Origin of the sequence: Streptomyces acidicola (assembly GCF_009377235.1) — a bacterium.
In the GTDB taxonomy this organism is placed as follows: Bacteria; Actinomycetota; Actinomycetes; order Streptomycetales; family Streptomycetaceae; genus Streptomyces; species Streptomyces acidicola.
This window is the reverse complement of the sequence record NZ_VMNX01000039.1, coordinates 1-51541: the sequence shown is the minus strand read 5'-3', so window position 1 is coordinate 51541 and position 51541 is coordinate 1. Positions and strand designations below refer to the sequence as shown.

Sequence of the window (51541 nt, the reverse complement as noted above, 5' to 3'; positions counted from 1 at the left end):
GGGTGCTGGGTGCTGGGTGCTGGGTGCTGGGTGCTGGGTGCTGGTGGGCGGGGGCGTGCCGGGGCGGTGCCGGTGAGTCAGGGATGCGTCGGGCGGGCCGGCTGGCGTGCCCACCCCGGTGGTGCAGCCAGCTCGGACTCCAGCTTCTCCAAGCGCACCCGCACCGCTGCCGTCGGCCGGACGGCCGCCAGAGCGCGCCATACGTCGAGGTCGTCCTCGCCCCAGGGTGCGTGCGCCCAGTCCGCCAGCAGGTCGGGGTCACGGCGGGCGATGAGCGCCGCACGCAGCCCGTCGGCGAGCCGCTGCCGCAGCCGCACCACCGCAGGGGCCTGCGAACCTGGTAGGAGTGGACCGCCGTACGCCGCCGCGGCCGCCGTGACCGTGCCCGTCTCCAACCTCCTCTCCACGACGGCGACATCGGACTCGACCGGAACCATGAGCCGGTACGGCCGGGAGCCCAGAAGCGCAGGACCGAGCAGCCTGCGCAGCCGGGCCAGTTCGGCGCGCAGGGTCACCGGTGTCACCGACTCGTCCTCGTACAGTGCGCACAGCAGCTCGTCGCCGGTCAGCCCCTCCGGGTGCCGGGCGAGCAGCACCACGATCTCGCTGTGCCGACGGCTGAGCCTGATCTTCCGGCCGTCCACGACCAAGTGGGCCTCGTCCCGTCCGAGCGCGGTCAGGGCGAGCGCGTCGGCGGCCGCCGTCTCGGGCGGGGTGAGCAGCGAGAGCTGGGACTCTGCGGCGCGCGCCACCGCCTGCACGAAACCCAGGCTGTGCGGATGCGCGAGCCCGTCCCCACCGGTGATGTCCACCGCGCCGAGCACCCGGCCGGTGCGCGGGTCGTGCACCGGCGCTGCCGCGCATGTCCAGGGCTGGACCCGCCGACTGAAGTGCTCCGCCGCGAACACCTGCACCGGCCGGTCCACGGCGACCGCCGTCCCCGGCGCGTTCGTGCCGACCGCGCTCTCCGCCCAGCGCGCGCCCGGAACGAAGTTCATCCGGTCCGCCCGCCGCAGGGTCGCCGGATGCCCCTCGACCCACAGCATCCTGCCCTGCGCGTCGCACACCGCCAGCAGATGCTTGCCGTCCGCCGCGAAGGTGCCCATGAGTTCCCGGACCAACGGCATCACCCGCGCCAGCGGATGCTCCGCCCGGTAGGAACCGAGGTCCCCGTCCGTGAGCTCCACGCTCGCGGTGCCGTCCGGGCCGACCCCCGCCTTCGCCGAACGCCGCCACGAGTCTGCCACCACGGAACGCACCAGTCGCCCCACCGTGCCCGCCTCGGTGAACGTCTCATGCGCGCGACGCAGTGCCCGTACCCGCTCGACGGGGTCGGCGCCCGGTTCCAGGGCCACCCATGGATCGGTCAACTCGGCCTCCCCGGAAAGCGATGCGGCTCCCACCAATCGTCGCCCTCACCGCGAGCCCGGACAAGCTCCTCGACTGTCACCTCCGGGTCCCGTCTGGACGAGCTGCCGGCCCCGATACGGCGTCACAAGGAATTGACCAGTTCTATGTACCGTGCCCAGTCCCAGTTCGGCCCGGGATCGGTGTGGTCGGTGCCCGGTACCTGGTGGTGGCCGATGATGTGGGCCCGGTCCTTCGGGATGCCGTACTTGGTACAGATGGCAGCGGCGAGTTTGGCCGACTGGCGGTACATCGCGTTGGTGAAGTACGAGGGCTGGTCCACCCAGCCCTCGTGCTCGATGCCGATGCTCCGCGTGTTGTGGTCCCAGTTGCCGGCGTGCCAGGCGATGTCGCGTTCCTGCACACATTGCGCGACGGACCCGTCGGCTGACCGCACAAGGTAGTGGGCGGACACCTTCTTCCGCGGGTCCTGGAAGATGGACAGCGCCTTCCTGTATGTCGTCTGCGTCACGTGGATGATCACGTAGTCGAGGGAGTGGCTCGTTGGGCGCTCCGCCTCCGTGTAGTTGGACGCACTCGCCGGCCGCCATATGGCGTGCGGGTAGTCGAGTGCCTGCGGTTGCGCGCCGGCCTGGGGATCCGGCAGTAGCGCGTAGGGGATCGCAGCGAGGGCTGCGCCTTTCAGCAGCCGTCGCCTGCTGGGGAACGATCTGGCTCGCTCCATGGTGATGGCCTTTCGGGAGTGGGGGTGAGGTAGGAGGAGGGGCGCGGCAGTGCGCGAGGTGGTGGCTATGGCGTCGTGAGTAACGGGAGCCGCCGCGTGCCGTGGGCCTCGCGCAGCAGCTCTGGAACCGTCTCCATGACCATGTGACCCCCCGATGTGTGAAGCCCGATGCGAGCGAACACGCAGTCGCCGCCAGGGCGGTTGCGCCTCACGTGGATCACGGTACGGCGCTCGGCGATCAGTCAGGAAGAACGTGCTGATTCCGGTGGACAGCATCGGAAATGTGGATAACTTCGTCACTCACACGGGGCAAGCCGTACTCACACGGGGGAAGCCGCCCTGAGTACCTGTGCGTTACGGCCGCCCAGCCACCGCGGCAGGATCGTCCAGCACACCCCGCACCACCGAATGCGCCGCTCCGAGCAGGGGGCCTTCGGGACCCAGGCGCGACACGGTCACGGCACACGCGGGGCCTGCCGTGCGGCGGGCCAGCTCCCGTTCCAGCGACGGCAGCAGCCACGGCGCGAGTCCCGCCAGCGCCCCGCCCAGCACCACGGTCTGCGGGTCAAGCAGGTTGACCGCACCGGTCAGCGCGATACCGAGCGCGGTTCCGGCACCGCGCAGGGCACGCCGCACCTCTTTGTCGCCCTCGGCGGCACGTTCCGCCAGCAACTCGACGTGATCCTCGCCCGGTGTCAGACCGGCCGCCCGCAGGACGGCCTCCTCACCGGCGTACTGCTCCAGGCATCCACGCCCGCCGCACGCGCACTCAGGCCCTTCCGGACGGACGGGCACGTGTCCCAACTCGCCCGCGAAACCGCGGGTTCCTCGCAGCAGTCGGCCATCCACGACCACCGCGCCACCGATGCCGATCTCGGCGGAGACGTGCAGGAAGTCGCGCGGCGTCCCCTCGCCGAGCCACAGTTCTGCGAGGCCCCCGAAGTTGGCCTCGTTGTCCACTGTCAGCGGCAGGTCGCCGGACAACAGCGCGCCGAGGTCCGTGTCATGCCAGTCGAGGTTGGGGGCGCGGACCACCGTACGGGCGTCCCGTGCCACCAGGCCCGGTACGGCGACCGCCAGGCCTGCGGGCCATAGTCCTTCCTGTGCCGCAGCGGCGACGACCTGCTCCACCAGCGTCGTCAGTTCGCCGATCACGGGCTCGGGTGAGCGGCCGCGGTTCACGCCGTGCCGCACGGCCCGTGCCCGTACCTCGCCCCGCAGATCGACCGCGCACACCGCGAGATGGTCGATGCCGACCTCCGCGCCGATTCCGGCCGGTCCGCGCCCGCTGAGGGCGAGCGCGGAACCCGGCCGGCCGACCCTGCCGGGCCGCTCGGGCCCCAGCTCCTCCAGCAGACCCGAACGAATGAGCTCGTCGACCAGCGTCGACACGGCCGCCCTCGTCAGGCCGATGTGCGAGGCGACGGCGGCACGGGACAGCGGCCCCTCGGCGTTGACGGTGTGCATCACCCGGGAGAGGTTGCGACGGCGCATGCCCTGTTGGGTGTCGGGCAGCCGACGCCCGGGACTCGTGGGGTGGGCCTCGTGCAGTGGTGCGGTCATTCCTCCGTCAGTCCTCGTCCGGACGTCTCTTGCGAGAGGCGCCGAGCCCGATGAATGTGCGCAGCCCCTTGGGCTGTTCTGCTCGGGGCCTCACCATCGTGGAGGTGGCCCCGTCAGCGCTGGTCGGGCTCCCGCTCCAGCAGTGGCGCCGCGTCGGAGAGTACCCCGGTGATCCTGGCCAGCGTCGCCTCGTCCCGTTCCACCGGGTCCAGAAGGGGTCCGCGGGCGGTGTCCCAGCGACGTGCGACCGCCGCCGGATCCTCGCCGGTCAGCAGCCCGGCGGCCTGGGCGGCGGCGCCGAGCGCGACCAGTTCCTTGGCCTCGGGTACCTGCACAGGACGCCCCGACAGTCGCCGTACCGTCTGCTGCCAGGCCGTTCCCCGCGCACCCCCGCCGATGAGCAGCAGCGGTGCGGAGCGGTCCGCGTCCGCGTCGAGTACCAGGTCCAGGGCGCCCAGCAGCGAGTGCACCGCGCCGTCGTACGCCGCCTGGAGGAGTTGTCCGGCCGTCGTGTCGTGCCGCAGACCGTGCAGCAGACCAGAAGCGTGCGGCAGGTCCGGGGTGCGCTCGCCGTCCAGATAGGGGAGCAGGGTCACGCTCGTGCCGGGCTCGACCGCCTCGCGGTCCAGGCCCAGCAGCGTCGCCACGCGGTCGACGGCGAGCGTGCAGTTCAGGGTGCAGGCGAGCGGCAGCCAGTCGCCGCGCGCGTCGGCGAAGCCCGCCACGGTGCCGGTGGGATCGGCGGGGCGCCGTGTCGAGACGGCGTACACCGTGCCGGAGGTGCCGAGGCTCAGCACCGGTGTGCCGGGACGCAGCCCGAGCCCCAGCGCGGCCGCCGCGTTGTCGCCGGTGCCCGGGGCGACCAGCGTGCCCTTGGAGAACGGCAGATCATGCGTGTCCCGCACCGTGCCGGCCACCTCACCAGGGCGGACCACATGCGGCAGCAGCGCCGGGTCGAGCCCCACGTGGGCGAGGATCTCCTCGTCGTACGCCTCCGTCCCGGACGCCCACCACCCTGTACCGGACACGTCACCGCGGTCGGTCGTGCCCTGTCCGGTCAGGCGCTCCGTGAGGTAGTCGTGCGGCAGACGTACGGCGGCCGCCGCGCGGACCGCCTCCGGCTCGTTCTCGGCGAGCCAGGCCCACTTCGTGACCGTGAAGGAGGCACCAGGCACGCTTCCGGTGCGTTCGGCCCAGATCTTCGAGCCGCCCAGTTCCTCCACCAGACGGCGGGCCTGCGGAGCCGACCGCACGTCGTTCCACAGGAGCGCCGGACGAACGGGGTCGCCCTGGGCGTCGAGTGTGACGAGCCCGTGCTGCTGTCCGCCGATCGACACCGCTGCGGCCTCGTGCGCTGCTTCCCCGCACTGGTGCAGCGCCGCACACAGCGCGTCCCACCACTGCCGCGGATCACTCTCCCGGCCCGCCCCGGAAGACACGGTGTGCGGTGCCTGACCGCTCGCCACCACCCGCCCGGTCGACACGTCGACGACCAGGGCTTTGGTGGACTGGGTGGATGTGTCCACCCCGACGACGAGCGGACCCTCGGCTGCTGACATCGGGCTCTCCCTCTTCCGCGGCTCGCGGGATCTGTCCTGCTACCTGGAGTCTCCCGGACCGCACGGCCCGGATGCCACACACAGTCTCCTGACGGAGACACGGAGACACGTCGTCTCTTCGCAGAGATGCCTCTCTTCCCAGAGATGCCTCTCTTCCCAGAGATGCCTCCGCATACTAATTTGTTAAGCGCCATGACGAAATAGTCGGAGCGAGCAAGGAGCCGCGGCATGAACTACCAGCCCACCCCCGAAGACAGGTTCACCTTCGGCCTGTGGACCGTCGGCTGGCAGGGGAGGGACCCGTTCGGCGACGCCACCCGGCGCGCCCTCGACCCGGTCGAGACAGTGCGGCGTCTGGCGGAGCTCGGTGCCCACGGAGTGACCTTCCACGACGACGACCTGATCCCCTTCGGGTCCTCGCACAGCGAGCGCGAGGCGCACATCAAGCGCTTCCGTGAGGCTCTCGACGCGACCGGCATGACCGTGCCGATGGCCACCACCAACCTGTTCACGCACCCCGTCTTCAAGGACGGCGCGTTCACCGCCAACGATCGCGACGTACGCCGCTACGCGCTGCGCAAGACGATCCGCAACATCGACCTGGCGGTCGAACTGGGCGCCAGTGTCTACGTCGCCTGGGGCGGCCGGGAGGGCGCCGAGTCCGGCGCCGCCAAGGACGTCCGCCTCGCGCTGGACCGCATGAAGGAGGCCTTCGACCTCCTCGGCGAGTACGTGACCTCCCAGGGCTACGACCTCCGCTTCGCGATCGAGCCCAAGCCGAACGAGCCCCGCGGCGACATCCTGCTCCCCACGGTCGGTCACGCCCTGTCCTTCATCGAGCGCCTGGAGCGCCCGGAGCTCTACGGCGTCAACCCCGAGGTGGGCCACGAGCAGATGGCCGGCCTCAACTTCCCGCACGGCATCGCCCAGGCCCTGTGGGCGGGCAAGCTTTTCCACATCGACCTCAACGGCCAGTCCGGCATCAAGTACGACCAGGACCTGCGCTTCGGAGCCGGCGATCTGCGCGCCGCCTTCTGGCTGGTCGACCTCCTGGAGACCGCCGGTTACGCGGGCCCGCGCCACTTCGACTTCAAGCCGCCGCGGACCGAGGACCTCGATGGCGTGTGGGCGTCGGCCGCGGGCTGCATGCGCAACTACCTCATCCTCAAGGAGCGGGCGGCTGCCTTCCGCGCCGACCCCGAGGTCCAGGAGGCCCTGCGTGCCTCCCGACTGGACGAGCTGGCCCAGCCGACGGCGGCCGACGGCCTGAAGGCGCTTCTGGCGGACCGTACGGCCTTCGAGGATTTCGAGGCGGAGGCCGTCGCCGCGCGCGGAATGGCGTTCGAGCGGCTTGACCAGCTGGCGATGGATCACCTGCTGGGTGCCCGGGGTTGATCACGCGCGCGGGTCTCGGGCCCGTAGTGCACTCGGGCCCGTAGTGCCTCTGGTGCGCCCTTCCGAAGGCATGCCTTCGGAAGGGCGCCGGAATCCTCTGTTCATCGGTGACGGATGGTGCAACGAGAAGGCGCCCGCCGAGAGCGACGGGTCCCGCGCGCCATGGTGGGCCTCGGAATCATGCCTCGCCGTCGACCGACGCCAACGCCGTGGCCGGATCATGGGCCGCCGGTCCGGCGGGCACCCAGCGGCCGTGCTCCCTGCGGTACGGCCACCAGCGGCCGTCCCGGCTGAGGCGCAGCTGGGTCGAGGCGCCGATCACTGTCCAACGGTTGTGGGCGGTGCGCAGCCGCGGCCGATCGCCGTCGTCCCAGGCCGATTCCAGGGCGGCACGCGCGCGTGCGAGCGATTCCGCCTCCGGGACCCACTCGTCCTCCAGCACCGACAACGCGGCCGTACCCCCGTACCGCCAGGCACGGACGGCGATCTCCAGTTCCTCCCGCCCGCGCCCCGTCCCCTCGGCCAGGCGTGCGGCAATCGCCGCTTCGGAAGCGTCGGCCGCGAGTCGGACGGCATCCTGGAAGAGCGTCAACTCCTCGTCGACCGCGTCCTGTTCGTGCTCCGGAAGGAGAGCCGCGGAGAGCAGCCGGTGGGCCTCCGCCGCGGCCCGCGACGCAAGAAACGTCAGAGCGGCCGGGTCGACACCGGGTGCGGGCGGGGTCTCGGTGTCCAGCGAGGGTGGGGAGCCGGGCTGTGCGGGCAGCTCCGGGGCAGAGGGGAGCGGCGGCAGGATGCTCCCGGTCGCGTACGCCTCGGCGGCGTCCACGCCCTCCTGAGAGGCTTCCTGGGAGTTCGTGGGCTCCTCGCTCGGGGTGACGCTGCGTACCTGGAGATCGTCGAGGACCTCGCGCTCACTGCGTCCACGCATCAGCAGCAGTACGAACGGATCCTGGTCCAGCAGCCGCGCCATCTGGTAGCAGAGCGCCGCGGTGTGACCGCAGTGGTCCCAGGCGCCGCACTCGCACTCCGGCTCCAGGTCGCCGAGCCCCGGCAGGAGTTCTGCCCCGGCGTCGGCGGCATCCTCGACGAGATGCGGTGGCATCTCACGGTCGAGCAGGGCCGCGATGTGCCCGGCCCGTTCGACAGCCATGTCCAGGAAGCGGTCCCACTGTTCCGCGGACAGTTCCTGCAGCAGGACGTCGGCACGGTGCGCGGTGCGATCGCGGTCCTGGACGACGGCGGTGATGCGCCCCGGGCGCACCGACACGGAGCCCACGGCTCCCGCGCGCGCGAGCCTGCGGCCGGTCTTGACCTGTTCGGAGTCCAGGGCCGCGTCCTCCAGCGCCTTCAGCCACGCCTGGCCCCACCAGGTTCGGGCGAAGCCCCGCCCGCGCTCGGGCGGCAGCGCCGCGAACGTGCGCTCGGTGTCGTGTTCCCTCATCGTGCGCCCCCTCGCAGCTCCACCAGATCGGCCAGTTCGGCATCGGACAGTTCGGTGAGCGCCGCATCACCGGAACCGAGCACCGCGTCGGCCAACTCCCGCTTGCGCAGCAGCATGTCCGCGATACGGTCCTCGATCGTCCCCTCCGCGATCAAGCGGTGCACCTGGACCGGCCGGGTCTGACCGATGCGGTACGCGCGGTCGGTGGCCTGTGCCTCCACGGCCGGGTTCCACCAGCGGTCGTAGTGCACGACGTGCTCGGCCCGGGTCAGGTTCAACCCGGTGCCCGCGGCTTTCAACGACAGCAGGAAGACGGGGACCGCACCGTCCTGGAACCGCCCGACCATCGCCTCGCGCTCCTGGACCGGCGTGCCGCCGTGCAGGAACTGCGATGACACGCCGCGCGCGGACAGATGCTGCTCGATGATCCTCGCCATCTGCACGTACTGGGTGAAGACGAGAACGCTCGCCCCCTCGGAGAGGATCGTGTCGAGCAGTTCGTCCAGCAGTTCCAGCTTCCCCGACCTGCCTGTGATCCTCGGTCGTTCCTCCTTGAGGAACTGCGCAGGGTGGTTGCAGATCTGCTTCAGTCCGGTCAGCAGTTTCACGATCAGCCCGCGCCGCGCCATGTGGTCGGCACCGGAGATCTCGGCAAGGCTCTCGCGCACCATGGCCTCGTACAGCCCCGCCTGTTCCTTCGTGAGCGACACGGCACGGTCGGTCTCGGTCTTCGGCGGCAGCTCGGGCGCGATCCCCGGGTCCGACTTTCGTCGGCGTAGCAGGAACGGCCGCACAAGCCGGGCGAGCCGCGCCGCCGCGGCGGGATCCTGGCCCCCTTCGACTGCCTGCGCGTACCGGGTGCGGAAGGTGCCGAGCCTGCCGAGCAGGCCCGGTGTCGTCCAGTCGAGGATCGCCCACAGCTCGGAGAGGTTGTTCTCCACGGGAGTGCCGGTGAGCGCCACGCGTGCGCGTGCACCGATGCTGCGCAGCTCCTTCGCCGTGGCCGAGTACGGGTTCTTCACGTGCTGTGCCTCGTCCGCGACGACCATGCCCCAGGCGACCTCGGCCAGCTGGGGCGCGTCGAGGCGCATCGTGCCGTACGTGGTGAGCACGAACTCGCCGTCGTCCAGCCCTTCCAGGGAGCGCCTGGAGCCGTGGAAGCGCCGCACGGGGACGCCGGGCGCGAACTTCTCGATCTCGCGCTGCCAGTTGCCCATCAGCGAGGTCGGGCAGACCACGAGCGTGGGGCCCGCGGCCGACGGGTCGGTCTGCCGGTGCAGATGCAGGGCGATGAGCGTGATGGTCTTGCCCAGACCCATGTCGTCGGCCAGGCAGCCGCCGAGCCCCAGCGAGGTCATCCGGGCCAGCCAGTTGAGCCCTCGCAGCTGGTAGTCGCGCAGCGTCGCGGCGAGCGCGGCGGGCTGCCCGACCGGCTCCTGCCCCTCCGGGTCCGCCAGCCGCTCCCGCAGCGTCGCCAGCCATCCCGTGGGCCGCACATCGACCCGGACGCCGTCGATCTCCGTGGAGCCCGTCAGGGCGGCGCTGAGGGCGTCGACGGGCGTGACCTTGCGGTCCTGCTGCGCGCGGGCGCGGCGCACCTCCTCGGGGTCCACGAGGACCCACTGGTCACGCAACCGCACCATGGGACGGTTCGCCTCGGCGAGACGGTCCAGTTCCTGCCGGGTGAGCTGCTGGTCGCCCAGCGCGAAGGACCAGTTGAAGGCGAGCAGCGCGTCGGCTGAGAGGAACGACGGCGTGTCCGACTCGGGGCCGTCCGGGTCCTGGCCGTCGTCCGGCGGCCCGATGACCGCGCGGGCGGTCAGCCTGTGCGCCAGTTGCCTGGGCCAGTGCACGTCGACTCCAGCGACGGCCAGGAGCCGGGTGCCCTCGCCGAGGAGGTCGGTGACTTCGTCGTCGGCGAGTTCCCATGAGTCCGGCACGGCGGCCGACAGCAACGGTGCCAGAGGTGCCCAGGCGCGGGCCGCGCGCCGCAGCGCGAGCAGAGCGTCCATGCGCGCGCGGGGGCCGAAGGCATCGGTCCCGGCCCACACCGCTGCGGCATCCGCGACGAGCCCAGGATCGCTGACGCTGTGGACCTGCGGAACGACACGGAACGGCAGCCGTGTCTCGTCCGGCGGGTCGGACGCGAGACCGGGCACCTCGACACGCAACGAGAGGCGGACCCCGGCGTCATGCCCGGCGGCGACATCGGACGCCCAGGCACGCTGCTCGGGCAGGTACTGCGGCTCCGGAGCGGCGAACGCCGGCCCGCCTGCCGCGAGGCCCGCGGCGGGGGAGCGGGGCAGCGAATCGGCAACCGCGTCGAGGAAGCCGCGTACCAGTCGTTCCGGGTCCGGCAGGCGCAGCGGCTCGACGTCGTCCAGGGGCGCGGCGTGGGCCTCGGGCGGCATCGCGGCGGCCAGCTCACGCAGTCGCTCCAGGTCATCAGCCCGCAGCGGGCCCGTGCGCCACGCGTCGTGGTCGGCCGCGGACAGGCCGGGCAGTAGGAGCCCCCGCGCGGCGAGCTGGAGCGCGAACACGGCGGCCGCACCCCAGAACGCGGTTGCCCGGTGTGCCCCGGCGGCCTCACGCGCGCGCGTGAGGACCGGCAACGCGGCCCGCACCGGCAGCAGGACAGCGGGTACGGTCACCGTCTCGACGTCCTGGTCGCCGGGCACGACGACGGTCACCGTGTCGGTGGAGCCGGCAGTCGGCGCCGGGGGCGCAGCACCGTCGGGCCGCCAGAAGGCGACATGGCCGGTACGGGCCGGGTCTGCGGGCACGAACACGGCACAGCAGCAGGCCAGTCCGGCGATCTCGGTCGGCGTGGTTGCGGGAGTCCTCTGCACAGTGATGGCGTTGTTCCTCAAATTTGACTACTGGAGTCGAGCCGCCGAGGATACAGCACTCCGGTGCTTCCGGGAGACGGCGGGACGGCTAGAAGGTGCGAGGCCTCGCGGGGCGCTTCTGCGGACCTAGGGGGTGCATCAGGGTTCCATCAGGGGCACATCAGGGTCGGGACCTGGAACTGCCCGAAGCGCGGACCCGTTGTCAGGACAGAGAGCGGCAGTGGCCGCGAAGGAGGCGACGGAGATGTCGAAGAACGCGAAGATCGCCGCAGGGGGTGTGGCCATCGGGATCATCCTGTTGATCCTGCTGCCCTTCCCCTTCTGGGCCAACCTCCTGATAGTGCTGGGGATCCCGGCAGCCGCGTACCTCACGCTGGACCCCTCGCAGCGGCGCAGGCTTCGCCGCGTCTCGCGCAAGGAGCTCGGCCGCTGAGCGGTCACCGGCCCGCAGCGCGGGCCGGTGCTCGATGAGGGCTCAGTTGGGGCGTACGGCGATCTTGTCGAGGGATTCCAGAAGCCCGGGCAGCTCCGGCCCCCGCCCTACCGGCAGTACCTCACCGGGCTCCTCGTCGAGGAGGAGGAAGGCGATGTCGTCGGTCCTGGCCACCATGGACCAGCCAGGGCCGTCGGCACGGAGGGTCCGGGCCTCGCCCGGCGCGAAGGACGAGCGCACGCGCCCCAGCGGTGGCGGCGTGTCCACGTACGCGCGCACCTCGGCGAGGACACGGCGGATGCTGCTGCGAGTGCTGCTTTGTCCGGTATCGTCCTGGGGCTCCGGGGTGCCGACCGCATCGCCGCCCTCCCGGTTCACAAACGTGTCGTCGTCGATCTGCTCCCGCCAGATGGCCCACTGGAGCGCGATCTCGTCGGCTCCGAGACGCCGCTGGGCAGGACCCCAGACCTCGGAGTTCGGTGGGCACAGCGGTGGCCGCTCGGCTATCTCCGGCGCGGGATCGTGCGGAGCGGGCACATTGGGCGCCGCCACGGCCACCGCGAGGGGCCAGCCGGGCAGCGCGGCCACGACCGACCGCTCGTCCGGCGACAGGTCGTACTCCATGCCGCAGTCCCACGACGCGATGGCCACGGCCACCAGTGACACGTCGTCGACGACGACCGTCCAGCGCGCCCCGTCGCCGTCCTGGCCCAGCACGAGGCCGTACCCGTCGGCGAGCGGGGCGAGGTCCAGTGCGGCGCAGGCCTCCGGATAGTCGTCGCCCAGCACGCTGGGGAACTGCGCCGGCGTCAGCAGCACCGCTGTCAGCACATAGAGTGCGTCGTCGTCCCCGGCGGCGACGGCATCCTCGTCCGTCCCGGCCATCCCAGCCTCCCCATCGCTCTCGTCCGTCGGCGCACCCTAATGTGCCCGGAAGGTGCTTGTCACGAGTGCGAAGCTCCGAGTGGAGCTACGGCCGCCCTGCGGGCCGGGACGAATGGGCCGTACGCCGCCACTCGGTCAGGCGGCGGGCAGTCCGAGGAGATCCCGCGCCACCGTCCGGGGCGACTCGTCGCGCTCCCGAGCGAGCGCGATGACAGCCCGGCATGCCAACTCGTTCACCCCGAATGACAGCGCTTCGGGTGACACCCACGTCGCGGCTTCGTCGATGCGGTCCTGATCGTCCTCGGCGCACGCCGAGACATACGCCGCGGCAGCCTCGAAGAGGTTGCGCGGGCGTTGGTCCTCGCTGGTGACGACGTCCACGCGCATGGAACTGACGAATCTGCCGAATGATGTGCGGAGCCTGCCGAACATGTGGGCTGCCTTCCCCCTGCGTCGATGTCGCTGATCGCACAAGTGCTCCAACTCAACGTAAAGTTGCAGCTTCGGCGAAAGAAGAGGGCCTGCGTGGTGCAGCGGGCACCCCGGACCCGGGCAGGCAGGGCTCAGCCGTCGCGTTCGGCCAGCGCCAGGAACCGGTCATCCGCGTCCACGTAAGACGTCATCCGCCAGCCCGCCCCCGCGAGCAGCGGCCCCAGGTTGGCCTCCGCACGCAGATCGTCCGGGGTGATCCGACGCCCCTGCCGTGCCGCCAGCGCTGCCCTGCCGATCGGGTGGAAAAGCGCCAGCGTGCCACCGGGGCGCACCACCCGTGCCAACTCCCGCAGGTTCTCGGTGGGATTCGGCAGGTGCGCGATGAGCCCCGCCGCGAACACCGCGTCCAGCGACTCCGTGTGCAGCGGCAGGGCGGCCACGTCGGTGAGGAGCAACTGCCCGTCACGGTCCCGTCCCGCCCGGACCGCTGCTTCCAGCATGGCCGGCGTCAGGTCGGCCCCGAGAACGACTCCGGTGGGTCCCACGGCCGCACGCAGCAGTGGCAGGGCCCGTCCGGTGCCGCAGCCCGCGTCCAGCACGCGGTCGCCCGAACGGAGCCCGAGCTCGGAGACCGCGGCCGCGTACGCGGGACCGTCGTCGGGGAACCGCCTGTCCCAGTCGGCCGCGCGCGCCGTGAAGAACTCCTGGACGTGTGTGTGGTCGTCGCTCATGTCCGCATGATCCCTCACCGACCTCGACCGGGGAGCACCCGTGGTCCTCTACGACGCCCGCGACCGCGATTCCGGGAACGAGGTGCTGATACGGCTCGTCGAGTACGCCGCGCGGATGCACACCAACCGGCTGCCGGACTCCGTGGGCTGACAACGGGTCCCTAGTCCGCCACGCGCGCGTACCCCAGGACCTTGTCGATCCGTACGCGGACGAGGAGCTCACCCGGAACGCCGTTGCGGGCACCGAACTCCTCGGCACGGTCCTCACCCATGTAGCGCCCGCCGATCCGCGTGGCCCAGTGCCGGACCTCGTCGAGATCCTCCGACAACTCGGCCCGCCCCTCAAGTACGACGAAGTCGTACGGAGGCCGGTCGTCGTCCACGCACAGGGCGACCCGGCCGTCCCTGGCCAGATTCCGCCCCTTCACGGTGTCCTGGCCGGTGTTGAAAACCACGTCGTCACCGTCCACCAAGAACCAGATCGGGGCGACGTGTGGCCGCCCGTCAGCGCGAACGGTCGAGAGTTTGCCGGTGCGGGTCCCGTGTGAAACGAAGGCCCGCCATTGCTCGTCGGTCATCTTCTGCGCCATGTACTCATCTTGCTTGCCCGGACGACGGAGGTGGGGGAGGCTGATGCGTCGGATCCTCCGGCCAGGGGGGAAACGACACCACGGGGAGAACTGAACATGCCGCAGAACGCGGGACTGGGCTGGCTGTTGGACGACCTGACCGAGCGCGTCGAACAGGTACGGCATGCCATGGTGCTGTCGAGTGACGGGCTCGTCACCGGAGCGAGTTCGGGGCTGAAACGCGAGGATGCCGAACACCTCGCCGCCGTCTCCTCCGGACTGCACAGCCTCGCCAAGGGTTCCGGTCGCCACTTCGGTGCCGGTCACGTGCGTCAGACCATGGTCGAGTTCGACGACGCGGTGCTGTTCGTCACCGCGGCGGGAGAGGGCAGCTGTCTGTGCGTGCTCAGCGCCGCGGAAGTCGACATCGGTCAGGTCGCCTACGAGATGACTCTGCTCGTGAACCGCGTCGGAGAGCACCTCGGCCTGGATGTGCGCCAGCCCGAACGTGCGCCATAGACCTCTGACCTGCGGGTTCGCTGAGGTCGGAGGAGTTATCCACAGGCTTGCCGCGATGTCCGGCAAAACGGCTACGGTTTTTTCCGATGCGAGCGCAGACCAGCGCCGGCACGTCATCGCACGGGGGAGAACCGTCATGTCCGGAAACACCGTCACCCACTCCGTCACGGCCATCGTGCCCGTCGGCCCGGCCCGCCCCCGGGTACGCGGCATCTCGCTCTCAGGGAGCCGCGCCGCACGGGAGCTGGGGCTGAAGCGGGGAGAGTTCGACCTCGCCGTCCACATGGGATGTATCCGCACCGTGGCCGATGACGGAGGCGGAGGCCTCCGCGTCACCAGGGCGGAGATCGACCGGGTGAGTTCCGAGAGCGGCTTTCCCGAAACGCTGAGGGAGCGCGTCAGGGTGGTGGGCACCTCTGACGGCGCGGCCCTGTTGGACGTGACGACCGCACGGTTCACTCGCCTCGCCCGCTTGGGTCAAGTGGCACCCGTCAAGTTCTATCTGAACCGTTATCGCGCGGTGGTCTGGCTGTATCTCGCGGAGGAAATCCGGCAGTTCGCAGCGGACGAGGAGAACGCCCCGTTCCTGACCGGACGTACGCCGGAATGCCTGCGCGACCAGTTGGATGAGGGCCTGGACCTCCGCCCCCGTAACTGGCGGGGACGCCACCTCGGCTTCCTGCTGCGCCAGGCCGAGGATCCCTGGGCGCGGGCCGCGGGCGTGGCGTCCCTCCTCGACCCGGTCGAGGTCGCGGAGATCGTCCGGGACCCCTACGAGCGCGCGTACCTGAACCGCCTCCGACCTGCGCAGTCGGCCCACGGCGCTCCCGACTCACCGGCCGCGCAGGTCGCCGCGAAAATCATGACGGCCGAATACCCCGACGAGATCGACTGGCTGCGGTCCGATCTTCGCCAGACCGTCGCCGAGGCCCGCGAGCACCGGCCGGCGCCACGCCCTGGGCCGAAGACACCGTCGCCGGGTGGGGCACAGCATGGAGCGCCGTTGGTGCGGGCAACGAGTGCCGTACGGTCGGGAGAACCGGCATGCGGGGCGCCCTCCCACCTGGGCGAGGATCCGGAGAAACCACGCGGCCTGCTGGGATGGCTGCGGCGTAGAACCCCCTGATACCGCTGAAGGGGAGCCGAGTCGACCTATACGCATTTCAAGCTCAGCCTGACCGACCCGGCCAAGGGCTTCGCCCGCTTCGTCCTCTACACCGAGCCGAGCAGCGGTGTCGCCGACGCCGCATGGAACGCCACCGTCACCAACGCCACCGTCACCATCGAGCGGCCCAGTTGTACGTCCAGGAGTGGATGGAGCGACTCCAGCGATGTGAGTCGAACGCTCTGCACACCACGCTCGTGGAGAACCGGGAGATCCCGCGGCTGTTCCACCCGTGCGTGGACGAGGCAGGCCGTCCTGGCGGTGATCCACAGGCGCGTCGAGTCGTCCACGTCGGGTGTCCCGACGCCTGCGACAAGCTCCGGTGGTACGGCGACGGGGCGGCACCCGCGCCGGCCCACGACAGAGGTGGTCGCCGGCGGAGCACCGCCCCACTCGGTCGGGGTCAGTCCCGGCCGGTGCCCGGCAGGACCTGGATCGTGTCACCGACGGCACGCTCGCCGGTCGCGTCGGACGTGGTGTTGGCGAGGACGCCGTTGACCGCCATCGCCGTGGAGCCGCCGCCGTCGAGGTTGAGGGCCTGCACGGCGCCGAGGGAGCGCATGAACTCGGCGGCCTCGGCGAGTGTGAAGCCCTCGCTGACGCCGGGCCGACGGCCGTCGACGGTCACCAGCAGGAGCCGCCCATGGCGGTCGACGCCGGCCAGGGTGCGGGGCTGGCGCACGTTGGACCACGCGAACCCGAAGGAGAGGTCGAGCGGGTCGAGGGTGCCCTCGGTGGCGGCATCGATGTGGACGCGGCCGTCCTCCACCAGAGTGGGTGCCGCGCTGACGATGCTGTCGTCAGGCCCGAGCTCGACCTCGCGCCCCGAGGCGTCCCGGACGACCTCGTGCACCGTCAGACGCCGGCCGATGTCGGCGTGCTCGGTGAGCCAGGCGGCTGCCGCCCCGGTGCCCTGGAGCACCGATCCTTCCGCGGGTACCGAGCCGCCCCGGTCACTGCGGGAGAGGACGACACCGCGCTTGTCCAGGACCACCTGGACGCCCGTGCCGGTGGGTAGTTGGGCCCGGAACGCTGGGGTGAACTTCACCAGGTCGTCCGCGAGGGTGCAGGTGGTGTCGTGGCGGGGCCGTTCGGTGGGGACGGCGCCGGGACGGCCGCAGTTGCGCAGCTTGCCCGGGACCCGGTTGATGCCCTGAACCGCGTAGGTGGCGGAGCCGGCGCGCACGGTGACGGTGGTGGACAGGTCCGCGACGCGCGGGCGCCGACCGCCGTCCTCAAGGATCAGTGCCGCGCGTGAGCCGACCGCCATCGACTCCAGTTCGCCGTGCACGGCGGACAGGCCGGCCATGGTGCCCTGGACGCCGTCCCCATCCGACGTGATGAAGAATCCGCCGTTGACGCCGACCAGGGAGCCGAGTCGGGCGGCCACCGTGGAGGTCTTCTCCCGGTCGGCGACGTCACCGCCGTCGCTGACCTCGATCGTGCCCCGCAGTCGGGCCGGATCGACGACGGCGACATGGATGCGTTCCGCGTCGGCGCTCTGCCGGCCGTCATAGCCCGTCCACTCGACGGAGGTACGGAAACCGGCCGCAGACACCGCGGAGTTGAGCGTGCCCGCCTCGGCCTGGGTGGCGTACCGCCCGATCCTGACCTGCCAGCCCATCGTGCCGCGCGGTGTGTCGGAGTACTGGTCCCACTCCACCCGTTCCAGCCGCGGTTCGAACCCGGTCGCCCGCAGCCGTCCGGCGGTGGCGTCGGCCCAGTCGCGGTCCCCGAGAGGAGCCCAAGTGGCCGCGCCGCTAAGACGGTTGACGGCCGGTGCCTGGACGGTGACCGTCCACACACCGGCGGCGTCGGGATTGCTCAGGACCCCGGTGCGGACCTGGACGCCGGGCGCCACGTCCTGCGTGGTCCAGGCGATCGTGCTGGTGGCCGGGGCGGCGGTCTGCGCGCTTGCGGCGGCCGACGGGACGAAGGCGATCAGCGCCAGCACGGTCCCGAGCACGACCCCCCTTCCGGCTCCCTGCTTTCCGCGGCGCGTTGCGGGTCTCGGCGTCTCAGCTGTGACGGACATGCCTCTCCTGACGTACGGCTCCTGCGGTGCCCTGCGGCAAGCCGGCCACCGCGCTCGGCCACCATCCAAGTTCCGTGCGGGGACGATGGCGTCACGGGTCAGGGACCTGCCGGGGAACCCTCGGCAACATCCACACCCGGTCGGGGGCACGGGCTGTGGCCGGCATGGAGTGCCGACGGAGTCACTCGCGCGGCTGCCGCGCGACAGAGATGACGGCCCCCCATGGTTCAGGCGCGCCCCGCGCTCGGTGGCCGCGTCGAGGTGGGCCGTCGCCGACGCCCTCACTCCGGTGCGCCGGGCGTCACCCACTACAAGCGCAGGAACGAAGTGGAGCAGACAATCAACCACCTCAAGAAGGGAGGTGCATCGGTTCGTCGCGTCATCACGGGAAGTTTGCCGCAGCGCCAGAGGGGTTGTCGAGAAGTTGAAGAGCGGCACCGTCGAGTGCTGGGGAGCTGCCGTGTGCAACGACGGCCTGGCAAGATCTGCCGGACAGTCATCCGCCGGTCAGTCCCTCATAGTGCTTGGTTAGGTTCTGGTTCTGCTGGTCGGCAGGGGTCGGCCACAAGTGGTGCAGATGATGGGAGCCTCCCCGGGGCCGACCGTCAGCCGGTGGTCAGGCCGAAGATCACGATGAACGCCAGCCAGCAGACCACCACCACTGCAACGCCTGCCACATCAATGCGGAGGGATCGCGCCCGGCCGGGCATCAGCCAGAAGGCGAGAGCTCTGTTCACCAACGGCATCAACAGCCAGGTCAGGATGGACACGCTCAACACGTTCGAGATGAACAGGGCGAGATATCCGGGCATGCCGAGAGCATCAAGCTGGGAGCCCACCGTGAGGTTGAGGATCTCGACGGTGGGATAGAGGGCCAGCACCACTGACATGGCCTGCTTCCAGTTGGGCGGAACACCTTCTTCCGCACCCTGCTCGAAGCGGAACCAACTGCCGAACGCGGAGCCGACCTTGCGCACATCGTAGGAGACGAAGGCGTCTCGCCCCTCGTCGAGGAGCTTGCGGCGTGTGGTGGATTCAAGCCACTCGTCCAGGTGTTGCCGGGTGTCGAAGCGGAAGGCGGTGACCCACTTGTCCTGGACGCCCTTCACGGGCCGGAACAACTCCGAGCCCATGAAGCCGGGGAACTTCCGCTGGGCTGTCAGGATCTTCTCCTGCCAACTCATGAACGCCCGCTCCTGGTCAGGCCGCACGTCGTGCGAGATCACGGCAGTGACGGCGTCATGGATCGGAGTGCCACCCGCGAGGACTTCCTGTGTGGGGGGCTCCTCGAACAGGGCGCGGCCTTGTTCGAGGAGTTCGCGGCGCGTATCGGAGTCCAGCCACGCGGTCAGCTGATCCAGGTGGGAGAAGCGAAAAACAACGACCCACTCATTTCCCTCGGTGGACGTCGGCGGGTATTGCTCCGTGTCCTCGAACCCGGCGAATTCACCTGCGACCTCGTTCGTTCGATCCTGCCACCGCCGGTAGTCGTCTTCACATCCCGGACGGACCTTCTGGGAGGTCACGACGGTCGCGCTGTCGTCGTGGGAGCCAGGGGTTGCACGGGCACTCACGCCTTTTATATTAGATAAAAGGGGTACTTGGCGCAAATGTAAGGTCCGATCGGAGGCGCTGACATGGGACAAAAGGAATTCCTGGCCGAAGCGGCGCAACTGGCCACCGAATCTGTGGAGAACGGCTGGGGAGGCCCCTTCGGCGCGGTGATTGCCCATGACGGTGAGATCATCGCTCGCGGACAGAACCGCGTGCTGCTCACGGCGGACCCCACCGCGCATGGCGAGGTCGAGGCCATCCGCAAGGCGATTCAGTTCCTCAACCCCGATGCCCCAACGGTCTCCGAAGAGCGCCAGAACGAGTACACACTGGAGTTGGTCCCTCGCCCCGAGGGCTCACCGGACATCTTGCCGGAGCGTGCTCGCATGCTCCAGGGATGCTCGATCTACACCAGCGGAGCGCCCTGTCCGATGTGCATGAGCGCTATCTACTGGGCGCGGATCGACGCTGTCTACTACAGCTGCGACTGGAAAGCCACCGAGGAGATCGGGTTCAGTGACGACTTCCAGTACGCCGACTTCCAGCGGCCCTCCGACCAGCGGAGCATAACCATCCAGCAGATGTACCCGGAGTTGGGTGCCAAGGCCTACCAGGCGTGGAGGGAAAAGCCGAACCACCATCCATACTGACCGACGGTCAATATCGGTCAGTGTTCCTGGGCCGTAGGGCGCACCATGATCTCGTTGATCGCGACGTGCGCGGGCTGAGTGATCACGAAGGTGATGGCACGGGCAACGTCTTCGGCACGCAGCCAAACGTTCTGCGGTATGCCGCGGGCGGCAGCGGAGCCGGGGCCGGTCGCCATCTCCGTCGCCGTCATGCCCGGTTCGATCAGCCCCACCCGGATGCTCCTTCCGGTCACCTCCTGACGCAGGGCCTCGCTGAACGCCCCCACCGCGTGCTTCGTCGCCGAATAGATGCCATTGTTCTTCCGCACCACCCGGCCTCCGACCGAGCTGACGTTCACAAGGTCAGCGATCCCTCGGGGGCCGTCCGCTGCCGCGCGGAGCAGGTGGGGCAAAGCCGTCTGTGACATGTGCAGGACGGCGTTGAAGTTCAGATTGACCATCCGCTCCCAGTCGGCGGGGTTGCCCTCCTCGACGGGGCCCATGGCCACGTAACCGGCGTTGTTCACGAGCACGTCCAACCGCGCGAAGCGATCCACGGCGTCCTCGACGGCCCGACGTGCCTGCACTGCGTCTGCGAGGTCAGCGGTGAGAACGCTGCACGAGCCACCCCGCTCACGGATCAGTGTGGCCAGTTCCTCCAACCGCCCCGTACGCCGGGCGACCACTGTCACAGCGGCGCCCTGTCGCGCCAGCGACAAGGCGGTGGCCGCACCGATGCCGCTGGACGCACCGGTCACCAGCGCCGCACATCCCGCCAATGGCGCATCGCCATCGGCGGCGCCGGCGTCTGCCGCCGCAACGCCGTGATCCGCGGCTTCCGTGCGCCCGGCGTTCGGATCCCTCACGTTCATGACCGCCCTTCACAGGGTCATCCCGCCCAAGGCAAGCTGAGGGGGCGCGATCCTCACACCGCCGCCTGTCGGCGAGGTGCCGCCTCCTCTTCGCAGCTTGCACCATATGGTCCCGGACCGCCTCTCAGCGTGCCCTCGGAAGAGGCCCCCTCGTTCGAATTGCGGCTTCCGTGTCCCGAGCCAGCAGCACGTATGCGGGGACCAGCCGGTTCTTCGCCCTCCCCATGGACGCGGGCACCACACCGGATCCGCGCCCGGTGTTCGTCGTCTGCCTGCACCTGGAAGCCGTCACCTTGGACCCCCACCCCGACCGAGGGCTCGACGAGCTGCTGCAGTACGGCGCGGCGGGACACATCTACTGTGGCTGGGTCCCCTTCGTCTGAGCGTCAACCTCCCTACCAGGGCGTCGACTTGGCTCCACTCCACCCCACCCCGGCGCCGGGGTGGCCGGTGCCGGGATGCCGTACAAGAACGGCGTAACGACGGGCCCGCGGAGCATCGCACGACGTGACGCGGGCCGGTCGACTGTCGGTAAAACCCCAGGTCAGCCCAGCTTCCGGAACAGCCCCTCCTGTACCACGGACACGATCAGTTGCCCTTCGAGGTTGTAGATGCGGCCCCGGGCCAGGCCACGGCCGCCCACGGCGATCGGCGACTCCTGGTCGTACAGGAACCACTCGTCCGCGCGGAACGGCCGGTGGAACCACATCGCGTGGTCCAGCGACGCCATGTCGAAACCGCGTGGACCCCAAAGGGGTTCCACCGGGATGCGGACCGCGTCCAGGAGGGTCATGTCGCTTGCGTACGTCAGGGCGCAGGTGTGCACCAGCGGGTCGTCGCCCAGCGGCCCGACCGCCCGCATCCACACCGCACTGCGCGGCTCGGCGTTCTCGATCTCGTCCTGGGTCCAGCGCAGCCGGTCCACATAACGGATGTCGAAGGGCTGACGCCGTGCCATGCGCTCCAACTGCTCGGGCAGCGCGCCCAGATGCTGCTTGATCTCCTCGGCGATTGTCGGCAGCGACTCGGGGTCCGGCACCTCACGGGCCGGCGGCAGCTGGTGCTCGAAGCTCCCCTCTTCGGGCTTGTGAAAGGAGGCGGTCAGATTGAAGATCGTGCGGCCCTGCTGCACGGCGGTGACCCGCCGGGTGGTGAACGACCGCCCGTCCCGGACCCGCTCGACCTGGTACACGATCGGCACCCCCGGGCGGCCCGGACGCAGGAAGTACGCGTGCAGCGAGTGCACCGGCCGGTCGCCCTCCGTGGTGCGCCCGGCGGCGACGAGGGCCTGGCCGGCCACCTGGCCGCCGAAGACCCGCTGCAGGGACTCCAGTGGGCTGCGCCCGCGGAATATGTTGACCTCGATCTGCTCCAGGTCGAGCAGGTCGACGAGGCTCTCGGCGGGGTTGGTCGTCATGTCCTGGATTCTCCCGTGCTCACAGCTGACCGACGTCGGTGACCTTGACGACTGCGCGTCCCTCGGCGTCGGAGGCCGTGAGGTCGACCTCCGCGCTGATGCCCCAGTCATGATCGCCGCCCGGGTCGGCGAAGGTCTGGCGGACCCGCCACAGCCCGTTCTGCGGCTCCTCCTCGATCATCAGCAGCCGGGGACCACGTGCGTCCGGGCCGGTGCCCAGCTCCTCGTACTCGTCCCAGTACTTGTCCATCGCCTCGCCCCACCGCTCGGCGTCCCAGCCGGCCTCCGCGTCCATCTCGCCGAGTGCGTCGATCTGGTCGAGGGCGGCGAGTTCCACGCGGCGGAACATGGCGTTGCGGACGAGGACTCGGAAGGCGCGCGCGTTGGCGGTGACGGGCTTGACCTGGTCGGCCTTCTCCTGGGCCTCCTCGGCGGTCATCTCCTCCGGGTTGGCGAGCTGCTCCCACTCGTCGAGGAGGCTGGAGTCGACCTGGCGCACCATCTCACCGAGCCAGGCGATCAGGTCCTCCAGGTCGTCCGACTTGAGGTCGTCGGGGACGGTGTGGTCGAGGGTCTTGTAGGCACTGGCCAGGTAGCGCAGCACGATGCCCTCGGTGCGGGCGAGCTCGTAGAAGGACACGAACTCGGTGAAGGACAGCGCCCGTTCGTACATGTCGCGGATGATGGACTTCGGTGACAGCGGATGGTCGCCCACCCAGGGGTGGCTCTTGCGGTACGTGTTGTACGCATGGAAGAGGATCTCCTCCAGCGGCTTGGGGTACGACACGTCCTGGAGCCGCTCCATGCGCTCCTCGTACTCGACGCCGTCCGCCTTCATCGCGGCCACGGCCTCGCCGCGCGCCTTGTTCTGCTGGGCGGCGAGGATCTGCCGGGGATCGTCCAGGGTGGACTCGACCACGGACACCATGTCGAGGGCGTACGAAGGGGACTCGGGGTCCAGCAGCTCGAAAGCGGCGAGGGCGAACGTCGACAGCGGCTGATTGAGCGCGAAGTCCTGCTGGAGATCGACCGTCAGACGGACGATTCGGCCGGTGGCGTCCGGCTCGTCGAGCTTCTCCACGATTCCGCCGTCGAGGAGGGAGCGGTAGATGGCGATGGCACGCCGGATGTGCCGCAGCTGCTGCTTGCGCGGCTCGTGGTTGTCCTCCAGAAGCCGCCGCATCGCTTCGAAGGCGTTGCCCGGGCGCGCGATGACCGACAGCAGCATCGTGTGCGTGACCCGGAAGCGGGACGTGAGGGGTTCCGGCTCGGAGGCGATGAGCTTCTCGAAGGTGTTCTCCGTCCAGCCGACGAAGCCCTCGGGCGCCTTCTTGCGGACCACCTTGCGGCGCTTCTTGGGGTCGTCGCCGGCCTTGGCGAGCGCCTTCTCGTTCTCGATGACGTGCTCGGGAGCCTGGGCCACCACGAAGCCAGCCGTGTCGAAGCCGGCGCGCCCGGCCCGCCCCGCGATCTGGTGGAACTCCCGGGCACGGAGGGTCCGTACCCGGTTGCCGTCGTACTTGGTCAGGGCGGTGAACAGCACCGTGCGGATGGGTACGTTGACGCCGACGCCGAGGGTGTCCGTGCCGCAGATGACCTTCAGCAGACCGGCCTGGGCCAGTTTCTCCACCAGGCGCCGGTACTTGGGCAGCATGCCGGCGTGGTGCACACCGATGCCGTGCCTTACGTATCGCGACAGGTTGCGGCCGAACTTGGTGGTGAAGCGGAAGTTGCCGATCAGTTCGGCGATCTCGTCCTTCTCCTCCCGCGAGCACATGTTGATGCTCATCAGCGCCTGCGCCCGCTCCACGGCCTGCGCCTGGGTGAAGTGCACGATGTAGACGGGAGCCTGTTTGGTCTCCAGCAACTCCGTGAGCGTCTCCGTGAGCGGGGTGAGCTGATACTCGTAGGAGAGGGGGACGGGCCGGGTCGCCGAGCGGACCACCGAGGTGGGGCGGCCGGTGCGGCGGGTGAGGTCCTTCTCGAACATCGAGACGTCGCCGAGCGTCGCCGACATCAGGATGAACTGCGCCTGCGGCAGCTCAAGGATCGGGATCTGCCAGGCCCAGCCGCGGTCGCCTTCCGCGTAGAAGTGGAACTCGTCCATCACGACCTGGCCGACGTCGGCGTCCTTGCCGTCGCGCAGGGCGATCGACGCGAGCACCTCGGCGGTGCAGCAGATGACGGGCGCGTCCGCGTTCACGGAGGCGTCGCCGGTCAGCATGCCGACGTTCTCGGTGCCGAAGAGCTTGCACAGCTCGAAGAACTTCTCCGAGACCAGAGCCTTGATCGGCGCCGTGTAGAAGGTGACCTCGTCCCGGGCGAGCGCCGCGAAGTGGGCACCCGCGGCGATCATGCTCTTGCCGGAACCGGTGGGCGTCGACACGATCACGTTGGCCCCGGAGACCACCTCGATCAGCGCCTCCTCCTGGTGCGGATAGAGGGTGAGACCGCGCTCCTGGGCCCACGACTCGAAGGCGTCGAACAAGGCGTCGGGGTCGGCGGTCTGCGGCAGCTGATCGATGAGGGTCACGCACCCATCTTGCCTGCCGTCCCGCCCGATGGGGGAATCGGCTGCGAGTGCAAAGATCATCAACGCTACGCTGTGGCGCCGACGAAGCGTCAGAGCACACTGACAACTGGGCAGCGGCACAACAGGAATGGGGCGGGATGCGGCCATGATGGGACCAGCACACTCACTGTCGGGGGCCGCGGCCTGGCTCGGAGTCGGGGCGGCCGCCGCAGCGGCAGGGCACACGATGCCCTGGCCGGTCCTCCTGGTCGGCTCGCTGGTCTGTGCCGGGGCGGCGCTCGCCCCGGACCTGGACCACAAGGCGGCCACCATCTCGCGGTCCTTCGGTCCTGTCTCGCGCTGGCTGTGCGAGATCGTCGACAAGCTCTCGTACGCCGTCTACAAGGCGACGAGGAAGCCGGGCGACCCGCGTCGCACCGGCGGGCACCGGACGTTGACGCACACCTGGCTGTGGGCGGTGCTGATCGGTGCGGGCTTCGCCGTCGCCGCGATGGCCGGGGGCCGGTGGGCGGTGCTGGCCATCCTCTTCGTGCACATGGTGCTCGCCATCGAAGGGCTGCTGTGGCGTGCGGCCCGGCCGAGCAGCGACGTCCTGGTGTGGCTGCTGGCCGCCACCAGCGCCTGGATCCTCGCGGACATACTCGACCAGCCGGGCAGCGGGGCGGACTGGCTGTTCACCGAGCCGGGTCAGGAGTACCTGTGGCTCGGGCTGCCCATCCTCCTCGGCGCCCTGGTGCACGATCTCGGGGACGCGCTGACGATCTCCGGCTGCCCGATCCTGTGGCCCATACCCGTGGGCCGCAAGCGCTGGTACCCCGTGGGCCCGCCGAAGGCCATGCGGTTCCGTGCCGGAAGCTGGGTCGAGCTGAAGGTGCTGATGCCGGTGTTCATGCTTCTCGGTGGAGTGGGCTGCGCGGCGGCGCTGAACTTCATCTGAGCGCTGAAACTCATCTGAGTGAGGGGCACGAGCGGGCGGTACGGACCGACGGGACGCGGCACGGCCGGGGCGCCCCGGACTCACTCCCGGGCCCGCCGGCTCCAGCGTGACCGCCGGGCACCCGAAGGCCTGGGCCCCAGCCCGGGCCCCGGGCCGTCTCAGGCCGTGCCACCACCCCCGTAACGCCGCTCGAACCGGGCGACCCGGCCCTCCGAGTCCACGGTCCGTGCCTTGCCCGTGTAGAAGGGGTGGCTCTCCGAGGAGATCTCGACATCCACGACCGGGTACGTCTCGCCGTCGTCCCACTCGATGGTCTGATCGCTGGTGGCGGTCGACCGGGTGAGGAAGGCGTATCCGGCGGCGCGGTCGCGGAAGACCACGGGGCGGTAGTCGGGGTGCTTGTCCTGCTGCATGGTGCTCCTTCGTGGGAGGGCGGCGTCAGCCGGACGGGTTTTCCTCGTCGACGATGTGCATCGCGGCCTCCTCGGCCGACGCCGCCGCACCGTCGATGCCCACATCGGTGGCGACCAGCCCGCTCTCCTCGTCCTCGTGCGCGCCCTCGTCGGGGGCGACGAGACGGCCGGAGCGGACGTCCCCCACCTCGTTGTCCAGAGGTTCGCCGTCGGTGCCCTGGCAGTCGCCGATGTCGTCCCCGTCGGGGGTTCGGATGTCCGGCTGTTCTTCCGAGAGCCGCTGCTCCAGAGTCTCGCCCTGTTGACGTTCGGCGGCGGTCACACCGATACGTTCCACCGCCCACGGCCGCTCCGGCGGTGACCAGCCCCGATCGAGCGGATCGGCGACCCCGTCCGACTCCAGAGTGTCCTCGGAGTCCAGCAACCCGGAGTCTTCCTGAATGTCGGATGCGTCGGGCTGGTAGACGTCGTCCCCCCATCCCTCGGTGTTGTCCACGGCTTCCTCCAGTCGGTGGGGCGGAGCCCGGTGCCACCTCTCCAGCGTTCCACCCGGCTTCGGCACCGTGCAACGGCAGCGACCACGGCTTTTCGGTGGTGCCGGGCAGGTGGCCGGGCGCCACCGGCCCGGCAGGACCGGCGGCCCGCCCACCTGCCCGGCACGCGCCCGCCCGCCGACCCGCACGGACCGCGTGCGTCCCGCTCCGACTCGCCTGCCCGCCCGGCGGGCACGGCACCGACTCCGATGCCGTGCTCCGGTCCCGTCACAGTCCCGTCACCCGTGCCAGGACCTCCACAGCGCCGCGTACGCGCCGTCCGCCGCGACCAGCTGGTCATGGCTGCCCAGCTCGGTGATGCGGCCGTTCTCGACGACGGCGATGACGTCGGCGTCGTGCGCGGTGTGCAGGCGGTGGGCGATGGCGACGACGGTGCGGCCGTCGAGGACGCGGGCGAGGGAGCGTTCGAGGTGGCGGGCCGCGCGAGGGTCGAGGAGCGAGGTGGCCTCGTCCAGGACCAGCGTGTGCGGGTCGGCCAGGACCAGCCGGGCCAGCGCGATCTGCTGGGCCTGCGCGGGGGTCAGCGTGAGCGCGCCCGAGCCGACCTCGGTGTCGAGGCCCTCGTCCAGGGCGCGTGCCCAGCCGTCGGCGTCGACCGCGCCGAGGGCTGCCCAGAGCTCGGCGTCCTGTGCGCCCGTGCGGGCCAGCAGGAGGTTGTCGCGCAGGGAGCCCACGAAGACGTGGTGTTCCTGGTTGACGAGGGCCACGTGGGAGCGGATGTCCTCGGCCGGCATGCGGGACAGTTCGGCGCCGCCGAGGGTGATGCGGCCGTTCCGGGGCGCGTAGATCCCGGCGAGCAGCCTGCCCAGGGTGGACTTGCCCGCGCCGGACGGGCCGACCAGGGCGAGCCGGGTGCCCGGGGCGACCTCCAAGGAGACCTTGCGCAGGACGTCGACGTCCGCGCGGTAACCGAAGTGGACCTTGTCGGCGTGCACGTGGCGCCCGTCGGGGGTGACGGAAGCGTCACCGGCGTCCGGCTCGATGTCGCGCACGCCCACCAGCCGGGCCAGTGACACCTGCGCGACCTGCAGCTCGTCGTACCAGCGCAGGATCAGGCCCACCGGGTCGACGAGCATCTGTGCGATGAGCGCGCCCGTCGTGAGCTGGCCGATCCCGATCCACCCCTGCAGTACGAACACACCGCCGATCATCAGGACCGAGCCGAGGACCGTGACATGCGTGATGTTGATGACGGGGAAGAGCACCGAACGCAGCCAGAGCGTGTAGCGCTCCCACGCCGTCCACTCCTGGATGCGGCGCTCCGACAGCGCGATGCGGCGCTCGCCGAGCCGGTGCGCCTCGACGGTGCGGCCGGCGTCCACGGTCTCCGCGAGGACGGCGGCGACGGCGGCGTACCCGGCGGCCTCCGACCGGTAGGCGGAGGGCGCCCGCTTGAAGTACCAGCGACAGCCCACCACCAGCAGCGGCAGGGCCACCAGCACGACGGGCGCAAGCGGCGGTGCGGTCACGGCGAGCCCACCGAGCAGCAGTCCCGCCCACACCACACCGATCGCGAGCTGCGGCACGGCCTCGCGCATCGCGTTGGCGAGCCGGTCGATGTCCGTGGTGATCCGGGACAGCAGGTCACCCGTCCCCGCCCGCTCCAGCACGCCCGGCGGCAGCCCCACCGACCGTACGAGGAAGTCCTCGCGCAGATCGGCCAGCATCCGCTCGCCCAGCATGGCCCCGCGCAGCCGCACCTGCTGCACGAACACGGCCTGGACGACGAGGGCGGCGAGGAACAGCCCGGCCGTGAGCTCCAGGTGCAGCTCACGGGCACCGTCGGAGACACGCTCGACGAGCCCGCCGAGCAGCCACGGCCCCGCCATCGAGGCCACCACGGCGACCGTGTTCACGGTGACGAGCAGGACGAAGGCACGCCGGTGCCGGCGGAACAGCTCGGTCACATAGGCGCGTACGGTCGCGGGCGCGCCCACGGGCAGGGTGCTCGCCGTGGTCGGGGCGGCCGGGTCGTACGCCGGTGGCGCCACGCCGATCATGCTGACTCCTCGATCTCTTCCAGTACGCCGCGCGCAGCAGGGCCGTGTACGGCGGCGGTTTCCTCGCCGTGCGGGACGGCTTCCGCCGCCCGCTCCTTGTCCACGGCCTCGCGCAGCGCGGCCTCGTCATCGGTCTCGCGGGTCACGACCGCCCGGTACCGGGAGTCGCTGCGCACCAGCTCGCGGTGCACGCCGACGGCCAGGACCTCTCCGTCGTGCACCAGCACGACCCGGTCGGCACGGTCCAGAAGCAGCGGAGAGGACGTGAACACGACCGTCGTACGGCCCGCGCGCAGCGACCGGACGCCCTCGGCGATCCGGGCCTCGGTGTGCGAGTCGACGGCGGACGTCGGCTCGTCCAGGACGAGCACTTCCGGGTCCGTGATCAGTGACCGAGCCAGCGCGAGCCGCTGCCGCTGGCCGCCGGACAGGGACCGGCCACGCTCGGTGATCCGCGTGTCCAGCGGGTCCTCGGCATCCATCGACCCCTGGGCGAGCGCGTCCAGGACGTCTCCGCACTGCGCTGCGGCCAGCGCCTTGTCGGCGCTCACCTCGCCCGAGGCGGGCACGTCGAGCAGCTCGCGCAGCGAACCGGACAGCAGCACCGGGTCCTTGTCCTGGACCAGGACGGCCGTACGGGCGTGCGAGAGCGGCAGTTCGTCGAGCGGTACGCCGCCCAGCAGGACTGACGTGCTCTCCTCGGCCGGATGCCCGCCCAGCCGCTCCGCCAGCAGCCCCGCCGCGTCCGGGTCACCGCACACCACCGCGGTGAGCCGGCCGACGGGGGCGAGGAGCCCGGTCACGGGGTCGTACAGGTCGCCGGACGGTACGAGGGCCTCCCGCGACCCGTCGGTGTCCGTGGCGCGCTTGAGCGACAACACCCGGGCGGCCCGTTTGGCGGACGGCCGTGAGAAGGAGTACGCCATCGCGATCTCCTCGAAATGCCTCAGCGGATACGTCAGCAGCATGACCGAGCTGTACACGGTGACGAGTTCACCTACGGTGATCCGGCCCTCGCGGGCCAAGTGCACGCCGTACCAGACGACCGCGATCATCAGCAGACCGGGCATCAGCACCTGAATCGCGGAGATGAGGGCCCACATGCGGGCGCTGCGCACGGCCGCGTGGCGGACCTCCTGCGAGGCCCGGCGGTAGCGTTCCAGGAACAGCTCTTCGCCGCCGATGCCGCGCAGTACCCGTAGACCCGCGACCGTGTCCGAGGCCAGTTCGGTGGCGCGGCCCGCCTTCTCGCGCTGGTGGTCGGCGCGCCGGGTCGCCTTGGGCAGCAGCGGCAGCACGGTGAGCGCGAGGGCCGGGACGCCCACGGCGACGACGATGCCGAGCGCCGGCTGGTAGACGATCAGGCCGACGCAGACCAGCACCACGGTGAGCGCGGCCGCGGTGAACCGTGACACGGCCTCCACGAACCAGCCGATCTTCTCGACGTCCCCCGTGGAGACCGCGACGACCTCACCCGCGGCCACCCGTCGTGTCAGTGCCGAGCCCAGCAGGGCCGTCTTGCGGGCGAGCAATTGCTGTACGCGGGCGGCAGCGGTGATCCAGTTGGTGACGGCGGACCGGTGCAGGAACGTGTCGCCCAGGGCGATTCCCGCAGCGCAGAGAACCATCAGCCCGCCGGTCTGCGCCAGCCGGGTACCGGAGCCGTCGACCACGGCCTGCACGGCGAGGCCGACACAGAACGGCAGCCCGCTCACGGCCAGGAAGTGCAGGAGCCCCCAGGCGAGGGCCTTGAACTGCCCACCGAGCTGGTTCCGGAAGAGCCACCGCAGGAATCGGGGTCCCGAGCGCGCGTCGGGCACACCCGGGTCGGGATACGGAAGGTCTTGAATCTGCATGACGTCCAGTGGCTCTAGTCAGGTGGGGGTGGGAGTGAGGGGGGAGGCGCCCGCGCGGACCCGGGCCACCGACCATGACGAGCGGTGGCCGCCGGCAGCGCAGGCCGACAACAAACCGTGAAAGGCTCGCGTCATTACGTGGTCGGAGGCAAACGATTTTCCTCCGCGAGGCAAAGTTCCGGCCCGCCCGCCCGCATATGGGTAGGAAGGCCGGGGGATGCGGGCAGACGTCCGCTGGGTGGTGCGACCATGGACGGCATGGGAACAGGCGGTGCGAGCGGCGCGATGCGCACGCGGGTCGCGGCAGTGGTCTGCGGCGTGATGGTGATGTCCCTGGCGGCATGCGGCGGTTCGGGCGGGGACGGCGGAGCCAAGGCGGACACGGGCCCAAGAGGCAAGGCCGCGCAGGCCAAGGCGCGCACCACCGACCTCAAGAGCATCCCGGACGTCAGTGACCGCTTGCAGAAGCAGATACCGGCCAACTCCCGCCAGGTGGTGGCCGTCTACGGCGAGGGCAAGGACGATGCCGACGCCACGATCGTGCTCTACACGAAGAGCGGCTCCACCTGGGACAAGACCCGCAGCTGGCAGGGTCACAACGGTAAGAGGGGCTGGACCGCGAACCACCGCGAGGGCGACAAGCGCAGCCCCGTCGGCGTGTTCTCGCTCAGCGACGCGGGCGGAGTCCTCGCCGACCCCGGCGCCAAGCTCCCGTACACGCGGTCCGCGTCCTTCCAGGCGCCGCGCTACTGGGCCAAGTCGCACTGGCACGACTTCGACTACGTCATCGCCATCGACTACAACCGAGTCAAGGGCACCTCGCCGAACGACCCCACCCGCCCCCAGGGCCAGTCGAAGGGCGGCAGTATCTGGCTGCACATGGACCACGGCAGCGGAACGTCCGCCTGCGTGAGCCTGTCCAAGCCGGGCATGGAGTACCTGCTGCGGACCCTCGACCCGGCCCAGCACCCCGTGATCGTGATGGGGGACAGGGCGGAGCTGAAGGCATGAGAGACCCGAAGGGGCATCGGGTGCTCATGTGACCTGAGGGCTCATTGCGGTCCGGGCCAACTCCCCGTAGAACACGGCCATGAGAAGCCGGATCATCATGTCCATGCTCGTCGGAGCGACCCTCCTGGCGAGCACCCTCCTCGGAGCGAGCCCCGCGCAGTCGGCCTCCTCCGCCGACATCCCCGCTGAGTTCGGCACCGACTGGCACGACCCGGTCACCGCCGCACCGCCGGTCACGAAGCCCGGCGGAACGTCCTGCGAAGTCACCGTCGCCGAGGCGCAGTTCAAGGACTTCACGCCGTACAAGGGGGAGTACGCGCCCCAGCGCGCATGCGGCGACCGCTGGAGCAAAGTCGTCCTCCGCCTCGACGGCAAGGTCAAGGGCCGCCAGTACGACCGCCTCGGCTACCTGCACATAGGCGGCGTCGAGGTCTTCCGTACGTCGACGCCGCAGCCCTCGCCCGACGGCATCGAGTGGTCCGTCGAGAAGGACATCACGCGCTACAGCGACACCCTGCGCACCACGCAGCCCGTGGAAATGCTCATCGGCAACGTTGTCGACGACACGTACACCGGCATCATCGACGTCAAGGTCACCCTGACCTTCTACGCGGGCGGGCCGGACGCGACGAAGACCCCTGACCGGGTCCTCACCCTCCAGGACGGCACCCTCACCACGCCCCGCAACAGCGAACGCATCGTCGCCGAGGTGTACGCCACCGGCTCCGGCGGCGGCTGCGAGGAGTACTGGTACCTGACGGTGCCCGACCCGGCGCCGTACTCCTGCAAAGCGGACGACGGGCCGTACCGCGAAGTGCAGATCTCGGTGGACGGTCAACTGGCGGGCATCGCCGCGCCGTTCCCCACCGTGTGGACCGGCGGCTGGTCCAACCCGTTCCTCTGGTACGTGGTTCCGGGCCCCCGCGCCTTCGACATCAAACCCGTCGAGTACGACCTCACCCCGTTCGCAGGGCTCCTCAACGACGGCCGCCCGCACCGGGTGGAGGTCTCGGTCGTCGGTGTCCCCGAGGGGCAGACGGGCTGGAGCACCCCGGTCAACGTCCTCGTCTGGCAGGACGCCAAGAGCAAGTACGTCAGTGGTGCGCTCACGAAGGTCAGGGCGGGTGACCTCGCCAACTCCTCGACCTATACACCGGGTTCCCAGCACCGCCTCGACACCGAGGGCGGCCACCGGCTGACGGTCGCCGGGTACGTGAACACCTCGCGCGGGCGGGTGGCGACCACCGTGAGTCGCGAGCTGACGAACACCTCCGTGCACACCTGGGCGGACGGGGAGAACCCCGACGCGCTGAAGGCGACCTGGACCGACAACGAGACGGTCACGGTGGAGGGGCACGGGCCGGCACGAACGACGCGGACGCACCGGACATACACGATGGACGGCACGACGACCCTTGGTGCGGGAGACCGGCTGCGGACCGTTCTGACCCTCGGCGACCGGGCGGCGACGACCGAGATGCGCGGCGGGCGGCGCGCCACCTGGTCCCGTCTCGACGACACCTACACGGGCGACGCCACGTATACGGCGAACGTGCCGCGCGACCAGCGTCATGCGGTCGGCACGACCAACGAGCGCTACCGGCTGTCCGGGTCCGGGGGCTGCTACGGCCGTTCTCTGGTCACCGTGCAGGGCATGCTGACGGAGGACAGGTACGGCTGCTGAGATGAAATGCGAGTGATGTGACGCCTGTTCGATGATTTACACGGCGGAAACGCGGGGGTCTTCTCCGCGAGTGGCACCTCCTCGATAGTGATCGCCGCGGAAGCACTTTTCCGCATGCCAGAAAGTCACACCGGAGGAGTACTCGTGCCGCAGTCCCTACCGTCCCTGCCGCGACGCGTCGCACGCATACTGCGTACCTCTCTGTTCGCCCAGGTCGCCGTCGCCCTGGTGCTCGGCATCGTCGTCGGGAGGTTGTGGCCGGACACGGCCACGACCTTCCAGCCGCTCGGCGACGGTTTTGTGCGCCTCATCAAGACAGTGATCTCGCCGCTCGTGTTCTGCGTGGTCGTCGTCGGTATCGCCAAGGCCGGAAATCTGAAGGCCTTCGGGCGGATCGGCCTCAAGGCCCTGATCTGGTTCGAGGTCGCCTCCACGGCCGCGCTGCTCATCGGCCTGATTGCCGCCAACGTCTTCGCCCCCGGCTCCGGCATGAACGTCGATCCGTCGAAGCTCGACGCCTCGGCGGTCGACGACAAGACCGCCGGGGGTGCGCTGCCGTCGACCACCGAGTTCGTCCTGAACGCGTTGCCGCAGAGCGCGATCGGCGCGTTCGCCGAGAACTCGCTGCTTCAAGTGCTCGTACTGGCCTGCCTCGTCGGTGCCGCCCTGCTCCACCTCGGTCACACCAAGGTCCCCGCGATCCTGCCGGCCATCGAGCAGGCCCAGGAGATCATCTTCGCGATCGTCGGCTTCGTGATGAAGCTGGCGCCGCTCGCCGTGTTCGGCGCGATGGTCCACCTGGTCGGCGAGTACGGCCTCGGGGTGATGGAGACATACGGCAAGCTCATCATCCTCTGCTACGCGGTCGCCGCGGTCTTCCTCGCCCTGCTCGCCGTCGCGCTGAAGCTGGTCACCGGGCTCAACCTGTGGAAGTTCGTGCGCTATACGCGTGAGGAGATGCTGCTCGCGCTGGGCACGGCCTCCAGTGAGACCGTCATGCCGCGCATGATGCAGAAGCTGCGCCAGGCGGGCGCCCGCGACGACGCCGTGGGCCTGGTGCTGCCCACCGGCTACTCCTTCAACCTCGACGGCGCCTCGATCTATCTCTCCATCGGCACGCTGTTCATCGCGCAGTCCGTGGGCGTGGACCTCAGCCTGAGCCAGCAGATCACCGTGATCCTGGTCCTCATGCTGACCAGCAAGGGCATGGCGGGCATCCCTGGTTCGGCCTTCCTCGCCCTCTCGGCCACCGCTTCCGCACTCGGTGCCATCCCCGCCGGCGCCGTCGCCCTCCTCCTCGGCGTCGACCGCATCATGGACGCGATGCGCGTCGCCACGAACCTGCTCGGCAACTGTGTCGCCGTGTTCGTGGTGTCGAAGTGGGAGGGAGCGCTCGACACGGTGCGGGCCAAGAAGATGCTCGACGGGGAGATCGCGTTCGTGGAGGAAGAGGACGCCACGGAGGGGGGCGCTGCCGAGGGCACGTCCGAGTCATCGGGTGGCGTGGCCGACTCTCCTGATCACGCTTCGAAGACTCCCGCCAACACCTGACCCGAGAGCGGTCGAGGGGCCCGCCGCGAGCACTTGGCGCCGGGCCTCACGCATGCCGTCAGCCCCTTGTCGGTGCAGACCCGATGCCCCCTTCATGTACGCGTTGCAGAGCAGGGCCCGTTCCACCTGGAGTGGTGTCGGCGCGGCCGACAGAGGGCCGGTCCGGTCGGCACGGCGACCCTCCAGGAGAAAGGCGAGCGGGCGGCGCCAGGCGTGCGCGCCGGCTCCTTCGCCGGTCAGCCGCGCCCGGCTCCGGTGGTCGTGTCCACCCCGTCGACGAGGGTGTTCAGCAGGTCGCCCAGTACGTCGCGTTGCTCGTCCGTCAGTGGGGCGAGGATCTCCTCCGCCGCCGCCCGGCGGGCGCCCCGCAGCTCTCGCAGGGCCGTGCGCCCCTCATCCGTCAGCTCGATCCGTATCACTCGGCGGTTGGAGGGATCGGGCACGCGGCGCACCCGCCCGCTCGCCTCCAGTCCGTCGACCAGCGTCGTCACGGCCCGGGGCACCACCTCCAGGCGTTCGGCCAGGTCGGCCATGCGTGGGGGTGAACCGTAGTGGGTGAGGGTGCGCAGCAGTCGGGACTGTGCCGGGGTGATGTCCAGTCCGGATCGCTCCAGGTGGCGCTTCTGGATGCGGTGCACGCGGCGGGTGAGCCGCAGCAATTGCTCGGCGAGCAGGCCGTCGGCGTCGGGGGTGCTCATGAGGGAACAATATCAGGACGATGTTCATTGTGAACATAGGTAACAATGAGCTATGCTCCGTCAGACCGCCTGATCCCTGTGTGTGGGGCCGGCCCGTTTCCGCGGGACCGGCCTTGCTGGTCGCGGGGGTCGCCCACACATCCCGTAGGAGCCCATGCGTCCCGACGAACCCGCCCCCTGGACACCACCCCGCACCGAGCCGGGGCAGCCGCGGCAGGTGCGCCGCATCCTGAAGCTCTTCCGTCCGTACCGCGGCCGCCTCGCCGTCGTCGGCCTGCTCGTCGGTGCCGCGTCACTGGTCTCGGTCGTCACGCCCTTCCTGCTCAAGGAAATCCTCGACACGGCGATCCCCGAGGGCCGGACGGGCCTTTTGTCCCTGCTCGCGCTCGGCATGATCCTCAGCGCCGTTCTCACCAGCGTCTTCGGCGTGCTGCAGACCCTGATCTCCACGACCGTCGGCCAGCGCGTCATGCACGACCTGCGCACCGCCGTCTACGGCCGGTTGCAGCGCATGTCGCTCGCGTTCTTCACCCGGACCCGCACCGGAGAGGTCCAGTCGCGCATCGCCAACGACATCGGCGGCATGCAGGCGACCGTCACCTCCACCGCCACCTCACTGGTCTCCAACCTCACCAGCGTCGTCGCCACGATCGTCGCGATGGTCGCCCTGGACTGGCGGCTGACCGTCGTCTCCCTGCTCCTGCTGCCGCTGTTCGTGTGGATCAGCCGTCGCGTCGGCGAGGAGCGCAAGAAGATCACAACCCAGCGCCAGAAGCAGATGGCCGTCATGGCCGCGACCGTGACCGAGTCACTGTCCGTCAGCGGTATCGTGCTCGGCCGCACGATGGGGCGCGCCGACTCGCTGACAAAGTCCTTCGCCGAGGAGTCCGAGGGCCTCGTCGATCTCGAAGTGCGGTCGAACATGGCCGGTCGATGGCGCATGGCCGTCATCTCGATCGTCATGGCCGCGATGCCGGCCTTCATCTACTGGACGGCGGGACTGGCTCTCCAGTTCGGCGGCCCGGCCGTCTCGATAGGGACGCTGGTCGCGTTCGTCTCTCTTCAGCAGGGTCTGTTCCGCCCTACCGTCAGCCTGCTCTCCACGGGCGTTCAGATCCAGACCTCACTCGCCCTCTTCCAGCGCATCTTCGAGTACCTCGACCTGCCCATCGACATCACCGAACCGGAGCGCCCGATCCACCTCGACCAGGTCAAGGGCGAGGTCCGGTTCGAGAACGTCGCGTTCCAGTACGACGACAAGAGTGGCCCCATACTCGACGGCATCGACATCACGGTCCCCGCAGGCGGCAGCCTCGCCGTCGTCGGCCCGACCGGCGCCGGCAAGTCCACGTTCAGCCACCTGGTGCCACGGCTGTACGACGTCACTGGCGGCCGTGTCACGCTTGACGGGGTCGACGTGCGCGACCTCGACTTCGACACGCTGGCGCGCGCGATCGGCGTCGTCTCCCAGGAGACGTACCTCTTCCATGCCTCCGTCGCCGACAACCTGCGCTTCGCCAAGCCGGACGCCACCGACGAGGAGTTGAGCGCGGCGGCGACGGCGGCCCAGATCCACGACCACATCGCGTCCCTGCCCGACGGGTACGACACGGTCGTCGGTGAGCGCGGCCACCGGTTCTCCGGCGGTGAGAAGCAGCGCCTCGCCATCGCGCGCACCATCCTGCGCGACCCGCCCGTGCTCATCCTGGACGAGGCGACCAGCGCCCTGGACACCCGTACGGAGCGTGCCGTACAGGAGGCCATCGACGCGCTCTCGGCCAACCGGACCACACTGACCATCGCCCATCGGCTGTCCACCATCCGTGGCGCCGACCAGATCGTGGTCCTGGACTCCGGCCGCGCTGTCGAACGGGGCACGCATGAGGAACTGTTGGAGCAGGGTGGGCGCTATGCGGCCCTCGTGCACCGGGATGCCCAACTGGAACCGACGCGATCGTGATGCCCTCGACCTCCTGAGGTGGACGAGATCGCGATACCTCCGCACCTGCGGGAAGCCAACAAGATCGTGAGACCCGGGAAACCGAGACACCCGGGAAGCCGAGAAACCTGAGACGCCCGAGACCCCGAGACCCCGAGACGCCGAGACGCCGAGACGCCGAGAAAGCGAAACGCCGAGACATCTGAGACACCCGAGATCTCGAGACGCTGAAGCGCCGAGACTCCGCGCCGTCGTGACGCTGAGTCATCGTGACGCCGATTGAAGCCGACAAAATGAAGATATGCCGGGTTTGTGGGCTTTTGGGGGTTACCGTGCCCGCATGCAGATCAACACTCCGCCACGGAGCAAGATTCGACTGACGCACCGGGGCCGGGTCGCCCTCATCGCGACCGGAGCCGTTGTGGCGGCCACCGCCGTGGCGGTGCCGCTGCTGAGCATCAGCGCCGGCGCCGGGCAGTCGCGCCCCACGTCCCTGGTGATCCCGGAGGGCTGGCGGGCGACTCAGGTCTACCAAGCCGTCGACAAGGCTCTCGCCCTGCCCGCAGGCACCACCAAGAAGTCCCTGGGCAAGGCCGGACTCAAGCTCCCGGCGGAGGCTCAGGGCAACCCGGAGGGCTACCTCTTCCCGGCGTCGTACTCCCTCGGCAAGAAGACGACCCCCGAGTCCCTGCTGTCGTCGATGGTCGACACTGCGAACCAGCGACTGAACGGAGGTCAGGTCACCGCCGGTGCGCAGCGCAACGCCCTGAACTTCTACCAGACGGTCACCATTGCAAGCATCGTCCAGGCCGAGGCCGCCACCAAGGCCGACATGAGCAAGGTGGCCCGGGTCATCTTCAACCGCCTGGAGCGCGGTATGCCATTGCAGATGGACTCCACCATCAACTACGCGCTGAACCGCTTCTCGGTGGACACCACCGAGAAGGAGACGAAGCTCAACAGCCCCTACAACTCGTACCAGCGCATGGGTCTGCCACCCACGCCTATCGCGAACCCCGGGGAGGAGGCGGTGCGCGCCGCGATCAATCCGGTGCCCGGTGACTGGCTCTACTTCGTCACGGTCAAGCCGGGCGACACCCGCTTCACGGCCAGCTTCGAGGAACATCAGCGGAACGTCGCGGAGTTCAACCGGAACCGGAAGAGCGCTCAGGCGACCAAGTGATCCCGCGCCGGGCCGTCACGCGGCGAGCGGCTCCTTGGCCAGCAGTCGCCTGATGTCCCGAACCGCCGCGCGTCCCGCCCGGTTGGCGCCGATCGTGCTGGCCGACGGCCCGTACCCCACCAGATGGATCCGAGGGTCGGCGACCACGCGGGTGCCCTCGACACGAATGCCGCCACCCGGCTCGCGCAGCCGCAGCGGCGCCAGATGGTCGAGGGCGGCACGGAACCCGGTGGCCCACAGGATGACGTCGGCATCGACGCGCCGTCCGTCGTCCCACTCCACACCGTCCGGCGTGATGCGGTCGAACATCGGGAGCCGGTCGAGCGCCCCGTCCGCGATGCCCTGGCGGATCGCGTCGTTCAGCGGCAGCCCGGTCACCGACACCACACTCCTCGGCGGCAGCCCCTGCCGTACCCGCTCATCGACCAGTGCGACGGCCGCCCGCCCGGCCTCCTGGTCGAAGAGGCCCTCACGGAAGACCGGCGGACGCCTGGTCACCCATGTGGTCGCGGCGGCGTACGGGGCGATCTCCAGCAGATGCTGCGTACCGGACGCACCCCCGCCGACGACCACCACCCGCTGTCCGGCGAACTCCTCCGGTCCGGGGTACTGCGCCGTGTGCAACTGCCGCCCCCGGAACGTCTCCTGACCGGGATAGCGCGGCCAGAACGGCCGGTCCCAGGTGCCGGTCGCGTTGATCAGCGCCCGAGTCGACCAGGTCCCCGCCGAGGTCTCGACGAGCAGCCGCCCTCCCTCGCCCTCCCGTACCGCGCGCACGTCGACCGGTCGGCGTACCCGCAGGTCGAAGGTCCGCTCGTATGTGTCGAAATACTCCGAGACGACCTCGGACGACGGGCGCGCCGGGTCCGCGCCCGTCAGTTCCATGCCGGGCAGCGCGTGCATCCCGTGCACCTTGCCGTACGTCAGCGACGGCCAGCGGAACTGCCAGGCGCCGCCCGGACGCGGCGCGTGGTCCAGCACCACGAAGTCCCGCTCCGGCTCGAAACCGGTGCGCCGCAGGTGATAGGCGCCGGCCAGTCCTGCCTGTCCGGCGCCTATCACCACGGCGTCGACGTCTCGTACCCCGGTATTGTTCACGCTTCTACCAACCGCGCCGGGGCCATGGATCTTCCCGGACGCGACCCCGAGCCTCCCGGAGCGACGAAGGCCGGGCAACGACCGTGGCCGGTCACCGAGGCCAGTCATCGACCGAGTCCGGTCAGCGACCGCTTGCGACCAGCAGCGGCGCGCCACCCCCGGCCGTCGTGCTCGTGCCGGAGAGCAGCCCCCGAGCCGCCAGGTCCGGGATCACGCCCTCCCCGAACCAGTACGCCTCCTCCAGATGCGGATAGCCGGAGAGCACGACGTGCTCGATACCCAGGGCGTGGTACTCCTCGATCCGGTCGGCGACCTCTGCATGGCTGCCCACGAGCGCGGTGCCCGCGCCGCCGCGGACCAGCCCCACGCCCGCCCACAGGTTCGGCGAGATCTCCAATTCGTCCCGCGAACCACCATGCAGGGCCAGCATGCGCTGCTGGCCCACCGACTCGCTGCGCCCGAGCGCCGACTGCGCCGCCGCGATCGTGTCCGCGTCGAGGTCGCCGAGCAGGCGGTTCGCCGTCGCCCACGCCTCGGCCGACGAGTCGCGCGAGATGGTGTGCAGCCGGATGCCGAACCGGACCGTGCGCCCCTGCTCCTCGGCGAGCGCGCGGATCCAGTCGATCTTCTCGTTGACCTGGGCCGGAGGCTCGCCCCAGGTCAGATAGACGTCCGCGTGCCGGGCCGCGACCGGCCCCGCGGCCGGCGACGAGCCACCGAAGAAGATCTGCGGCACCGGGTCCGGCGGCAGCGCGGTCAGCCCGCCCTCGACCCGGTAGTGCGCGCCGTCGAAGTCGAAGGGCTGCCCGCGCCACACGCCTCGTACGACTGAGAGGAACTCGTCCGTACGGGCGTACCGCTGGTCGTGGTCCAGATGGTCACCGAAGCGACGCTGCTCGGACGAGTCGCCCCCGGTGACGACGTTGAGCAGCAGCCGGCCGCGCGTGACGCGCTGATACGTCGCCGCCATCTGCGCGGCGAGCGTCGGTGAGATCACTCCCGGCCGGAACGCGGCCAGGAACTTCAGCCGCTCGGTGTGCTGGGCGAGCGCGACCGTCGTCAGCCAGGCGTCCTCGCACCAGGTGCCCGTCGGCGTCAGTACCGCCTCAAAACCCAACTGCTCGGCGGCCTTGGCTATCTGGGCGAGGTACTCGATGTCCGGGGCACGCACTCCGCGAACCCGGAGGGCGGCGTCGACGTTGTTCGGCGTGTACGCGTGCCGGTCGACGAGAGTGCGTCCGTCACCGCCCGTCGGCAGAAACCAGTGAAGGTGAAGGGACATCATGATTCCTTGTAGACACGGGGCTTGGCGGTGGACGGCGGCAGGTCGCCGTTGTAGCGCGTGTCGACGAACGTCCCGAAGTCCACCTCGCGCGGGATCAGCTTCAGGCTGGTGAACGCGTCCGCGATTCTCTGCTCGGAGGCGATCAGCGGCTCGTCGACCGCGACTGCGACACGGGAGGCGTTGGTGCGCTTCACCGAGGCCAGCGCCACCTCGTACGGCAGGCCCGTGTCCTTGGCCCATTCCGTCGCCCACTCCTCCGGGTGGTCGTAGACCCAGGCGTAGGCACGGCGCAGCCGCTCCAGGTAGTCCTCGATGGCGGCGGACTTCTTCCTGTCGTTGAGCGCGGTCGGCGCCGCCACCTGGAACGAGAGACCGTTGGTGACGCCCTCGCCGGTCGTCAGGATGCGTCCCTGCTTGGCCTGGAGCACCTGTGAGGTGTACGGGTCCCACACCGCCCACGCGTCGACCTTGCCGGAGGTGAACGCGGCGAGCGCGTCGGCCGGCTGGAGGTACTTGACCTGGACGTCGCTGAACGTCAGTCCGGCCTTCTTGAGGGAGGCGACGAGCTGGTAGTGCGCGGACGAACCCTGGGCCACCGCGATGGACCTGCCCCTGAGCTCAGCGGGCTTCGTCAGCTTCGACCCTTCGGGTACGAGGATGGCGTCGCCCTTGGAGGTGCCGTGCCAGGCGGCCACGACCTTGATTCTTGAGTTGGCCCCGGCCGCGAAGACCGGCGGGGTGTTGCCGACGCCGCCGATGTCGACGGCCTTGGCGTTGACTGCCTCCAGCAGCGGCGGCCCGGAGGTGAAGGTGGACCACTTGATCTCGTAGTCGAGGTTCTTGAGTTCTCCGGCGGCCCGCAGGATGGCCTCGGAACCACCCTTCTGGTCACCGACGTTGAGGGTGAGGGAGCCCTTGCCGTCGGTCCCGTCGCCGGCCGAGGTCTCGGCTGCCGAGGTGCCGCCGCAGGCGGAGAGCAGGAGGGCCAGGGGGACGAGCAGGACGGCGGGGAGGAGACGTCGTCGCATGGGGGTTCCGTTCGGTAGGTACGGAGTGAGGGTTTTGGCGGAGGCCCGGCGTCCCGGGGGCCAGGGCCGGGGCCCGGAGGCGAACAACTGGTGCGTGGTGTATCTGTTTGTGGGGGAGGGGAGTTCAGGCGGCGTCGGCCGCGTTGTCGACGCCGAGGCGTTCGAGCAGCCGGCCGCGCAGCTCGGCGAAACGGGGATCGGTGACGTCGCGGGGGCGCTCCAGCTCGACCGCCGTCTCGTAGGCGATGACCCCCTCGTCCATCACCAGGACGCGGTCCGCCAGCAGGACGGCTTCCTCGACGTCGTGCGTGACGAGCAGCACCGCGCAGCCGCGCCGCTGCCACAGTTCGCCCACCAGGCGCTGGGCCTTGATGCGGGTGAGGGCGTCCAGCGCGCCGAACGGCTCGTCGAGCAGCAGGAGGTCGGGCTCGCGGACCAATGCCCTTGCCAGTGACGCGCGTTGGGCCTCACCGCCGGAGAGTGTCTTCGGCCAGGCACCCGAGCGGTGGCTCAGGCCGACTTCCTCCAGCGCCTGATCGGCGACTGCGCGTTCGGGCTTGCCCGGCAGACCGAGCAGTACGTTGCGCCACACCTTCTTCCACGGCATCAGCCGGGGGGCCTGGAAGGCGACGGCCTTGCGGCGCGGCACGAGGACGGTGCCCTCGATGTCGCGATCGAGTCCGGCGAGGATGCGCAGCAGCGTGGACTTGCCGCAGCCACTGCGACCGAGAAGGGCCACGAACTCGCCCGGCTGGACATCGAGTTTGAGGCGGTCGATGACCGCGCGGCCGTCGAAGGACCGCGTCAGGCCCTCAACATGAACGGCTTGTGCCGCCCGGGGCGCCCCGGGCGCCTGAGGGCTCACCGGCCCGTGAACGTCGGTCGCCATTGCAGCAGCAGCCTTTCGAAGGAGCGGACGATGAAGTCGGCGAGCAGGCCGAGGAAGGCATAGACGATCAGGCAGACCACGATGACGTCGGTCCGCAGGAAGTCCCGTGCCTGCACCATGAGGAAGCCGATCCCGGCGTCCGCGTTGATCTGCTCGGCGAACACGAGCGCGAGCCAGGCGATGCCGAGCGAGTACCGCAGGCCGGTCATGGCACCCGGAAGCGCGCCCGGGAGAACGACATGCCGTACGAGCCCCCACTTGGACAGTCCGAGTGACTCCCCGGCCTCGATCAACTGGGAGTCGACGCCGCGGATCCCGGCGTACACGTTCAGATACAGCGGGAAGGACACACCGAGGGTGATGATCGCGACCTTCGGCGCCTCGCCGATGCCGAACCAGATGATGAACAGCGGGATGAGCCCTACGAAGGGCACGGTCCGCAGCATCTGGACGGGGGCGTCCACGAGGTCCTCGCCGATCCGGAACAGACCCGAGAGGAGGGCGAGGCCGGTACCCGCGACGGCTCCGAACAGCAGCCCGGCCGCGACCCGCTGCACGGACGTGCCCATGGCCGCGGGCAGCGAACCGTCGGTGATCAGGTCCCCCGCGACCTGCGCGATCCGCCCCGGTGACGCGAGCACGTCCGACGTCAACACGCCGGTGACACTGAGCAGTTGCCACAGGGCAAGGAGAAGGACGGGGCCTGTGGTGCGACGCAGCCAGCGGGGTACACGGGTGCGTCGCGCGGAGCTGGGGACGATGGGTTCGAGGTCGAGAGGACCTTGCCCGGCGGCGTCGGCGTCGGCGGCCGTGGTCCCGGCGGGCGCGGCATTCGCTTTACCTATACCCGATATATCGGATTCGGGAGACCCGGGCGGGGCATGACTGATGCTCATGGATGCTCCACGGGGGAGGGATGACCGGTGGGGGAACGCACTCCGGCGGCGCCGCGCCGGACATGGATCAGCCGCAGCCGAACACGATCAGGCGTGCGGGTGGGACGAGGCGCGGGCGCGAAGAGAAGCGCGAAGAGAAGGAGAGAGTGGTGAGAAAGGCGTCAGCAGCCGCGAGGACACGCGGCGGAGGCCACCCGCAGCAGGTCGATGTGACCGCGCGAAGTGAGCATGACGGGACGCAACATGCCGCTGAACGTAACGAGGTGGCCCCTGCAGGGTCAATGGTGTCTCGCAGAATGGACCCTCGGTATCGCCCAACGGGCAGTCGCTGCCGCGCCCGGCCCGGCGGGTGAGCGAGGATGGAAGCATGTCCGATGCCTTCACCACCCGAGTCCTGAACGTCGCCTCCGGCTCTCTGGAGGCGGTCGTCGATCTCACCCACGAGTGCGAGGCGTTCCTGCGGGAGGCGGCCGCCGGACGCAGCGGCCTCCTCAACGTCTTCGTCCCGCACGCGACCGCCGGAGTGGCCCTGATCGAGACCGGCGCCGGCAGCGATGACGACCTCCTCACCGCGCTGCACTCCCTCCTCCCCGCGGACGACCGCTGGCAACACCGCCACGGCAGCCCCGGCCACGGCCGCGACCACGTCCTCCCCGCGATCGTGGCCCCACATGCCACGCTCCCGGTCATCGACGGTCGGCTGGAGCTGGGTACGTGGCAGTCGGTGTGTCTCGTCGACACCAATAGGGATAATCCGGAGCGGAAGGTGCGACTTTCGTTTCTTGTGGGCTCCTGATCTCCGCGCGATCTTCTGGTGCCTCTCTCGAGGGTGAACTGACTCCACCTGATCGCCGGTCAGGTGGCAGAACCAGCAAGAAGAGCGCGTGCGTGCCGGTGTATCTGTGCCTGATCTGCAGTGACCTGGCTGGGAGCGTGGGGACTGCAAAGTTGGTATCGGCTCCAGCGCGGACAATGCGCGCGCCAAGTCCTTCAACGCCACGTTCAAACGCGAGGCACGCCGGTGTCGCAACAGCTGTCCAGCGAGCGCGATGCCCGCAGCGGAGCTGGAAAGGGGCCGGCCGTGCAGGGCTGGACGGGAGACCGGCGCTGGACACTGGCCCGGGGGGCGATCGTCAACGCGCGGCGATTCCACGCGTGCTTCAGCCCGGTACAGGGCTGGCGCAGCCTGCGCCAGCGGACTGCTGCGGCCACCGAAGGACCCGCCGCTTCCTCCGCCGTCGACAGTGCCAACCCCACATTGTCCGCGGCTACTTCCGCGCCGGAGATGTCCGCTACGCGTTCACGTGGGCAGCCCAATGGCTCCAGCTCAATATCCGCTTCGCGCTATTTCTTGTGGTATCTGTCCAATGATCCGGAACCTCGAACAAAGGGGAGCAGTGGACAGAAGAGGTTTCATCCAAGCCGGTTCGGCCCTGGGGAGCGCCATGCTCCTTCGGGGCCTGGACGTGGCCACGGCGGCTCAGGCGGCCCCGCGGCAGACACTCCCGCCGGTCAAGGACCCGCTGTATCTCAACCCGATCGCCGATCCCCAAGCCATCCCGCGCTTCGTGAACGCGCTGCCGCGGCCTTCGCGCATCGACGTGACGGCGGGCGGTACACGGACCTTGCGGGCGAGCCCGGTCATCCAGGACGTGCTCGGCGGCGGACTGGGGCTCACCACCCCCGTCTGGGGTTTCGGGCAGAAAGGGCGACAACGTGACTCCGGGGCGTCCGCCAGCTACCCCGGACCGACCTTCGTGGCTCTCAAGGACCGTCCGGTCCACGTGCACTGGGTCAATGACCTGCCCTTCCGCCACCTGCTGCCGGTGGACACCACGATCCACTGGGCCTTCAAGCACACCGACCACACCATCGCGGAGAACGGTGTGCCGTCCGTGGTGCACCTGCACGGCGGGCACACCGAACCCCAGAGCGACGGCCACCCCGACGCCTGGTACACCGTCACCGGCACCCGCGGTCCACGCTTCGCGGGAACGCGGTTCTCCTACGGGAACACCCAGGAAGCCGCCACATTGTGGTACCACGACCACACACTGGGCATCACCCGGCTCAACGTCTACGCGGGTCTCGCCGGCTTCTACTTCCTGCGCGATCGTCATGAGCTCTCGCTCATCGAGCACCACAAGCTGCCCAGCGGGCCGTACGAGATCGAGCTGGTGATCCAGGACCGGATGTTCCACCCGGACGGGCGTCTGGCCTACCCGGACGCCCCCGCCGATTCCCCCGACTGGCCGGGCGGGCCCTCCGTCCAGCCCGAGTTCTTCGGCCAGGTCATCCTCGTCAACGGAAAGGCATGGCCCTATCTGGACGTGGAGCCCCGCCAGTACCGGCTGCGCCTGCTCAACGGTTCGAACTCACGCTTCTACCGTCTCTCCATCGACGGGTCATGGCCCTTCCCCGTCACCCAGATCGCCACCGAAGGCGGTTTCCTGTACCAGCCGCTCCCCCTGCACACACCTCTGGTGATCGCTCCGGGAGAGCGGGTGGACCTGGTAGTCGACTTCCGGGGCCTGCGGGGATCACAGTTCACGCTCACCAACGACGCCCCGACACCCTTCCCCGACGGAACCCCGGTGACCTCGCCCGCTGACAAGATCCTTCAGCTGCGCGTCAGCCGGCCCCTGGACCAGAAGGTGCCCGAGCCGCGATTGCCGAGCACGTTGCGCAAGGCGCCGTTCGTGGTCGACAAGCCGTCGACGCGCACCCGCCGGCTGCTGCTGATCGAAGAGACTGACGGCTTCGGACGGCCCCGTCCGTTGTTGGGCACCGTGGAGCGGGGCGCGCTGGCATGGTCGGACCCGACCACGGAGGACCCCGCACTGAACACGGCGGAGATCTGGGAAGTCTTCAACACCACCCCTGACACCCACCCGATCCACCTGCACCTGGTGCGGTTCCAGGTGCTGGACCGGGCGCCCTTCACCGCGGACCAGGACCCGCAGACCGGTGCGCTTACGAACATCCAGGTCGGCCAGGCCCAGCCACCGGGCCCCACCGAACAGGGCCCGAAGGACACCGTGCAGATGGCACCCGGCCAGGTCACCCGGATCAAGGCGCTGTTCGACAAGCGCGGGGTCTACGTCTGGCACTGCCACATCCTCGAACACGAGGACAACGAGATGATGCGGAACTACCGGGTCACCTGAGCGCGGGGCCACCTGGAGCTCTCCCTCCGGCGCCGGCAGGGGCCACGGCGGACTTATTTGAGGAGTACCCCAGGGCAGGCCTGGAGTGGCTCATGTCAAGGAGCCCGGTAGGCGAGGGGCCGGTCGGTCCCGTACAGGGACGTGCGGCCCCTGCCCCCGTGAGCGCGGCGTCACCACGCTGGAAGCGGAGCCTGGTCCCAGGAGGTGGAGACGATGTTCCGAACCGTCACGGTGGGCTTCGACGGATCGTCCGAGAGCCGGGCTGCTGCCGAATGGGCGGCGCGCGAAGCACGGCTGCGTGGTCTGCCGCTGAAGATCGTTGACGTCTGGGAGCCGGTGCCCGAGCTCGTGCTCCAGGCCGCGCTGCCCGGTGCCGAGACCCAGCAGCAGTGGACCGAGCGGGTTCCCCGTGAGGCCGCTGAGGGGCTGCGGCTGCGCCATCCCGGCGTGGAGGTGATCACCGTTCACCTCACCGGGGACCCGGCGGAGGCCCTGATCGGGGCGGCGGACTCCGCCGACCTGATGGTGCTGGGCTCATGCGGCTTCAGCGGGATCGTGGGCTTCATGGTCGGCTCGGTCAGCTTGGCCGTCATCGCTCATGCCGAACGTCCCGTGGTACTGGTCCGGGCCGGCGAGCAGGCCGCCGACGAGCACAGGATGGACCTGGCGGGCGTGCCGTCCGCCGCGACCGCCTTCCAGCCCGTCGTCCTCGGCCTCGACACCGGCCGCCCCGACGAGACACTCCTTGAGTTCGCCTTCGACGCCGCCGCCCGCCGGGATGCCTCCCTGAGAGTCGTACACGCCTGGCCGGAGCCGCCCACCTCCTTCTACCGCTTCCAAGGTGACGCCGAGCTCTACGACATGCTCGCACGCAAGCAGGCCACGGTCCTGACCGAGGCTCTGCGCTCCTGGCGGCAGAAGTTCCCGGACGTGGAGGTGACCGAGGTGAGCCGGTGCGGCAGCGCCGCACAGATTCTCGTCGAGGCCTCCCGCGAGGCCTGCCTGGTCGTCGTCGGCCGGCGCAGTCGCACCCGCCGCCTCGGCACCCACATCGGCCACGTTGCGCATGCCGTCCTGCACCACGTCGAGGCCCCGGTCGCCGTGGTTCCACACGGCTGATCCGTCCCTGGAGAGGGAGCACGATGGACCTTCCGATCGTCGACCGTGTCGACGGCTCCGAGCCGAGTCTGCGGGCTGTCGACTGGGCGGCCGACGAGGCCGCCCTGCGCGGGGCACCGCTCCGGCTCGTGTACGCCTCCCTCTGGGAGTGCTACGAAGTCGCTCTGCTTGCTCAGGATCTCGGCGAGCCGTTGGAGGAGGTGATGGCCCGGGACGTCGTCGGCACCGCCGAGCGGCGCGCGCGGCGCCGTCGGCCGGGCGACCTGCTTGTCGTCGGCGCACGGCGTCACCGCATCGGTCGCCTCTCCAGAACGTGGGTGCCCGGGGCGCAGCTCTCCCTCAGCTCGTCGAGTTCCTTGGCCGGCAGTCGACGGGCGGAGCCGCGTCGACTGCTGTCGAGTAGTGCGGATGCGGTGTCCAGCCACTGCGGGAGGGGGGCGACGCCGATGAACTCGGCCAGGCGGGTCAGCTCCCCGTCGGGGTGGTCGAGGACGTCCTCGTAGGCAAGTGTGGTGCGCTGGTCCGCGGGCAGTTGGCTGAGGAACTCCGTGCCTTCGGTGACGAGTTCGGACCACAGGGTGCCGAACGTACGCAGAGGGAGGTCCCGGTCGCGCACGAGGGCGGCATCGAAATGCTCGTCGAGCAGCGGTGACAAGTCCGCAGGCAGCGAGCGCACGTGCTCGTCGGTCAGGTCGGCGAGGCTGTCGACGCCGGCTCGTGCCTTGATCTCGCGCAGCAGCAAGATCGTGCGATACCCGGGATGACGGCTCATGGACAGGGCGCAGTCCGGCCCCTGTCGGAACATGTGCACGAACCTCGCGTGCGGGAACGCGGCCCGTAGCTTTGGTGCCCAGCCTGTCGAGTAACCGGAGCGCTCCACGGCGGCGGTCCGTCCGAACCGCGCACAGAGCAGGCCGAACAGTGCTCGGTGGTGCTCGGCAGCGGTGCGCTCGGGCCACCGGACCACCGCTGCACAGAGCTCGTCGAGGAGGGCGTCCGGGTCGTCGGTGAGGTGAGGCAACACCATCAGGGAGAGCGCAGGAATACCGGTGGTCTGCGCCGCATACCTCCCAGGGCGGCGTGTGTAGAGGAACTCCGGCAGCGGCAGCCCGCTACGGATCATGCGCTCGAAGTGCGGAGCGGGCCGGAAGAGCAACTGCCAGAACTCTTCACCGGTCACCTTCCCTGGCGGAAAGGCCACGTCGCCCACGGAGGCCATGAACTCGTTGAGGCTCAGTACGTCCGGGTGGGCATTGAGGATGCGTGACAGCGCAGTCGAGCCACTACGCCCCGTACCGATGACGAAGGTCAAGGAACGCATGGTCACCCTCCGCAGCTTCGCAACACCTGGGACCAAGCCCCAGCTACCGCAGCACTATCCATGACCGTAGCCTCTCCAAACTGGCTCTTCACCGACCCGGTAAACGGGGTAGACATCACCGGGTCGTGCTGGTTCAGGTTGACTCCGCGGGGAGGGTGCGGTTGTTGTTCTGGAAGACTGGCTGGCCGAAGACGGCGTCTTCCAGTTCACCCCCAGCCGTTCTTGCCGCTCTGGATGAAGACGTCCATCTGCAGGCTGATGTTGGTATGGCGGCGAGAACCCCCATGTGGTGAATGAGATTTCTGCCTGGGGGACGACCTGCCAGGATCGTCGATCCAGCTGGATAGAGCCAGCCTGACGTGACGTCGGAGGTCTCCAGGGTGAGTGAGTGCGCCTTCTGCGGGATCGGGCGAGGCGAGATCGATGAGGACTTGGTCGCCTACCGCTCAGAAAATGTCTTTGTCGTCCCTGCGCTCAAGCAGCGGCAGAGCAACCCTGGTCACGCCCTTGTACTGCCGGTGTCCCACGTGACCGACCTGCATGAGGTTCCAACTGATCTCCTGCATGAGATCTTCGAGGTCACAGCCAGAGTGACCTGTGCGGTGAAGGACGCCTATGGGGCCATCGGAAGCACGGTCACGCAGAACAACCACATCCCGGGTCAAGTGCTTCATCATGTGCACGTTCATGTCGTCCCCCGCTTCGAGGACGACGGGTTCCGCATGCCTGAGACGGCACTGTGCGAAGCACCACGAGGCGTGCGACTTGCCCTGGCTGCCGACCTCAGGAAGGCATTGAGGCTGGGAGCTTGAGCTCGGCGGCCCACCCGAAGATCGGTGGTCCAGGCACTGGGGCAGGGAGGCCGGCACCATCTCGCTGATCATGCTGCCGAACTCCATCGCCCCCGGTGGCAACAGGCAACTGCCGCGCGATGCCTGCACCGTCCCCTAGATGTGCTGTCGCATGGGCTTGGTGCTGCCTCAGTGACGGGCGGCAGCCCACGCCGGAGGCGAGCAAGCCTTGGTGCAAGCCCCGGGCGTGACTGGCCGGTCACGAGGACTACCGGCAGCGCGTCTTCGTAGCCTTGACGCCTCGCTCAGCGTTTCCATACCTCTGCTGAATAGTTGAGCGTCAGTCCAGGGGATCAGGCCACTCGTTGGCGGGCAGCAGTTCGCGGAGCGTTGCCGTCCTCGTGCGGCCCAGGACCACTTCGGTGTCGATGTTCGCCCAGTCCACCTGGCGTATGAACTCCCGGCACCGGCCACACGGCGGGAGGACGTACCAGGCGCCCTCGTCATCGCGCCATACGGCGACCACCTTGGCGATCCGGTACTCGCGAGCGGTGACCATGGCGGCGATGGCTGCGTGCTCAGCGCAGAACCCCGTACCTGAGCCGGTGTCGATGCACACGCCCGAGTAGAGGTTGCCGGCATCGGTGACCAACACGGATCCCACGTCGCCGAACAGCCGGTCACCCACCTTGTGCGGATGGACGACAGCCTGGGCAGCAGCAATCAGTTCATCATTCGACACAGTGTTCACTCGGCGAAGGTACGGTCCCGCAGGGCCACGCTGCGGTGGAAATATGAGGGTGCGGGCGATGCTGGTGAAGGCGGACGCGGCCGGCTCTGTGCTCGTAGCGCCGGTGCAGATGGCGGCATCAGGCGGGCCAGGCGCATGGTGCGTTCGGTGGTTCAGCGGTGCGGGCCCAGTTGCCGGCTGGAGGCTTTGGCCCTTGCGGGCGATGCGGGGCCTGATGCCGAGTGGTGGCCGTCAAAGCCCTGGGCAGACGGCTGATCGTGGAGCAGGTCTATGACCACCACGGCAACGTGGGCCACGGCAGTACGCCCCTGCTGATCTTCGATGTCTGGGAGCACGCCTACTACTTGCAGTACAAGAACGTCCGCCCCGACTACGTCACCAAGCTCTGGGACCTGGTCAACTGGGAGGACGTCGCCGTCCGCTACACGGCAGCAACCGGCGCCTGACCCGGCATCACGGCCTCATCCGTCGGGCCGGGACATCACATGGTTTCCCGGCCCTCGCTATCGAAGACACCCCTCCTCGGCCGAGGTCAGTCGGAGAGGCGTTCGCCGGTGGAGGTCGAGAACTCGTGGGTCTCGCCGGAGCGGGGGACGATGTGGAGGGTGCTGCCCTTCTCCGGGACGTCGCGGCCGCTGACGCGGACGACGAGGTCCTTGGAGTCCTCGCCGACCTTGGCGGTGCCGTAGACGTAGGC

The 51541-nt window shown here is 69.7% G+C and carries 45 protein-coding genes and 4 pseudogenes; 19 read left to right on the top strand and 30 right to left on the bottom strand.

Annotated features, from left to right (window positions below; genetic code table 11):
- Window positions 1–77: 77 nt before the first annotated feature.
- From FPZ41_RS13730 to xylB, 4 genes are all read right to left on the bottom strand, one after another.
- Window positions 78–1370, bottom strand: coding sequence for a GAF domain-containing protein (locus FPZ41_RS13730; protein ID WP_152862420.1), 1293 nt, complete (start codon window positions 1368–1370; stop codon window positions 78–80).
- Window positions 1371–1492: 122 nt separating this feature from the next.
- Window positions 1493–2092, bottom strand: a complete 600-nt coding sequence (locus FPZ41_RS13725) for an N-acetylmuramoyl-L-alanine amidase (RefSeq protein ID WP_152862418.1) — start codon at window positions 2090–2092, stop codon at window positions 1493–1495.
- 354 nt (window positions 2093–2446) lie between these two features.
- Window positions 2447–3655, bottom strand: a complete 1209-nt coding sequence (locus FPZ41_RS13720; protein WP_152862417.1) for an ROK family transcriptional regulator — start codon at window positions 3653–3655, stop codon at window positions 2447–2449.
- Window positions 3656–3768: 113 nt separating this feature from the next.
- Entirely contained in the window at window positions 3769–5214 is a 1446-nt protein-coding gene (gene xylB / locus FPZ41_RS13715) for a xylulokinase (RefSeq protein WP_152862415.1), read from the bottom strand.
- Window positions 5215–5442: 228 nt separating this feature from the next.
- On the opposite strand from xylB, the gene xylA reads away from it, so the two are divergent.
- Window positions 5443–6609, top strand: a complete 1167-nt coding sequence (xylA, locus tag FPZ41_RS13710; protein ID WP_152862413.1) for a xylose isomerase — start codon at window positions 5443–5445, stop codon at window positions 6607–6609.
- Between the two features lie 178 nt (window positions 6610–6787).
- Here the strand turns inward: xylA and FPZ41_RS13705 are convergent, their stop codons facing one another.
- Window positions 6788–8050, bottom strand: a complete 1263-nt coding sequence (locus FPZ41_RS13705) for an SWIM zinc finger family protein (protein ID WP_152862411.1) — start codon at window positions 8048–8050, stop codon at window positions 6788–6790.
- Entirely contained in the window at window positions 8047–10899 is a 2853-nt protein-coding gene (locus FPZ41_RS13700) for a DEAD/DEAH box helicase (RefSeq protein WP_322620199.1), read from the bottom strand. Before FPZ41_RS13700 ends, FPZ41_RS13705 begins: the two co-directional genes overlap by 4 nt.
- A 244-nt stretch (window positions 10900–11143) precedes the next feature.
- Here FPZ41_RS13700 and FPZ41_RS13695 point away from each other — a divergent pair, with 244 nt between their 5' ends.
- Window positions 11144–11332, top strand: a complete 189-nt coding sequence (locus FPZ41_RS13695; protein WP_152862407.1) for a hypothetical protein — start codon at window positions 11144–11146, stop codon at window positions 11330–11332.
- Between the two features lie 42 nt (window positions 11333–11374).
- Here the strand turns inward: FPZ41_RS13695 and FPZ41_RS13690 are convergent, their stop codons facing one another.
- The 3 genes from FPZ41_RS13690 to FPZ41_RS13680 all read right to left on the bottom strand — a co-directional run bounded on the left by FPZ41_RS13690 (window position 11375) and on the right by FPZ41_RS13680 (window position 13380).
- A complete protein-coding gene (locus tag FPZ41_RS13690; protein ID WP_152862405.1) occupies window positions 11375–12217 on the bottom strand; it encodes a hypothetical protein in 843 nt (280 codons plus the stop codon).
- A 135-nt stretch (window positions 12218–12352) separates the two neighbouring features.
- A complete protein-coding gene (locus FPZ41_RS13685; RefSeq protein ID WP_152862403.1) occupies window positions 12353–12649 on the bottom strand; it encodes a hypothetical protein in 297 nt (98 codons plus the stop codon).
- Between the two features lie 131 nt (window positions 12650–12780).
- The gene (locus FPZ41_RS13680; RefSeq protein WP_152862401.1) at window positions 12781–13380 is read right to left on the bottom strand and encodes a class I SAM-dependent methyltransferase; all 600 of its coding nucleotides are present in this window, start codon (window positions 13378–13380) and stop codon (window positions 12781–12783) included.
- Between the two features lie 19 nt (window positions 13381–13399).
- Here FPZ41_RS13680 and FPZ41_RS13675 point away from each other — a divergent pair.
- Window positions 13400–13531: pseudogene (locus tag FPZ41_RS13675) on the top strand (ATP-binding protein); the annotation flags it as partial.
- 10 nt (window positions 13532–13541) lie between these two features.
- Here the strand turns inward: FPZ41_RS13675 and FPZ41_RS13670 are convergent.
- Window positions 13542–13970: a PPOX class F420-dependent oxidoreductase gene (locus tag FPZ41_RS13670; RefSeq protein ID WP_152862399.1), complete on the bottom strand. Its 429-nt coding sequence runs from the start codon at window positions 13968–13970 to the stop codon at window positions 13542–13544.
- 96 nt (window positions 13971–14066) lie between these two features.
- On the opposite strand from FPZ41_RS13670, the gene FPZ41_RS13665 reads away from it, so the two are divergent.
- Window positions 14067–14468, top strand: coding sequence for a roadblock/LC7 domain-containing protein (locus tag FPZ41_RS13665; RefSeq protein ID WP_152862397.1), 402 nt, complete (start codon window positions 14067–14069; stop codon window positions 14466–14468).
- A 136-nt stretch (window positions 14469–14604) separates the two neighbouring features.
- Entirely contained in the window at window positions 14605–15594 is a 990-nt protein-coding gene (locus FPZ41_RS13660) for a DUF6397 family protein (RefSeq protein WP_152862395.1), read from the top strand.
- A gap of 86 nt (window positions 15595–15680) precedes the next feature.
- Here FPZ41_RS13660 and FPZ41_RS13655 read toward each other — a convergent pair whose 3' ends face one another.
- The 3 genes from FPZ41_RS13655 to FPZ41_RS13645 form a co-directional block, all read right to left on the bottom strand.
- The gene (locus FPZ41_RS13655) at window positions 15681–15923 is read right to left on the bottom strand and encodes a hypothetical protein (protein WP_152862393.1); all 243 of its coding nucleotides are present in this window, start codon (window positions 15921–15923) and stop codon (window positions 15681–15683) included.
- A 113-nt stretch (window positions 15924–16036) separates the two neighbouring features.
- Window positions 16037–17599 carry a phosphodiester glycosidase family protein gene (locus FPZ41_RS13650; RefSeq protein WP_322620198.1) on the bottom strand — a complete coding sequence of 521 codons (1563 nt, stop codon included), beginning with the start codon at window positions 17597–17599 and terminating at the stop codon, window positions 16037–16039.
- 674 nt (window positions 17600–18273) lie between these two features.
- Window positions 18274–19314, bottom strand: a complete 1041-nt coding sequence (locus tag FPZ41_RS13645) for an antibiotic biosynthesis monooxygenase (RefSeq protein ID WP_228022708.1) — start codon at window positions 19312–19314, stop codon at window positions 18274–18276.
- Here FPZ41_RS13645 and FPZ41_RS13640 point away from each other — a divergent pair.
- The gene (locus FPZ41_RS13640; RefSeq protein ID WP_131564417.1) at window positions 19306–19872 is read left to right on the top strand and encodes a nucleoside deaminase; all 567 of its coding nucleotides are present in this window, start codon (window positions 19306–19308) and stop codon (window positions 19870–19872) included. The genes FPZ41_RS13645 and FPZ41_RS13640 overlap by 9 nt on opposite strands.
- Window positions 19873–19889: 17 nt before the next feature.
- On the opposite strand, the gene FPZ41_RS13635 is transcribed toward FPZ41_RS13640, so the two are convergent.
- Window positions 19890–20609: an SDR family oxidoreductase gene (locus FPZ41_RS13635; protein ID WP_322620197.1), complete on the bottom strand. Its 720-nt coding sequence runs from the start codon at window positions 20607–20609 to the stop codon at window positions 19890–19892.
- Window positions 20610–20893: 284 nt separating this feature from the next.
- On the opposite strand from FPZ41_RS13635, the gene FPZ41_RS13630 reads away from it, so the two are divergent.
- Entirely contained in the window at window positions 20894–21106 is a 213-nt protein-coding gene (locus tag FPZ41_RS13630) for a hypothetical protein (protein ID WP_152862385.1), read from the top strand.
- Between the two features lie 161 nt (window positions 21107–21267).
- On the opposite strand, the gene FPZ41_RS13625 is transcribed toward FPZ41_RS13630, so the two are convergent.
- A complete protein-coding gene (locus tag FPZ41_RS13625; RefSeq protein WP_152862383.1) occupies window positions 21268–22140 on the bottom strand; it encodes an acyl-CoA thioesterase in 873 nt (290 codons plus the stop codon).
- 19 nt (window positions 22141–22159) lie between these two features.
- Complete coding sequence (locus FPZ41_RS13620; RefSeq protein ID WP_322620196.1) at window positions 22160–24673, bottom strand: DEAD/DEAH box helicase; 2514 nt, start codon at window positions 24671–24673, stop codon at window positions 22160–22162.
- Window positions 24674–24818: 145 nt separating this feature from the next.
- On the opposite strand from FPZ41_RS13620, the gene FPZ41_RS13615 reads away from it, so the two are divergent.
- The gene (locus tag FPZ41_RS13615) at window positions 24819–25610 is read left to right on the top strand and encodes a metal-dependent hydrolase (protein WP_152862379.1); all 792 of its coding nucleotides are present in this window, start codon (window positions 24819–24821) and stop codon (window positions 25608–25610) included.
- Between the two features lie 158 nt (window positions 25611–25768).
- On the opposite strand, the gene FPZ41_RS13610 is transcribed toward FPZ41_RS13615, so the two are convergent.
- The 4 genes from FPZ41_RS13610 to FPZ41_RS13595 all read right to left on the bottom strand — a co-directional run bounded on the left by FPZ41_RS13610 (window position 25769) and on the right by FPZ41_RS13595 (window position 30433).
- Window positions 25769–26023, bottom strand: coding sequence for a type B 50S ribosomal protein L31 (locus FPZ41_RS13610; protein ID WP_152862376.1), 255 nt, complete (start codon window positions 26021–26023; stop codon window positions 25769–25771).
- A 25-nt stretch (window positions 26024–26048) separates the two neighbouring features.
- Complete coding sequence (locus FPZ41_RS13605; protein ID WP_322620195.1) at window positions 26049–26519, bottom strand: DUF5709 domain-containing protein; 471 nt, start codon at window positions 26517–26519, stop codon at window positions 26049–26051.
- A 276-nt stretch (window positions 26520–26795) separates the two neighbouring features.
- Window positions 26796–28577: an ABC transporter ATP-binding protein gene (locus FPZ41_RS13600; protein WP_152862375.1), complete on the bottom strand. Its 1782-nt coding sequence runs from the start codon at window positions 28575–28577 to the stop codon at window positions 26796–26798.
- Complete coding sequence (locus FPZ41_RS13595) at window positions 28574–30433, bottom strand: ABC transporter ATP-binding protein (protein WP_152862373.1); 1860 nt, start codon at window positions 30431–30433, stop codon at window positions 28574–28576. Before FPZ41_RS13595 ends, FPZ41_RS13600 begins: the two co-directional genes overlap by 4 nt.
- Before the next feature lie 258 nt (window positions 30434–30691).
- Here FPZ41_RS13595 and FPZ41_RS13590 point away from each other — a divergent pair, with 258 nt between their 5' ends.
- From FPZ41_RS13590 to FPZ41_RS13580, 3 genes are all read left to right on the top strand, one after another.
- Complete coding sequence (locus FPZ41_RS13590; RefSeq protein WP_194236079.1) at window positions 30692–31444, top strand: hypothetical protein; 753 nt, start codon at window positions 30692–30694, stop codon at window positions 31442–31444.
- Between the two features lie 79 nt (window positions 31445–31523).
- The gene (locus FPZ41_RS13585) at window positions 31524–33128 is read left to right on the top strand and encodes a peptide-N4-asparagine amidase (protein WP_152862371.1); all 1605 of its coding nucleotides are present in this window, start codon (window positions 31524–31526) and stop codon (window positions 33126–33128) included.
- A gap of 144 nt (window positions 33129–33272) precedes the next feature.
- Window positions 33273–34679, top strand: coding sequence for a cation:dicarboxylate symporter family transporter (locus tag FPZ41_RS13580; RefSeq protein WP_322620194.1), 1407 nt, complete (start codon window positions 33273–33275; stop codon window positions 34677–34679).
- A gap of 236 nt (window positions 34680–34915) precedes the next feature.
- Here the strand turns inward: FPZ41_RS13580 and FPZ41_RS13575 are convergent, their stop codons facing one another.
- A complete protein-coding gene (locus FPZ41_RS13575) occupies window positions 34916–35377 on the bottom strand; it encodes a MarR family winged helix-turn-helix transcriptional regulator (protein ID WP_152862367.1) in 462 nt (153 codons plus the stop codon).
- A 154-nt stretch (window positions 35378–35531) separates the two neighbouring features.
- Here FPZ41_RS13575 and FPZ41_RS13570 point away from each other — a divergent pair, with 154 nt between their 5' ends.
- Together FPZ41_RS13570 and mltG are read left to right on the top strand one after the other, a co-directional pair.
- Complete coding sequence (locus FPZ41_RS13570; RefSeq protein ID WP_152862365.1) at window positions 35532–37337, top strand: ABC transporter ATP-binding protein; 1806 nt, start codon at window positions 35532–35534, stop codon at window positions 37335–37337.
- Between the two features lie 319 nt (window positions 37338–37656).
- On the top strand, window positions 37657–38499 hold the full coding sequence (mltG, locus tag FPZ41_RS13565) for an endolytic transglycosylase MltG (protein ID WP_152862363.1): 843 nt from the start codon (window positions 37657–37659) through the stop codon (window positions 38497–38499).
- A gap of 15 nt (window positions 38500–38514) precedes the next feature.
- Here the strand turns inward: mltG and FPZ41_RS13560 are convergent, their stop codons facing one another.
- The 6 genes from FPZ41_RS13560 to FPZ41_RS50230 form a co-directional block, all read right to left on the bottom strand.
- Window positions 38515–39597, bottom strand: a complete 1083-nt coding sequence (locus FPZ41_RS13560; protein ID WP_322620193.1) for an NAD(P)-binding domain-containing protein — start codon at window positions 39595–39597, stop codon at window positions 38515–38517.
- Window positions 39598–39718: 121 nt separating this feature from the next.
- The gene (locus FPZ41_RS13555) at window positions 39719–40879 is read right to left on the bottom strand and encodes an LLM class flavin-dependent oxidoreductase (RefSeq protein ID WP_152862361.1); all 1161 of its coding nucleotides are present in this window, start codon (window positions 40877–40879) and stop codon (window positions 39719–39721) included.
- Window positions 40879–41910 (bottom strand): ABC transporter substrate-binding protein, encoded by a 1032-nt coding sequence (locus FPZ41_RS13550; protein ID WP_152862359.1) that lies wholly within the window; start codon window positions 41908–41910, stop codon window positions 40879–40881. Before FPZ41_RS13550 ends, FPZ41_RS13555 begins: the two co-directional genes overlap by 1 nt.
- A gap of 124 nt (window positions 41911–42034) precedes the next feature.
- Window positions 42035–42799, bottom strand: a complete 765-nt coding sequence (locus tag FPZ41_RS13545) for an ABC transporter ATP-binding protein (RefSeq protein WP_152862357.1) — start codon at window positions 42797–42799, stop codon at window positions 42035–42037.
- Window positions 42772–43695, bottom strand: coding sequence for an ABC transporter permease (locus FPZ41_RS13540; protein WP_152862355.1), 924 nt, complete (start codon window positions 43693–43695; stop codon window positions 42772–42774). Before FPZ41_RS13540 ends, FPZ41_RS13545 begins: the two co-directional genes overlap by 28 nt.
- A 161-nt stretch (window positions 43696–43856) precedes the next feature.
- Window positions 43857–43940 carry a putative leader peptide gene (locus FPZ41_RS50230; RefSeq protein ID WP_350955903.1) on the bottom strand — a complete coding sequence of 28 codons (84 nt, stop codon included), beginning with the start codon at window positions 43938–43940 and terminating at the stop codon, window positions 43857–43859.
- A gap of 122 nt (window positions 43941–44062) precedes the next feature.
- Between FPZ41_RS50230 and FPZ41_RS13535 the strand changes: the two genes are divergently transcribed.
- The 4 genes and pseudogenes from FPZ41_RS13535 to FPZ41_RS13520 all read left to right on the top strand — a co-directional run.
- Window positions 44063–44491, top strand: coding sequence for a YjbQ family protein (locus FPZ41_RS13535; RefSeq protein ID WP_152862353.1), 429 nt, complete (start codon window positions 44063–44065; stop codon window positions 44489–44491).
- Between the two features lie 649 nt (window positions 44492–45140).
- Window positions 45141–46862, top strand: a complete 1722-nt coding sequence (locus tag FPZ41_RS13530; protein ID WP_152862351.1) for a multicopper oxidase family protein — start codon at window positions 45141–45143, stop codon at window positions 46860–46862.
- Between the two features lie 213 nt (window positions 46863–47075).
- Window positions 47076–47981, top strand: a complete 906-nt coding sequence (locus FPZ41_RS13525; protein WP_152862349.1) for a universal stress protein — start codon at window positions 47076–47078, stop codon at window positions 47979–47981.
- A 23-nt stretch (window positions 47982–48004) separates the two neighbouring features.
- A pseudogene (locus FPZ41_RS13520) lies at window positions 48005–48238 on the top strand (universal stress protein); the annotation flags it as partial.
- 29 nt (window positions 48239–48267) lie between these two features.
- Here the strand turns inward: FPZ41_RS13520 and FPZ41_RS13515 are convergent.
- Complete coding sequence (locus FPZ41_RS13515) at window positions 48268–49302, bottom strand: sulfotransferase family protein (protein WP_152862347.1); 1035 nt, start codon at window positions 49300–49302, stop codon at window positions 48268–48270.
- Window positions 49303–49661: 359 nt separating this feature from the next.
- Here FPZ41_RS13515 and FPZ41_RS13510 point away from each other — a divergent pair, with 359 nt between their 5' ends.
- Window positions 49662–50114 carry an HIT family protein gene (locus FPZ41_RS13510; protein WP_322620192.1) on the top strand — a complete coding sequence of 151 codons (453 nt, stop codon included), beginning with the start codon at window positions 49662–49664 and terminating at the stop codon, window positions 50112–50114.
- Between the two features lie 319 nt (window positions 50115–50433).
- Here the strand turns inward: FPZ41_RS13510 and FPZ41_RS13505 are convergent, their stop codons facing one another.
- On the bottom strand, window positions 50434–50844 hold the full coding sequence (locus tag FPZ41_RS13505) for a cytidine deaminase family protein (RefSeq protein WP_322620191.1): 411 nt from the start codon (window positions 50842–50844) through the stop codon (window positions 50434–50436).
- Window positions 50845–51065: 221 nt separating this feature from the next.
- Between FPZ41_RS13505 and FPZ41_RS49460 the strand changes: the two are divergent.
- Window positions 51066–51290 (top strand): annotated as a pseudogene (locus tag FPZ41_RS49460) (Fe-Mn family superoxide dismutase); the annotation flags it as partial.
- An 86-nt stretch (window positions 51291–51376) separates the two neighbouring features.
- Here the strand turns inward: FPZ41_RS49460 and FPZ41_RS13495 are convergent.
- A pseudogene (locus tag FPZ41_RS13495) lies at window positions 51377–51541 on the bottom strand (sugar ABC transporter ATP-binding protein); the annotation flags it as partial.

What these genes read in the sequence shown, in the direction of transcription:
- FPZ41_RS13725 (WP_152862418.1), bottom strand. Translation starts at nt 2,092, where the DNA reads ATGGAGCGAGCCAGATCGTTCCCCAGCAGGCGACGGCTGCTGAAAGGC.
- FPZ41_RS13720 (WP_152862417.1), bottom strand. Translation starts at nt 3,655, where the DNA reads ATGACCGCACCACTGCACGAGGCCCACCCCACGAGTCCCGGGCGTCGG.
- xylB (WP_152862415.1), bottom strand. Translation starts at nt 5,214, where the DNA reads ATGTCAGCAGCCGAGGGTCCGCTCGTCGTCGGGGTGGACACATCCACC.
- xylA (WP_152862413.1), top strand. Translation starts at nt 5,443, where the DNA reads ATGAACTACCAGCCCACCCCCGAAGACAGGTTCACCTTCGGCCTGTGG.
- FPZ41_RS13705 (WP_152862411.1), bottom strand. Translation starts at nt 8,050, where the DNA reads ATGAGGGAACACGACACCGAGCGCACGTTCGCGGCGCTGCCGCCCGAG.
- FPZ41_RS13695 (WP_152862407.1), top strand. Translation starts at nt 11,144, where the DNA reads ATGTCGAAGAACGCGAAGATCGCCGCAGGGGGTGTGGCCATCGGGATC.
- FPZ41_RS13690 (WP_152862405.1), bottom strand. Translation starts at nt 12,217, where the DNA reads ATGGCCGGGACGGACGAGGATGCCGTCGCCGCCGGGGACGACGACGCA.
- FPZ41_RS13685 (WP_152862403.1), bottom strand. Translation starts at nt 12,649, where the DNA reads ATGTTCGGCAGGCTCCGCACATCATTCGGCAGATTCGTCAGTTCCATG.
- FPZ41_RS13680 (WP_152862401.1), bottom strand. Translation starts at nt 13,380, where the DNA reads ATGAGCGACGACCACACACACGTCCAGGAGTTCTTCACGGCGCGCGCG.
- FPZ41_RS13670 (WP_152862399.1), bottom strand. Translation starts at nt 13,970, where the DNA reads ATGGCGCAGAAGATGACCGACGAGCAATGGCGGGCCTTCGTTTCACAC.
- FPZ41_RS13665 (WP_152862397.1), top strand. Translation starts at nt 14,067, where the DNA reads ATGCCGCAGAACGCGGGACTGGGCTGGCTGTTGGACGACCTGACCGAG.
- FPZ41_RS13660 (WP_152862395.1), top strand. Translation starts at nt 14,605, where the DNA reads ATGTCCGGAAACACCGTCACCCACTCCGTCACGGCCATCGTGCCCGTC.
- FPZ41_RS13640 (WP_131564417.1), top strand. Translation starts at nt 19,306, where the DNA reads ATGGGACAAAAGGAATTCCTGGCCGAAGCGGCGCAACTGGCCACCGAA.
- FPZ41_RS13625 (WP_152862383.1), bottom strand. Translation starts at nt 22,140, where the DNA reads ATGACGACCAACCCCGCCGAGAGCCTCGTCGACCTGCTCGACCTGGAG.
- FPZ41_RS13615 (WP_152862379.1), top strand. Translation starts at nt 24,819, where the DNA reads ATGATGGGACCAGCACACTCACTGTCGGGGGCCGCGGCCTGGCTCGGA.
- FPZ41_RS13610 (WP_152862376.1), bottom strand. Translation starts at nt 26,023, where the DNA reads ATGCAGCAGGACAAGCACCCCGACTACCGCCCCGTGGTCTTCCGCGAC.
- FPZ41_RS13600 (WP_152862375.1), bottom strand. Translation starts at nt 28,577, where the DNA reads ATGATCGGCGTGGCGCCACCGGCGTACGACCCGGCCGCCCCGACCACG.
- FPZ41_RS13595 (WP_152862373.1), bottom strand. Translation starts at nt 30,433, where the DNA reads ATGCAGATTCAAGACCTTCCGTATCCCGACCCGGGTGTGCCCGACGCG.
- FPZ41_RS13590 (WP_194236079.1), top strand. Translation starts at nt 30,692, where the DNA reads ATGGGAACAGGCGGTGCGAGCGGCGCGATGCGCACGCGGGTCGCGGCA.
- FPZ41_RS13585 (WP_152862371.1), top strand. Translation starts at nt 31,524, where the DNA reads ATGAGAAGCCGGATCATCATGTCCATGCTCGTCGGAGCGACCCTCCTG.
- FPZ41_RS13575 (WP_152862367.1), bottom strand. Translation starts at nt 35,377, where the DNA reads ATGAGCACCCCCGACGCCGACGGCCTGCTCGCCGAGCAATTGCTGCGG.
- FPZ41_RS13570 (WP_152862365.1), top strand. Translation starts at nt 35,532, where the DNA reads ATGCGTCCCGACGAACCCGCCCCCTGGACACCACCCCGCACCGAGCCG.
- mltG (WP_152862363.1), top strand. Translation starts at nt 37,657, where the DNA reads ATGCAGATCAACACTCCGCCACGGAGCAAGATTCGACTGACGCACCGG.
- FPZ41_RS13555 (WP_152862361.1), bottom strand. Translation starts at nt 40,879, where the DNA reads ATGTCCCTTCACCTTCACTGGTTTCTGCCGACGGGCGGTGACGGACGC.
- FPZ41_RS13550 (WP_152862359.1), bottom strand. Translation starts at nt 41,910, where the DNA reads ATGCGACGACGTCTCCTCCCCGCCGTCCTGCTCGTCCCCCTGGCCCTC.
- FPZ41_RS13545 (WP_152862357.1), bottom strand. Translation starts at nt 42,799, where the DNA reads ATGGCGACCGACGTTCACGGGCCGGTGAGCCCTCAGGCGCCCGGGGCG.
- FPZ41_RS13540 (WP_152862355.1), bottom strand. Translation starts at nt 43,695, where the DNA reads ATGAGCATCAGTCATGCCCCGCCCGGGTCTCCCGAATCCGATATATCG.
- FPZ41_RS50230 (WP_350955903.1), bottom strand. Translation starts at nt 43,940, where the DNA reads ATGTTGCGTCCCGTCATGCTCACTTCGCGCGGTCACATCGACCTGCTG.
- FPZ41_RS13535 (WP_152862353.1), top strand. Translation starts at nt 44,063, where the DNA reads ATGTCCGATGCCTTCACCACCCGAGTCCTGAACGTCGCCTCCGGCTCT.
- FPZ41_RS13530 (WP_152862351.1), top strand. Translation starts at nt 45,141, where the DNA reads ATGCTCCTTCGGGGCCTGGACGTGGCCACGGCGGCTCAGGCGGCCCCG.
- FPZ41_RS13525 (WP_152862349.1), top strand. Translation starts at nt 47,076, where the DNA reads ATGTTCCGAACCGTCACGGTGGGCTTCGACGGATCGTCCGAGAGCCGG.
- FPZ41_RS13515 (WP_152862347.1), bottom strand. Translation starts at nt 49,302, where the DNA reads ATGCGTTCCTTGACCTTCGTCATCGGTACGGGGCGTAGTGGCTCGACT.